General features: G+C 67.3%; 41 protein-coding genes. 14 read left to right on the top strand and 27 right to left on the bottom strand.

What is annotated here, in order from left to right:
• Positions 1-128 precede the first annotated feature (128 nt).
• The 3 genes from QPK32_RS24425 to QPK32_RS24415 form a co-directional block, all read right to left on the bottom strand.
• On the bottom strand, positions 129-638 hold the full coding sequence (locus tag QPK32_RS24425; protein ID WP_290415386.1) for a hypothetical protein: 510 nt from the start codon (positions 636-638) through the stop codon (positions 129-131).
• Positions 639-789: 151 nt separating this feature from the next.
• Positions 790-1,347, bottom strand: coding sequence for a hypothetical protein (locus tag QPK32_RS24420; protein ID WP_290415385.1), 558 nt, complete (start codon positions 1,345-1,347; stop codon positions 790-792).
• A 116-nt stretch (positions 1,348-1,463) separates the two neighbouring features.
• Entirely contained in the window at positions 1,464-2,888 is a 1,425-nt protein-coding gene (locus QPK32_RS24415; RefSeq protein WP_290415384.1) for an IgA Peptidase M64, read from the bottom strand.
• Between the two features lie 116 nt (positions 2,889-3,004).
• Here QPK32_RS24415 and QPK32_RS24410 point away from each other — a divergent pair, with 116 nt between their 5' ends.
• On the top strand, positions 3,005-4,069 hold the full coding sequence (locus QPK32_RS24410) for an alpha/beta fold hydrolase (protein WP_290415383.1): 1,065 nt from the start codon (positions 3,005-3,007) through the stop codon (positions 4,067-4,069).
• Here the strand turns inward: QPK32_RS24410 and QPK32_RS24405 are convergent.
• A complete protein-coding gene (locus tag QPK32_RS24405; RefSeq protein WP_290415382.1) occupies positions 4,041-4,481 on the bottom strand; it encodes a rhodanese-like domain-containing protein in 441 nt (146 codons plus the stop codon). The two genes, QPK32_RS24410 and QPK32_RS24405, sit on opposite strands and share 29 nt — an antisense overlap.
• An 88-nt stretch (positions 4,482-4,569) precedes the next feature.
• On the opposite strand from QPK32_RS24405, the gene ftrA reads away from it, so the two are divergent.
• Positions 4,570-5,532 carry a transcriptional regulator FtrA gene (gene ftrA / locus QPK32_RS24400; RefSeq protein ID WP_290415381.1) on the top strand — a complete coding sequence of 321 codons (963 nt, stop codon included), beginning with the start codon at positions 4,570-4,572 and terminating at the stop codon, positions 5,530-5,532.
• 54 nt (positions 5,533-5,586) lie between these two features.
• On the opposite strand, the gene QPK32_RS24395 is transcribed toward ftrA, so the two are convergent.
• The 4 genes from QPK32_RS24395 to QPK32_RS24380 all read right to left on the bottom strand — a co-directional run bounded on the left by QPK32_RS24395 (position 5,587) and on the right by QPK32_RS24380 (position 8,768).
• On the bottom strand, positions 5,587-6,258 hold the full coding sequence (locus QPK32_RS24395; protein ID WP_290415380.1) for a hypothetical protein: 672 nt from the start codon (positions 6,256-6,258) through the stop codon (positions 5,587-5,589).
• Between the two features lie 78 nt (positions 6,259-6,336).
• Positions 6,337-7,542, bottom strand: coding sequence for a cyanophycinase (locus QPK32_RS24390; protein WP_290415379.1), 1,206 nt, complete (start codon positions 7,540-7,542; stop codon positions 6,337-6,339).
• Between the two features lie 85 nt (positions 7,543-7,627).
• Positions 7,628-8,071, bottom strand: coding sequence for a GNAT family N-acetyltransferase (locus QPK32_RS24385; RefSeq protein ID WP_290415378.1), 444 nt, complete (start codon positions 8,069-8,071; stop codon positions 7,628-7,630).
• A 106-nt stretch (positions 8,072-8,177) separates the two neighbouring features.
• Complete coding sequence (locus tag QPK32_RS24380; protein WP_290415377.1) at positions 8,178-8,768, bottom strand: hypothetical protein; 591 nt, start codon at positions 8,766-8,768, stop codon at positions 8,178-8,180.
• A gap of 137 nt (positions 8,769-8,905) precedes the next feature.
• On the opposite strand from QPK32_RS24380, the gene argH reads away from it, so the two are divergent.
• On the top strand, positions 8,906-10,303 hold the full coding sequence (gene argH, locus QPK32_RS24375; RefSeq protein ID WP_290415376.1) for an argininosuccinate lyase: 1,398 nt from the start codon (positions 8,906-8,908) through the stop codon (positions 10,301-10,303).
• 260 nt (positions 10,304-10,563) lie between these two features.
• On the opposite strand, the gene QPK32_RS24370 is transcribed toward argH, so the two are convergent.
• Positions 10,564-13,422 (bottom strand): TonB-dependent siderophore receptor, encoded by a 2,859-nt coding sequence (locus QPK32_RS24370; RefSeq protein ID WP_290415375.1) that lies wholly within the window; start codon positions 13,420-13,422, stop codon positions 10,564-10,566.
• A 265-nt stretch (positions 13,423-13,687) separates the two neighbouring features.
• Between QPK32_RS24370 and QPK32_RS24365 the strand changes: the two genes are divergently transcribed.
• Complete coding sequence (locus tag QPK32_RS24365; RefSeq protein WP_290415374.1) at positions 13,688-16,339, top strand: M1 family metallopeptidase; 2,652 nt, start codon at positions 13,688-13,690, stop codon at positions 16,337-16,339.
• Between the two features lie 91 nt (positions 16,340-16,430).
• Positions 16,431-16,673 carry a hypothetical protein gene (locus QPK32_RS24360; protein ID WP_290415373.1) on the top strand — a complete coding sequence of 81 codons (243 nt, stop codon included), beginning with the start codon at positions 16,431-16,433 and terminating at the stop codon, positions 16,671-16,673.
• Between the two features lie 67 nt (positions 16,674-16,740).
• On the opposite strand, the gene QPK32_RS24355 is transcribed toward QPK32_RS24360, so the two are convergent.
• A complete protein-coding gene (locus QPK32_RS24355; protein WP_290415372.1) occupies positions 16,741-23,097 on the bottom strand; it encodes a DUF4347 domain-containing protein in 6,357 nt (2,118 codons plus the stop codon).
• A 245-nt stretch (positions 23,098-23,342) separates the two neighbouring features.
• Between QPK32_RS24355 and QPK32_RS24350 the strand changes: the two genes are divergently transcribed.
• Entirely contained in the window at positions 23,343-24,035 is a 693-nt protein-coding gene (locus tag QPK32_RS24350; protein WP_290415371.1) for an HAD-IA family hydrolase, read from the top strand.
• A 132-nt stretch (positions 24,036-24,167) separates the two neighbouring features.
• On the opposite strand, the gene QPK32_RS24345 is transcribed toward QPK32_RS24350, so the two are convergent.
• The gene (locus tag QPK32_RS24345; protein WP_290415370.1) at positions 24,168-25,256 is read right to left on the bottom strand and encodes a tartrate dehydrogenase; all 1,089 of its coding nucleotides are present in this window, start codon (positions 25,254-25,256) and stop codon (positions 24,168-24,170) included.
• A 91-nt stretch (positions 25,257-25,347) separates the two neighbouring features.
• Here QPK32_RS24345 and QPK32_RS24340 point away from each other — a divergent pair, with 91 nt between their 5' ends.
• Positions 25,348-26,271 (top strand): LysR substrate-binding domain-containing protein, encoded by a 924-nt coding sequence (locus tag QPK32_RS24340; protein ID WP_290415369.1) that lies wholly within the window; start codon positions 25,348-25,350, stop codon positions 26,269-26,271.
• Positions 26,272-26,306: 35 nt separating this feature from the next.
• Here the strand turns inward: QPK32_RS24340 and QPK32_RS24335 are convergent, their stop codons facing one another.
• From QPK32_RS24335 to paaA, 12 genes are all read right to left on the bottom strand, one after another.
• Positions 26,307-26,858, bottom strand: coding sequence for a cupin domain-containing protein (locus QPK32_RS24335; RefSeq protein ID WP_290415368.1), 552 nt, complete (start codon positions 26,856-26,858; stop codon positions 26,307-26,309).
• Between the two features lie 90 nt (positions 26,859-26,948).
• Positions 26,949-29,000, bottom strand: a complete 2,052-nt coding sequence (paaZ, locus tag QPK32_RS24330; RefSeq protein WP_290415367.1) for a phenylacetic acid degradation bifunctional protein PaaZ — start codon at positions 28,998-29,000, stop codon at positions 26,949-26,951.
• A gap of 112 nt (positions 29,001-29,112) precedes the next feature.
• Positions 29,113-29,706 carry a phenylacetic acid degradation protein PaaY gene (paaY, locus tag QPK32_RS24325; RefSeq protein WP_290415366.1) on the bottom strand — a complete coding sequence of 198 codons (594 nt, stop codon included), beginning with the start codon at positions 29,704-29,706 and terminating at the stop codon, positions 29,113-29,115.
• A 13-nt stretch (positions 29,707-29,719) separates the two neighbouring features.
• Positions 29,720-31,036, bottom strand: coding sequence for a phenylacetate--CoA ligase PaaK (gene paaK / locus QPK32_RS24320; protein WP_290415365.1), 1,317 nt, complete (start codon positions 31,034-31,036; stop codon positions 29,720-29,722).
• 42 nt (positions 31,037-31,078) lie between these two features.
• On the bottom strand, positions 31,079-31,516 hold the full coding sequence (paaI, locus tag QPK32_RS24315; protein ID WP_290415364.1) for a hydroxyphenylacetyl-CoA thioesterase PaaI: 438 nt from the start codon (positions 31,514-31,516) through the stop codon (positions 31,079-31,081).
• On the bottom strand, positions 31,509-33,101 hold the full coding sequence (locus QPK32_RS24310; RefSeq protein WP_290415363.1) for a 3-hydroxyacyl-CoA dehydrogenase: 1,593 nt from the start codon (positions 33,099-33,101) through the stop codon (positions 31,509-31,511). Before QPK32_RS24310 ends, paaI begins: the two co-directional genes overlap by 8 nt.
• A 1-nt stretch (position 33,102) precedes the next feature.
• Positions 33,103-33,894, bottom strand: coding sequence for a 2-(1,2-epoxy-1,2-dihydrophenyl)acetyl-CoA isomerase PaaG (gene paaG, locus QPK32_RS24305; protein ID WP_290415362.1), 792 nt, complete (start codon positions 33,892-33,894; stop codon positions 33,103-33,105).
• Between the two features lie 134 nt (positions 33,895-34,028).
• Entirely contained in the window at positions 34,029-35,108 is a 1,080-nt protein-coding gene (paaE, locus tag QPK32_RS24300) for a 1,2-phenylacetyl-CoA epoxidase subunit PaaE (protein ID WP_290415387.1), read from the bottom strand.
• A gap of 22 nt (positions 35,109-35,130) precedes the next feature.
• Positions 35,131-35,667 carry a 1,2-phenylacetyl-CoA epoxidase subunit PaaD gene (gene paaD, locus QPK32_RS24295; RefSeq protein WP_374046782.1) on the bottom strand — a complete coding sequence of 179 codons (537 nt, stop codon included), beginning with the start codon at positions 35,665-35,667 and terminating at the stop codon, positions 35,131-35,133.
• The gene (paaC, locus tag QPK32_RS24290) at positions 35,661-36,416 is read right to left on the bottom strand and encodes a 1,2-phenylacetyl-CoA epoxidase subunit PaaC (protein WP_290415360.1); all 756 of its coding nucleotides are present in this window, start codon (positions 36,414-36,416) and stop codon (positions 35,661-35,663) included. The genes paaD and paaC overlap by 7 nt, the downstream gene beginning before the upstream one ends.
• An 8-nt stretch (positions 36,417-36,424) precedes the next feature.
• The gene (gene paaB, locus QPK32_RS24285) at positions 36,425-36,709 is read right to left on the bottom strand and encodes a 1,2-phenylacetyl-CoA epoxidase subunit PaaB (protein ID WP_290415359.1); all 285 of its coding nucleotides are present in this window, start codon (positions 36,707-36,709) and stop codon (positions 36,425-36,427) included.
• Positions 36,710-36,808: 99 nt separating this feature from the next.
• Positions 36,809-37,795 (bottom strand): 1,2-phenylacetyl-CoA epoxidase subunit PaaA, encoded by a 987-nt coding sequence (gene paaA, locus QPK32_RS24280; protein ID WP_290415358.1) that lies wholly within the window; start codon positions 37,793-37,795, stop codon positions 36,809-36,811.
• Positions 37,796-37,927: 132 nt separating this feature from the next.
• On the opposite strand from paaA, the gene paaX reads away from it, so the two are divergent.
• A complete protein-coding gene (paaX, locus tag QPK32_RS24275; RefSeq protein WP_290415357.1) occupies positions 37,928-38,854 on the top strand; it encodes a phenylacetic acid degradation operon negative regulatory protein PaaX in 927 nt (308 codons plus the stop codon).
• Positions 38,855-38,885: 31 nt separating this feature from the next.
• Here paaX and QPK32_RS24270 read toward each other — a convergent pair whose 3' ends face one another.
• Positions 38,886-39,143, bottom strand: coding sequence for a DUF2442 domain-containing protein (locus QPK32_RS24270; RefSeq protein WP_290415356.1), 258 nt, complete (start codon positions 39,141-39,143; stop codon positions 38,886-38,888).
• Between the two features lie 138 nt (positions 39,144-39,281).
• Here QPK32_RS24270 and QPK32_RS24265 point away from each other — a divergent pair, with 138 nt between their 5' ends.
• Both QPK32_RS24265 and QPK32_RS24260 read left to right on the top strand, forming a co-directional pair.
• Positions 39,282-40,418 (top strand): M14-type cytosolic carboxypeptidase, encoded by a 1,137-nt coding sequence (locus tag QPK32_RS24265; protein ID WP_290415355.1) that lies wholly within the window; start codon positions 39,282-39,284, stop codon positions 40,416-40,418.
• A gap of 76 nt (positions 40,419-40,494) precedes the next feature.
• Positions 40,495-41,304, top strand: coding sequence for a hypothetical protein (locus tag QPK32_RS24260; RefSeq protein ID WP_290415354.1), 810 nt, complete (start codon positions 40,495-40,497; stop codon positions 41,302-41,304).
• Between the two features lie 49 nt (positions 41,305-41,353).
• On the opposite strand, the gene nfsB (QPK32_RS24255) is transcribed toward QPK32_RS24260, so the two are convergent.
• The 3 genes from nfsB (QPK32_RS24255) to pmbA all read right to left on the bottom strand — a co-directional run bounded on the left by nfsB (QPK32_RS24255) (position 41,354) and on the right by pmbA (position 44,279).
• Positions 41,354-42,007, bottom strand: coding sequence for an oxygen-insensitive NAD(P)H nitroreductase (gene nfsB, locus QPK32_RS24255; RefSeq protein ID WP_290415353.1), 654 nt, complete (start codon positions 42,005-42,007; stop codon positions 41,354-41,356).
• 130 nt (positions 42,008-42,137) lie between these two features.
• Positions 42,138-42,791: an oxygen-insensitive NAD(P)H nitroreductase gene (gene nfsB / locus QPK32_RS24250; protein WP_290415352.1), complete on the bottom strand. Its 654-nt coding sequence runs from the start codon at positions 42,789-42,791 to the stop codon at positions 42,138-42,140.
• Positions 42,792-42,926: 135 nt separating this feature from the next.
• Positions 42,927-44,279: a metalloprotease PmbA gene (gene pmbA / locus QPK32_RS24245; RefSeq protein WP_290415351.1), complete on the bottom strand. Its 1,353-nt coding sequence runs from the start codon at positions 44,277-44,279 to the stop codon at positions 42,927-42,929.
• Positions 44,280-44,376: 97 nt separating this feature from the next.
• Here pmbA and yjgA point away from each other — a divergent pair, with 97 nt between their 5' ends.
• Genes yjgA through QPK32_RS24225 form a run of 4 tightly spaced genes read left to right on the top strand, consistent with a single transcriptional unit; the run spans position 44,377 to position 46,470 of the window.
• Complete coding sequence (yjgA, locus tag QPK32_RS24240) at positions 44,377-44,970, top strand: ribosome biogenesis factor YjgA (protein ID WP_290415350.1); 594 nt, start codon at positions 44,377-44,379, stop codon at positions 44,968-44,970.
• Complete coding sequence (gene mog, locus QPK32_RS24235; RefSeq protein ID WP_290415349.1) at positions 44,954-45,571, top strand: molybdopterin adenylyltransferase; 618 nt, start codon at positions 44,954-44,956, stop codon at positions 45,569-45,571. The genes yjgA and mog overlap by 17 nt, the downstream gene beginning before the upstream one ends.
• Positions 45,572-45,597: 26 nt before the next feature.
• Positions 45,598-46,266, top strand: coding sequence for an alpha/beta hydrolase (locus QPK32_RS24230; RefSeq protein ID WP_290415348.1), 669 nt, complete (start codon positions 45,598-45,600; stop codon positions 46,264-46,266).
• 3 nt (positions 46,267-46,269) lie between these two features.
• On the top strand, positions 46,270-46,470 hold the full coding sequence (locus QPK32_RS24225) for a hypothetical protein (protein WP_290415347.1): 201 nt from the start codon (positions 46,270-46,272) through the stop codon (positions 46,468-46,470).
• Positions 46,471-46,592: the final 122 nt, after the last annotated feature.

The following is a 46,592-nucleotide window of genomic DNA, read 5'->3' as shown; positions in this document are numbered from 1 at the left end:
AACTCAATCAAGATACAAGGGTGGGCATCACATGCCCACCAAACGTTCGATGCACCCAAACAAAAACGGACCCATGACGGGTCCGTTTTTGTTTGAAGGACGGGTCGCCCCGTCCCGCACGCTGCCGATTACTTGGCGGCGTCCTTGTGCGCTTCGGCCATGGCTTCGGCGCGCTTCTCGTTGCCCTTGGCGTGTGCCTTGGCCTTGTCGGCGTTGGCGTCGACGATCTTCTTCTGGGCCTTTTCGTCGGCCTTGATCATGGTCTTCTGGGCGTCGTAGTTGGCGTCGGCGATTTTTTCCTCGGCCTTGGCGGATGCCTTGGCGCGGTCTTCCGGATCGGCCTTGGCGACTTTTTCCTGTGCCTTGGCGACCTTCTTGTCAGCTTTCGCCTGGGCGTCGGCTTTCTTTTCCGATGCCTTGGCCGAAGCCTTCTCGATCTTTTCGTTCTGCTTCGACATTTCCTTGGCTTCTTTCTGGTCGGCCTTGGCGATGTCCTTGTCGGCGTCGGCGTTGCCGGTGGTCGACGAAGCGGTGGTGCCGTTCATGCCGCTGGCGCCGGTGGCGACGGTCGGTTGGGTCTGTGCATAGACCGAGGTAGCGAACAGGCCGGCGATCAGGGTAGCGAGCAGTTTGTTCATGGTGATTCTCCTTTTGTTTGTATGGTGGGGTGGCGCCGTGGCGCCTGTCGTTCTTGTTTGTGCACTGTCAGATTAGGCTTGTTGCCGTATGTACTCTGTTCGGCACTTCACTTAGCTAACGCGGCAGTTGTTAAAGTTGTGACAAAAGTTTTCAGCGGTTTTCGGCGGCGCTGCCGGCGGCGCGTGCGTCGAGCTTGCGCTCGGTTTTCTCTTTCACCTCGGCATTTTTCTCGTGCTTCGCTTCGACCGAACCCTCGGTCTTCATGCGGCTGCCCGCCGGTTCGTGGACCTTGGCCGAGTTCGACTTGATGATTTCCTTCTCGGCCTTGGTGCCGGCCTTGCCGCGGCCGCCCGTCGCCGGCGCGTCCGATGCCTTCGAGTTCGGTGCGGTGGTATTGGTGGCGTTGGCATTGACGTTGTCCGACTTGCCGTCGGTAACGCCGATCACGGACGTGCTCTTGCCGACGACCTTGCCGTTGGCGTCGATGCCGGCCGCCTTCTGGCCCGTTTCCGCATGGGCGGAACCGGTGTTCGCGGTGCCGTCCTTGTTCAGGCCCGTGCCGGACACGCCGGCGGCGGTGGTGTTGTGGCCGGAGACAGCCTGGCCGATCGGCGCCGAGGTGGCGCTGCGCTTGTCGTTGTCCTTGGTCTGGGCGTAGGTGTTGGCGGCCAGCAGGCCGCACAGCAGGGTGGCGAGGAGCTTGTTCATGGTGATTCCCTTTCCGGTCCAATATGTCTTGTGGATATGGAAAGAAGAATAAGACGGCCGCCTCCACCCCTCTGTACGACAGCGCACCGTGGTGCGCCGCCACAGGCGGGAGTTTGTTACCGGGTGTTTCGGGCCGGACCGGCGTAGAGGTCGATGATGTCCGTGATGCCGTCGCGGCAGACCGGGCAGAACCGTTCGCTGCGGTCGAACATGATGCACTGCATCGCCGGGCGATAGTAGCCGCTGGCCTCGTAGTTCGCCCCTTCGAAGGCGCCGATGGCCTGGCGGTACCGCGCCTTGGCGAACAGGGCGTTCACGTGCGCCAGGTCGTCCCTGAACAGCGCGTTCATCTCGGCTTCGGGCCGGTTCTGCGCGCGCAGCGCGGCGCGCCGCTTCTGGTAGTCGCGCGAATAGGCTTCGTATTCCTGCTTGGGCCAGGGCGTCGGCAAGGGGGTGCCTTCATGCACGTGGCGCTTCCACTTGACCTTGGCCGGGTCGCGCAGCGCCGTCACGTTCGGCTCCCATGGCTCCATGCGCGCTCCGCTGGACTGGTAGGCGACGGGCGAGGTGTAGTACTCGTCCGCCAGGCCGGCGAAGTGATGGCCGAACTCGTGGACGAACAGGTAGTTCGCCCAATCGTTGCTCGCCGCGGCCGTGCTGAACTGGCCGAAGATCCCGCCGCCGCCATAGGTGTCGTTGTTGACGAGGATCTCGATGAATTCGTAGGGCGCGTACTGGGCGATGTCGCGCAGTGCGCGATTGTCCAGCGTGAGCACGTAGCGCTCGCTGCCGAAGATGTCGTAGCGCGTGCCGAGCGCCGACGCATGGTGCACGCCCGTCGACGGCCGCGTGATGCCCGATTCCCCCGTCGGCACCGCCAGCGCCCAGACGTTGAAATCGTCCGCCCTTTCCTTGAACGGCGACACGGTAAACAAGTGGCCGGCCAGGCGCCGCACGTCGGCCTCGAACTTCTGTATGTCGGCCTGCGTGTAGCCGTCGCCCAGCACCAGCAGGTCGACTTTCTGCGGCGACGGGCCGTTGACCCGGATGGGAATCGGCTTGGCCGGCGCCGGCGGCTGCGTGCGCACGACGTCCGGCGCGGCCGCATCGACGTCGACACTCCAGGCGACGGAAAACAGATTGCGCTCGTCGCGCCTGAGGATGCGCACGCGCACGGGACGGTCGAATTGCGGAAAGCGCACGGATTCGTGGAAGCCGCGGCTGACCCGGTTCGCCTCCTCCGTCGACTTCCATTCCGCGAACACCGTCGAAAAACCGCGCGAGTACAGCAGCTCGCCCGTCTTCGCATCGGCCACCTCGACGCGGTTGTTGCCGCGGTTGGTGTCGTCGAAGACGCGGGCCATGTCGCCCGGCCAGGGCAGCGGCTCGATCAGCACGCGCTCGACGGCGTACTGCTCGGACAGCGCATTACCGCTGTGCATGTAGTCGAGGCGGACGGTGGCGGGCTGGGGCGCCGCCCAGGCCTGGCAGGCAGCGGTCAGCAGGCTCAGGGCGGACAGCAGGCGGGACAGCGTGGACATGGCGCTCCTTGCGGATGAGTATCCGTGCATTGTAATCCTGGATACGTTCGCAAAATGCGTTGACTTGCCATCCTGGCAATCGCTACGATGGACGGCATCGCGTCCAAGGAGCCTCCATGCCGCGCCCGCCGATCCCGTATTGCGCCCTGCTCTCCGTCCTCCTGGCCGCCGGTGCCGCCCGCGCCGCCGCGCCGGATCCCCAGCTCCCGGACACCGTCTGCACGGCGCCGGGCAAGCCCGTCGACGAACAGGGCTACGTGACCATCGGCGGCATCCCGCAATGGGTCAGGATCAAGGGCGCCAGCTGCGCCAATCCCGTGCTGCTGCTCGTGCACGGCGGCCCCGGCAATCCGCTGACGCCGTATGCGGACACGGTCTACCAGGCCTGGGAACGGGACTTCACGCTGGTGCAGTGGGACCAGCGCGGCGCCGGCAAGACCTACCAGCGCACGCCCATGACGGACGACCAGCCCTTGACGATCGAGCGCCTGCGCGACGACGGCATCGAGGCGGCACGGTACGCGGCGCGCCGCTTCGGCAAGCGCAAGGTGATCCTGTTCGGGGGCTCGTGGTCGTCGGCCCTCGGGGTGTACATGGCCAAGGCCAGCCCGGCCTGGTTCTGCGCCTTCGTCGGCACGGCGCAGCTGGTGCGCGGCTTCGCGGGGCGCGACAGCTACGACGCCGGGCTGTCGCAGGCGCGCGCGGCCGGCGACGGTGATGCCGTCGCCAAGCTGGACAAGATCGGCCCGCCGCCCTGGACCGACCCGCGCAGCCCCGGCATCCTGCGCCGCGTGCTGCGCAAGTACGAGGCGATGAGCACCGATCCGGCGCCGCAGGCCTGGTGGCGGCCGGCCCCCGGCTACGACACGCCGGAGTACGAAGCCGCCTACACGGCTGGCGAGGATTACTCCTGGCTGCAGTTCGTCGGCCTGCACGGCGACGGCATCGGGTCCAGGATCGACCTCTACAAGCTGGGACCGTCATTCGACGTCCCCGTCTACATGCTCCAGGGCGCGCAGGACCTGGTGACGATGCCGAAGGCGAGCAAGGCGTATTACGACAGCATCCGGGCGCCGAAGAAGGACTTCGTGCTGGTCGACCGCGCGGGGCACGATCCGAATCCGCCATTGCTGGCGGCCCAGTACCGGGTGCTCAAGGACAAGGTGGGCGATTGCCGCTGACGCCGCCCGGAGCCGCGTCGTCCGTCACCAGGTCGAACCCTTCGTCGCGCCAGCCCGTCACGCCGCCGATCATCAGCTTGACGGGCCGACCCAGCCGGGCCAGGCGCAAGGCGGCGCGGTGCGCGCCGTTGCAGTGCGGTCCCGCGCAGTAGACGACGAACAAGGTATCCATCGGATAGTCGCGCAAGGTGGCCGCGACGATCTTCGCGTGCGGCATGCAGACGGCCTCCGGCAGGTGGCCCTGCGCATACAGTGCGGGACTGCGCGCGTCCAGCAGCACGAAATCGCGCCGGCCCGTCGACACGGCGTCGTGCACGTCCCAGCAGTCGGTTTCATACGCGAAGGCGCTGCCGAAACGCGCGGCGGCGTCGGCGCTGGGTGCGGCGGGGATCTCGGATACGATTGACGTCATGATGTCCTCCTGTCGAAAGACCCCAGTGTGGCAGCGGCGCCGCCGGCCCGGCAGTGCCTTGCGCGACAGAAATTGCTAACATCCCGCCATGCCCCACCACGTCGCCATCCTGGCCAACGACGGCCTGTGCACCTTCGAATTCGGCTGCGCCGTCGAATTGTTCGCCCTCGAGCGCCCCGAACTGGGCGTGGACTGGTACACCCATGCCGTCTGCGCGGCCGAACCGGGACCATTGCGGGCGATGGGCGGGCTAACGGTCCAAGCACCCTACAGCCTTGCGGCGCTCGCCGCCGCCGACACGGTCGTGATTCCCGGATGGCGCGACGTCGCCGCCGCGCCACCGCCGGCGCTGGTGGAGGCGCTGCAAACGGCCTACGCGCGCGGCGCCCGCCTCTGCACGATCTGTTCGGGCGCCTTCGTGCTGGCTCACGCCGGCCTGCTCGACGGCCGCCGGGCGACGACGCACTGGCGCTACCTGGACCAATTGCGCAGCGCCTTTCCCGCCGTGACGATCGATCCGCAGGCGCTGTACGTGGCCGACGGGCGCATCGTGACTTCTGCCGGCTCGGCCGCCGGCCTGGACATGCTGCTGCATCTGGTGCGCAGCGATTTCGGTGCCGAGGTCGCCAACCGGGTGGCGCAGCGCCTCGTGATCCCGGCGCACCGCGACGGCGACCAGGCCCAGCTGGTCGCCCGCCCGCTGCCGGCCGAGGACGGGAACGCCATCGCCCGCCTGATGGACGCGGTGCGCGAAAACATCCGGCTGGGGCACACGGTGGCATCGATGGCGCAGCAGGCGCGCATGGGCACGCGCACCTTCCAGCGCCGCTTCAAGGACGCGACGGGGCTGCCGCCGCTCGCCTGGCTCACGCGCGAACGCGTGGCGCTGGCCCGGCAACTGCTGGAAACGCGGCAGGCGCTGGACATCGATGCGATCGCCGACCTGGCGGGACTCGGATCGGAGGCGTCCATGCGCCGCCACTTCCGCCTGCAGGGCTTGATGCCGCCGGCGCGCTACCGCCGGCGCGCCGCCGCGAAATCGGGTGCATGAGGCATCCGCATGAGCGGTCTGCACGAGGTGCCTACATGAGGCGCCGCGGCTCGCTCAATGGCCGCTATCGCCCTGCCCGCCCGTGGCCTGTTCGAGTTGGCGCTTGAGCGACTTGAGGTTGCCGTCGAAGGCACTGTAGGTCGCCGCCATCTGGCTCGCCGTGCGGTAGATATCCTGCGGATGCGCTTCGCCCATCTCGATATTGCTCATCGCATCGCGCAGGCGCGGCCCGTCCATGAAGCTGATCATGCCGCCGTTGAACAGCGCGATCTGGTCGCGCATCGCGCCATAGACGGTGGCATAGCGCTCCAGCTGCGCGCGCGGCATCCAGGTCACCGCCTGGTTGGCCACGGCCGCCTCCCAGGCTTCGCGGTGCAGCGTGGGCGACTGGAGGCTCAGGTCGAGGGCGCTGCGCCATTCGTGTTCGAGGCGCTGCATCAGTTCGGCGTCGGTCATGCCCTTGCGGATGCCTGCGCGCAACGCGGTGCGCATCGTTTCCAGTTCGTCGAGGCGTTGCTCGTTATGCGCCAGCACCTTCCCGACTTCCGTCACATTGGCACGCAGCTCTGCATCCATCCGCTCGGCCGCCTCGTGCGCCAGGTGGCGGTGGTGCAGCGTCTGCACGGCATGCTCGAGCGCCAGCGCCGTCAGGATACTGATGACGATCATCAGGTACTCGCTGCTGAACTCTTTCCAGGTACTGGACTTCGGCACTTCGGCATGCATGACAGGACTCGGCTCAGATAATGAACACATGACAATCTATCCGAACTGTGTCCTTCATGCAATTGACATTTTTTCCAGCTATTTATATTGGTACAAGGGCCGCCGTATCAGGATCGGCCGGATGTCGAGCCGCACGTTGTAGATCGAGTAGGACTCGCCCGAGCCCGACTGGTAGCCCACGCTGTCGTCCGTGCGCGTAAAGCGGAACTCGAAGCCGAGGTCGGGCTGGATGCCGTTCGGGCTGCCCAGCGTGATGCCGATGGCTTCCGGCTGGTCGCTGTCGATCAGCTTGCTCATCAGGTCGACCACCGTGCTGTTGCCCAGGATGTCGGCCGAGAACAGCGGTTCGCGGTAATAGGGGCGCGACGGGTCGAGGCGGTTATCGGCCTTGTCCTCGGTGGGCGTGAATTCGTGAGTGGCGATGTTGAAGCGGTCGCCGTTGTCGAGGTAGCTCACGCGCACGTTGCTGACGTTGAAGGCGCCGTCGTGCGACGTGGCCTTGGCCAGGTCGAGTACCAGCGCGCCCTTGTAGCCGATCACTTCGACATCGCGGTTCGGCCCGACGACCATGGCCGTGTCCTCGTCGATGCCCAGCCCCAGCTTGTAGCCCTTCTTGAGCATGGCGGGCAGCATGCGCGCGAAGCGGCCGCGTACCAGCAGGTGCTGGTCGATGAACACGTCGTCGCCGACGAAGCCCAGGCCTTCCGCGATTTCCTTGCCGTCGGTCATGTTCAACTTGAGCGTGGACAGCACGGTGCGCGGGCTGCCGAACATGGTCGTGCTCATGATGGCGGCGCCGGCGCTGGAGCCGGCCACGACGCCGCCGCGCCGGTACATGTCCCAGACGGCGTCGAGCACCTTGGTATTGCTGCCGTCCTCGTGGCGCAGCGCGCGCACGATGCGCATCTGGTCGCCGCCGGCGAAGAAGGCGCCGCCGGCGTTGCGCACGGCCTCGGCCAGGCCGGCGTCGTCGGCGGCCGTCTTGTAGTTGCTGCCGGCCAGGTGCATGGCGACGGGCACGAAGAAAGCCCGCGCGCCATAGGCGTTCAGGCGTTCGACCAGGCTCTTGCCGAAGCGCTCGGGATAGCCGGACGCGGACGCGAACACGGCGATGCGGGCGCCCTTGCCGCCGGCGAGCTGGATGATGCGTTCCCACACGGGCGCATTGGCGGGACGCAGATTGCCGCCGATGATGACCAGCGAACCCTTGGGAGGCGGCGCGTCGGCCGCGGCGCACCAGGGCATGCCGGCCACCAGCAGCACGGCCAGGATGAATCTAACCATGGAGCGCAACATTGATCCTCTTTTCAACAAATCAAATCAGATTACGACAGCTTGATTGTAGAGGAACAATGCGGTTTTGCGTCCCTTACGACAGATAGATGTTCGGCGAATAGCGCTCCATGACGCTGTCCGGCTGCTGCGGTGGAGCGAAGCCGAAGCGCGCGTACAGGCTGTGCGAGTCGCTGGTGAACAGGGTGAAGCGGCGGATCCCCTGCAGGCTCGGGTGTTCCATGACGACCCGGATGAGTTGCTTGGCATAACCACGGCCGCGGTACTCCGGCACCACGAAGACGTCGGCCAGGTTGGCGAAGGTGGCGTAGTCCGTCACGACACGCGCGAAAGCGACCTGGCGGCCGTCGAGATAGCCGCCGAAACACAGCGAGTTCTCGATCGAGCGCTCGACCGTGGTCCGCGAAATGCCCACGGCCCAGGTCGAATTCTCGCTCAGGAAACGGTAGATCATCGGCACGTCGAGACGCGTACGGTCGGTACTGACTTGAAAGCTGGAGTCGTTGGTAGTCGAGATCATTGGAACGCTAGCATCGTCAAATCTGGTAAAAAAACCAATTCTAGCGCCGTTCGAGAGCGGGCGGCCGATTGCGCCAATCGTGCGCGCCCATCGTCCGCCAAGCTGCTCAGCGTTTCGGCAGGTAGCGCTCCGGCAGGGGCAGGCCGGCATCCTCGGCGCGCCAGACCAGGTTCACGATCCACCAGCGCTTGCCGTCGTTGACCAGCTGGATGCTGTTGATGCCGCGCTGGAACGGTTTCGCATCGTCCTTCGCATGGCGCGATTCGTAGGTGCTGAACACGTGGGCGACCTGGCCGAAGGTCTCGGCCGTGCGCGCCGCCTCGCGTTCGAAGAAGCCCGTCGTCGCGAAGGCCTTCGCGTTGCGCGCGATAATATAGTCCTCGACGCTCATGGTGCGCAGCGCCACGCTGCCGTCCGGACGGGGCGCCACGATCTGCAGCCGGCCTTCGGGCGCGAACAGCCCGCGCATGCGGTCCCAGTCGCGCGGCTGGCCGGCGCTGCCCGAGATCACGTCGTACAGGGCGGCGACGATGCCGTCGACCGTGTCGACGTCGGCGGCGCGGGCCGCTGCCGGTGCAGGTGCCGCGGCCGGTGCCGCAGCAAGGGCCGCACCCGCCGCCTGTGCCCATGCGCCGGACGCCGCGGTCCAGGCAGCCATGGCCAGCACGGCCGCTCCCATTCTTCCTGCACGCTTCATGCCGATCCCCTTATCAATATGGTATGACGCCATATCATCGGGGATTTTGCGCGGAAAGTCAGCACCGTCGATGGCCGGCACGGCGCCTGCACAGTTTATAATCAAAAGTTCCACGCAATCCTCATCACCCTTCCATCATGACTGCACAACTGTCCAAAAAATCGGAAGCCTGGTCGGCCCGCTTCTCCGAACCCGTCTCCGACCTCGTCAAGCGCTACACCGCCTCGGTCTTCTTCGACAAGCGCCTGGCCCTGTTCGACATCCAGGGTTCGCTCGCGCACGCCGAGATGCTAGCCGCGCAAGGCATCATCAGCGCCCAGGACCGCGCCGACATCGAGCGCGGCATGGCGCAGATCCGCAGCGAGATCGAGGCCGGCCAGTTCGAGTGGCTGCTGGACCTCGAGGACGTGCACCTGAACATCGAGAAGCGCCTGACGGAACTGGTCGGCGACGCCGGCAAGCGGCTGCACACGGGCCGTTCGCGCAACGACCAGGTGGCGACCGACATCCGCCTGTACATGCGCGCCGCCATCGACGACATCCTGGCCCTGCTGAAGGGATTGCGCGGCGCCCTGACCGATTTGGCGGAGCAGCACGCCGACACCATCATGCCGGGCTTTACGCACCTGCAGGTGGCGCAGCCGGTGACCTTCGGCCACCACCTGCTGGCCTATGTGGAAATGTTCGGCCGCGATGCCGAACGCATGGCGGATACGCGCCGCCGCGTGAACCGCCTGCCGCTGGGCGCCGCCGCCCTGGCGGGCACCACCTTCCCCATCGACCGCCTGCGCGTGGCGAAGACCCTGGGCTTCGAGGACGTCAGCCACAACTCGCTGGACGCCGTGTCCGACCGCGACTTCGCGATCGAGTTCACGGCGGCCGCGTCGGTCTTGATGATGCACATCTCGCGCATGTCGGAAGAGCTGGTGACCTGGATGAGCCCGCGCGTCGGCTTCATCGATATCGCCGACCGCTTCTGCACCGGCTCGTCGATCATGCCGCAGAAGAAGAACCCGGACGTGCCGGAACTGGCGCGCGGCAAGACCGGCCGCGTCTACGGCCACCTGATGGGCCTCCTGACCCTGATGAAGGGCCAGCCGCTGGCCTACAACAAGGACAACCAGGAAGACAAGGAACCGCTGTTCGACACCGTCGACACGGTGCTGGACACGCTGCGCATCTTTACCGACATGGCGGCCGGCATCACGGTCAAGGCCGAGAACATGCGCGCCGCCGCGCTGCAGGGCTATGCCACCGCGACCGACCTGGCCGACTACCTGGTCAAGAAGGGCCTGCCCTTCCGCGACGCCCACGAAGCCGTGGCCCACGCCGTGCGCGCCTGCGACGACGCCGGCTGCGACCTGTCCGAGATGGCGCTGGAGCGCCTGCGCGAGTTCTCGCCGCTGATCGAGCAGGACGTGTTCGCCGTGCTGACGCTGGAAGGCTCGGTGGCCGCGCGCGACCACGTGGGCGGCACGGCGCCGAACCAGGTGCGCAAGGCGATCGAGCGCGTTCGGGCGCAGTTGGCCGAGTAAGGACCGCCAGCAGCCGGCAAAAGGGCCACTGCGCTAAAAACCGTCGCCCCTGCGAAGGCGTGATGGTGCCCCCGGCACTATCACCCCAATTTCTGCATGCGTTGTCGTAACGCGCGCAAATTGGGCCCCTGCCTGCGCAGGGGCGACGTTGTTTTCGGCAGCCGACGACTGCATGGCTGCGGTGTCCAAAAAAAGCGGCCGCTCGTGGCGGCCGCCTTGCACCGGCGCGCGTGTCGCGCGCCGGCGTTCCTCCCCAGGAATCAGAACCGGTACACCGCGCCGATGTTCACGAAGCGGCCGACGGCGCCCGCCGAGTGCAGCGACAGGTTGTACGGATAGCCGCTGCCGTAGGTGCTGACGTCGGCCGGCGGCTGGCGGTTGAACATATTGCGCACCGAGCCGTGCAGCGTCCACTCCTTGGACAGCTTGTAGTTCAGCGTCAGGTCGGCCTGCATGAAGGAACCGACGCGGCAGAAGTTCGACGGCACGTTCCCGTTCGGGAAGACGCCGTTCATCGCCGCGCCCTCCTCGCAGGTGGTCTGGCCGCTGGTCGGGTCGGTCAGGTCGTAGCCCTTCATCCAGTGCAGCGTGGTCACCGCCTCGAACGGACCGCGTTCCCAGCCCAGGTCGAACTGGGCGCGGTCCTTCGGGTTCGCCGTGTCGGCGCCGATGCCGGCCGGGCCGTGGCCGCCGGCCAGCTGGTACTCGACGCCGCCGATGTTCATGGTGTAGCTGAACGCATGGGTGTACTGCAGCTCCGTGCGCAGGCGGCCGTAGCTGCCCAGGTTCCAGCGGTAGCGGGTGCCGAGTTCGACGCCGCGCGTGCGCGTGCTGTTGGCATTGATCGGGGTCTGCGGGTAGTAGGCGATACGGCCGATGCTCGGGGTGCAGGTGACGGTGCCGCCCTTGCCGTCGGCGCAATCGCTCGGCGCCGGCGCGATGCGCACCGGGACGTCGGCCCGCGGGCCGCTGACGATCTGGTCGCTCACGCGGATCTGGTACAGGTCGATCGTCGTGCTCCAGCCGCGCACCGGCTCCAGGATCACGCCGAAGGTGGCCGATACCGAATGCTCGGGCTTCAGGTCCGGGTTGGTGGTGGTCAGGCCGATCAGCGATTCGTTACACGACGCGACCACGGTGCCGGCCGGATACAGGCCGTCGGGGCGGTAGCCGCCGGCGCACAGCACCGGGTCGGCATTGGTGCCGACGCCGCCGGCGCTGGCCGAATTGCCGTTCTCGGCCGGGCCCGGCGCACGGAAGCCTTTCGCCAGCGTGCCGCGCACCGCGATCATCTCGTTCGGGGTGAACTTGAAGGCGATCTTCGGCGTGGTCGAGCTGCCGGCCAGGCTGTAGTCGTCATAGCGGACGGCGCCGTCGATTTCCAGGGACTTGAGCACCGGCGCGGTGAATTCCGCGTACACCGACTTGACCGTCTCCGAGCCGAAGGCGTAGGCGCCGTTGGTGATGCCGTCGGCGTTCGGCATGGACGGCGCGGACAGCTTGGTGTGGAAGGCGCTGACGCCGGTGCTGACCTGCAGGTCGCCGCCCGGCAGCTTCATCAGCGCGCGGCCGGCGTGGGCTTCGGCGTAGTCGAGTTCCGAGGTGTCGAACGAGCGCAGGGTCTTGAAGATCGCAGCCATGTCGGCGGCGGTGTTGGTGCCGTAGATCTGGTACGGGTTGACGGCGCGGTTCAGCGCCGCGTTCATCGCCGGCACGTTCAGGGCGCCGTAGCGCTTGCGTTCCAGGTTGTTGCGCGTGTAGCCGATCGAGAAGTCCAGGTCCCAGTCGTTCCAGCTGCCGGCGAAGTCGGCGGCCAGGCGGTAGGCGCGCGATGCGGTGGTGATGTAGCTTTCGGGCGCGCCCGGGACCGGGCCGCGCACGATGGCCGGCACGCCGAACGGATTGCCCGGGTAGCTGGCCGGGATGCGGATCGACGGGATCGCGGAGTTCGGGATGTAGTGCGGCGGCACGCCCGACATCAGCTCCAGCTGGCTGCCGTAGGACGACGGGAAGCTGGTCAGGCCCTGGTTGATCTTGACGCGGCTTTCGAACATTGAGGCCTTGACGTCGGCGCGCCAGTCGCCGCCCAGCTTCTGGGTGTAGCTGGCCAGGATGTTGACGTTCTCCGTTTCCGGCTGGATCTGCTTGGTCGGGTCGGAATAGGCGCAGCCGCCGGACTCCAGCTGGGTGTAGCTGGCGCAGGCGGTACCCGGGAAGAACGAGAAGGCGCCGCTGTTGTCGGCGCCGTAGACGCGCGTCACGTTCGGGTTCAGCAGGTACGGCGACAAGGTCGTCGGCGCCGTGTTCTGCGGCGTGACGACGCCCAGCGCCTTGTTGCTGCCGCCGAAGCGCGACATGTCCAGCTCGTTCCAGATGCCCTTGCCCTGGCGGTCGTTGTAGTAGATCGGGTCCTGGTGGCGGTACTCGACGCTGATGTAGCCGTTATGGCCATCGGTATCGAGGTCGCCCTTGCCCCAGGTTCCCGTGAAGTGCTCGGTCTTGCCGCCGCCCTCGGTGGCGATGCCCTTCTCGGCCGACAGCGACAGGCCCGTGAAGTTGCGCTTCAGGATCACGTTGACGACGCCGGCCATTGCATCGGAACCGTAGACGGCGGAGGCGCCGTCCTTCAGGATCTCGATGCGCTCGACCGCCTCGAACGGGATGTTGGAAATGTCGACGAAGGAGCGCGAGCCGTCGTCGGCCAGCGGGTAGGAGGCCATGCGGTGGCCGTCGATCAGCACCAGCGTGGCGTTGTTGTTCAGGCCGCGCAGCGAGATGCCGCTGCCGCCGGCCGCAAAGCCGGCCGAGAAGTTCTGGCTCAGCGTGCCGGCGCCGTTGGCCGTGATGTTCTGCAGGACTTCGCCCACGGAGGTATAGCCGGAGTTCCTGAGGTCCTTGGCATTGATCACCTGCACCGGGCTGGGGGTTTCGGCGTCGGCGCGGCGGATGTAGGAGCCGGTGATCTCGACGCGCTGGACGCCATTGGCCGGCGAGCCGTCGGCTTGCGGGGCGCTCGGCTGCTGCTGGGCCAGCGCGCTGGCGGCGAACGTGGCGGAAAACGCTCCCGCCGCCACCAGTTGGCCGATCGTGCGCGGCAGGACTTTCAGATTGCTGGACATGCTCTCTCCTTGGGTTTTGCTGCTCTTGGTCTTCGTCTTCGTGTATCCGTACATCCGGGGGCAAACCTGCGCTTTCATCATCGAAATGATGTAAATCGTTCTAATTAATTTAGTTATTCGGAAATTACCGTGTCAAACGGAATTTCAAATACTGTGGTTGTTCACCGGATTGTCACGAAACAATGCTAGGAGGCATAAATCCACTTGACATGTCCAAATGGCAAGTCTAAGTTTTTCGGATTGTCCCGAAGAGGAGGTCGTTTCCATGCGCAGCATCCCCACCGCCCGCGCCGTCCTGTGCGCGTCGATCGGCCTGGCGTTCGGCGCCGCCGCCGGCGCCGCCCCCGGTCCCGCACAAGCCCCGTTTTCATTCGATGCCGCGCCGGGACACCTGCCGAAGAACGTCGTGCCGCTGGATTACCGCGTGGCGATCGTGCCGGACGTGGAGAAACGCACACTGCGCGGCACCGAGTCGGTCGACCTGATGTTCAAGGAAGCGACGGACACCATCCAGTTCAACGCCATCGGCATGCGCTTCGAGGGCGTCAAGCTGGACGGCAAGGCGGTGAAAAGCGTGGCCTTCGACGAGAAGCGCGAGATCGTCACCGTCAAGCTGGCGGCCAAGGCCAGGCCGGGCCGCCACGTGCTGAACCTGGCCTACGACGCGAAGATCGAGAGCGGCCCGCGCGGCCTGTTCGCCCAGCCTTTCCAGAAGCCGGACGGCAGCCGCGATGTCCTGCTCTCGACCCAGTTCGAAGCCACCGACGCGCGCCGCATGTTCCCCTGCTGGGACGAGCCGGCGTTCCGCGCCCGCTTCCAGCTGACCGCCACCGTGCCCGCCAAGTGGGCGGCCATCTCCAACATGCCGGTGGAAAAGCGCGTGGTGAAAGGAGATCTCGCCACGACCACCTTCCAGCGCTCGCCGTCGATGGCGTCCTACCTGGTCGAATTCACGGGCGGGAACATGGCCAAGATCGGCACCCGCGCCGGCAATACCGACATCAACGTCTGGGCCGTGCGCGGCCAGGAACAGAACGGCAAGCAGGCGCTGGAAGACGCGCGCCAGATCCTGCTCGACTACAACGACTACTTCGGCGTGCCCTTCCCGCTGCCCAAGCTGGACGCCATCGCCGTGCCGGGCGGCTTCCAGGGCGCCATGGAGAACTGGGGCGCGATCACCTACAACGACCAGACGCTGCTGCTCACGCCCACGTCCACCATCGACAACCGCCAGCTGGTCTTCAGCATTTCCGCGCACGAGATGGCGCACCAGTGGTTCGGCGACCTGGTGACGATGGGCTGGTGGGAAGACATCTGGCTCAACGAAAGCTTCGCCTCCTGGGGCGCGGCCAAGGAAACGGACAAGCGCAACCCGAGCTGGCGCGTGCGCGAGGCCGAGGACGCGGGCAAGGAAGCCGCGATGCGCGTGGACGCCCGCAGCGCCTCGCGTCCCGTGCACAACGCCGTCGAGAACGAGCTGGAGCCGCAGAACAATGCCGACCCGCTGATCATCTACAACAAGGGCCAGGCCGTGCTGCGCATGCTGGAAGCCTACGTCGGCCCGGACAAGTTCCGCGAAGGCATCCGCGCCTACATGAAGGCGCGCCAGTACTCGAACGCCACCAGCACCGACCTGTGGAATGCGCTGGGCGCCGCCAGCGGCCAGGACATCGCCGCGCTGGCGCGCGACTGGATCGAGCAGCCGGGCTTCCCGGTCGTCGCGGCGAAGGCCGAGTGCGACGCCGCCGGCGCGCGCACCGTGACGCTGTCGCAGTCGCGCTTCCTGCTGTACGGCGAGGACAAGGCAGGATCGCACTGGACGATTCCGCTGCGCGTGCGCACTGGCGACGGCGCGCCGCAATCGGTGCTGCTCACCAAGGACGGCCAGCGCGTGGCGGCGGGCCGCTGCGACCAGCCGCTGTCGCTGAACGCCGACACCGACGGCTTCTTCCGCGTCGCCTACGACGACGCCCTGCTCGCCGTGAACACGCGCCGGTTCGGCGCGCTGCCGGACGGCGACCGCATCGCCCTGCTGGACGACCAGTGGGCGCTGGTGGAAAGCGGCAAGCAGCCGCTGGACAGCTATCTCGCGCTGGCGTCCGCCGCCGCCGACCGCAGCAACGAGCGCGTGTGGAACCAGATCCTGGGCGCCATCGACACGATCGAGCGCGCCGAGCGCGGCACGCCGGGCCACGACGCCTTCGTCGCCTGGGCGCGCGCGCTGGTCAAGCCCGTCGCCACCCGCATGGGCGCCGCGCCGGCCGCCGGCGAGACGGCCGGCGTCCAGCGCCTGCGCCGCAACCTCATCGCCCACCTGGGCGCCTGGGGCGACCAGGACGTCGTCGCCGACGCGCGCCGCCGCTTCGCCGCCTTCGTCGCCGACCGTTCCGCCCTGGCGCCGGACGACCAGGCGAGCGTGCTGACGATCGTCGCCCAGAACGCCGACGCGGCCACCTTCGAGCAACTGCACGCGGTGGCCAAGAGCGCGAAGAACGAGACCGAGGTGCGCCGCTTCTACCCGATCCTGATGCGCGTGCGCGACCCGCAACTGGCCGCGCAGGCCGCGCGGATCGCCCTGTCGCCCGAGATCCCGCCGCAGGCCGACGTGCTGCGCCTCGGCCTGGTGCTGGCGCTGTCGGGCGAGCATCCGCAACTGGCCTGGACCACGTTCACGACGAACGTCGACCGGCTGACGGCGGCGAACCCGGGCAACCGCCCGAACATCCTGGCCAAGACGGCGCCGGACGTGTTCTGGAACAGCATCCCGCCCGAGACGCTGCAATCCTGGATCAAGGAGCGCATCGAGCCGGGCATGGCGGACACGCTGTCGGACAGCATGCAGACGGCGCGCTTCCGCCTGGACGAGAAGAACCGGCTGGTGCAGCAGGCGGACCGGATCGTCAAAACCAAGTCGTAACCGTAGGGTGGGCACGTGGTGCCCACCCTACGGAGCGTCCGACATCCTTCGCGGCAAGCCGCTAGAATCGGTCTCTCTGGCGGAGGACACCATGCAACACTACGGCCACCACGGCAAGGAATCCGGCGTCGTCGCCTACGACATCGACGCCGGCCAGATCATCGTCCAGTTCAGCAACGGCGAGCGCTATCTCTATACGGAAGACAGCGCCGGCGCCGCGAATATCGCGCGCATGCAGGAACTGGCGCGCGCGGGACGGGGCCTGTCCAGCTTCATCAGCAGGAACGTGCACGACCGCTACGTTCGCAAGATCAATTCGCGCAAGCTGACCTAGCCGGCGCCGCAACGACAACGCTCGGGCATCGCTGCGCCGGACGTTGTCGTTGCGCTGGGGCTCGCGGTCAGGACTGGCCGTCCGCCGCGAGCGTGGTGTCAATCATGCCGACCAGGCCGATCTTCTCCACCGAATCGGCAAAGCCGAGCAGAACGTCGCCCCGGTCCAGCTTGCCGTTCGCCAGCAGGCTGGTCCAGCCCGCGACCTCGGCCTGGCTGCCGGTCCGGTGCAGGGCGCCCTGGTACAGTGCCGCGACGAATGCCGCATCGCTCATTCGGCCGTAGCGATCAATGGCCTCGGACGAGGCGATGAAGGCGTCGGCGATCGACGCGGTCGCCATGCCCGCTTCCGAATGCGCGAGCCAGTTGTTCATGCCGTCCGCATCCGGCGCGCGGCCGAACAGGGTGTCGTACATGCGCGCTAGCGTACCGATGTCGGTGGCGCCGACCGTGACATCGTACCCTTGCGGCAGCGCCAGCCTCTCGGGCGAGTCGGCGAAGGCCAGCGCCACGTCGGCGCGGCTCGCGCCGTGCGCCAACGCGTCGGTCCAGAAGGCCAGGCCGGGCGCATCGGGCTCACGGTTCAGCGCATGCGCGTACAAGCCGTGCAGGAAGTCCGCGTCCGAGGCCGGCTGGCCGCTGGCGTCGAGGATCTGCCTGGCTACCTGGGCCGCACCGGCGCCGCCTGCGAGCGCGACATTCCATGCCTGCAGCGATGCAGCGTCCGGCGCATGGCCGAGCAGCGCTTCCGCCACCCGCGCCACGCTCCCCTGCGGCGTCGTGTCGGCATGGCCGTTCATGAAACGTAGCACCTCGACGTTGGCGATGGTATCGGTGCCGTCGATGCCGCCGTCGCGGTGCGTGAACACCAGATTGCCGTCGGCATTCATGCGTACCGTGTAGTCCGCGCGCCCCTTGCCTGCGAGCTGCACGGTGTCGATGCCGCTGCCGCCGTCGACGTAATCGTCGCCGGTGCCGCCGAACACGATGTCGTTGCCGCCGTCGCCATAGACCTTGTCGTTGCCGGCGCCACTGCCGACGGTGTCGTCGCCGTCGCCGCCGTGCAGGACATCGTCGTCGGCGCCGAGGACGATATATTGACTGGCACTGTCGCCCCATACCTTTTGTGCACCATCGCCGCCGGTCACATGGGCCGCACCGACGATCGCCGCGAACTCGACGTTCTGCAGCTGCAGATGCGGCATGCCGGCCAGGGCGCTGGTGTCGATCACCAGCGCCGTCAGCACGCCGCCGGGAGCGGACGGCTGCCCGCTGATCGTCAACGCCTCGCCCGGCAACTGCGCGCCGGAGGCGACGGTCGGGACGATGCTCTGCACCAGCAGCGGCATGGAAGCATCCAGCCCGGCGAGAAAGCCGCTGCCGCCGCCGACCAGGTTGTTCTGGTCCGCCGAGCCGGTACTGGTATGCGCCTTGATTTCGCGGATCAGGTCCGCCAGTGACGTGCCGGCGGTGCCCGGCGCCTCCTGGCCGACCACCTGAAGGCCATAGCCGGTCGGCAGTTGGGCGGCCAGGATGGCCTTGCCGCCGCTGCTGGCCAGCGGAATGTCCGCTACGGTGTTCTGGCCGACGCTCTCCTCGCGCCCCGCCACCACCACCGGGATCGCAATGACCTGGCTGGTGCTGCCGTCGCTGTTCGGCCGGGTGGCGGTGCTGAGCTTGACGCCGTCCACCGTCGACTCCACCGGCGCCGGGCTCGGCGTCGACTGGGGCGGCGTGGCGGCGCTGGCGACGTTGACCGTCAGCGTCTGGAGCTCGCTGCCGCTTGCATCCGATGCCTTGACCTGCACCACATAGGTATTGTTGCCGACCGTATCGCCCTGGTCCAGCGGATGGCCATGGTCCGGCGCGCTCCTGAAAGCGAGGACGCCCGTTTGCGCGTCGATCTGGAACAGCGCGGCATCGGCGCCGCCGGCGATCGCATAGCTGACCGGGCCGACCGCGCTGGCCGTCACGGTGGTCACGGCCGCGGTATGTTCCATTACCTGCACGGTGGCGCTGGTAGCGCCACCGTTGCTCGTGATCTGCGGCACGATCAACGCCACGCCGCCGGGATCGCTGATGCTGCCGTTGACGGTGCGATCGCTGTCGTACAGGCCGCCATCGGTCAGCTCGAAGGTGATCACGGTCTTGTTGCCGGCCGTCGTCACCGGCTTGGCGATATTCTTCCAGACGCCGTTGTTGTCCTGCTTGTAGTAGCCATTGACGTTCAGGCTGGCGTCGACGTAGATGCTCATCTCGACGGTACCACCCGGGGCCACGTGCCCGATGGTGAAGTCAAGTTGCCCCAGCGGCAATTTGACGCCGCGCGGCAAGCTGCCCGGCGCGGCGCCGGCGCTGACGCCGGTCAGTGTATAGCCGTCGGCCACCGCCAGCGTGGCGTAAGGATTGCCGGCGACCGTCGTTGGCAGCGACGCGACGTTGACCTGGGCGCTGTCCGCGACGCCGTCGCCGTTGCCGTCGCCATGGCCGCCATTGGCGCCGGGCACCGCGTCCTCGATCGAGTTGGGGCGGCCGTCGTTGTCGATGTCGTTGTCGTCGACATCCGGCGTGCCGTCGCCGTCGAGGTCGGCCAGCACGGTCACCGTCAGCGCCTGCAGGCTGCTGCCGCCCTTGTCGTCGGCAGCCGTCACCTGTACCTCGTAGCGATTGTCGTGGTCGGCGTCGAGCGGCGCACCCACCGCCGGCACCGCCTTGAAGCGCAGCTGGCCAGTGGCCGCATCGATCTCGAACAGCGCCGCGTCGGCGCCGCCGCCGATGCCGTAGCTCACGCTGTCGCCATCCGCATCCACGGCCGCCACGGTCGTCACGGCGCGCTGCTTCTCGGCGACGCCGATGGTAGCGGTGGAGCCGCCGCCGTTGCTGCCGATGACGGGCATCGCGTTGAAGGCGGTGCTGTAGACCGCGCCCTGTGCGTAACCGCCCTGCATCGCATTGCCCGCCAGGTCGGCGATGCCGGTGCCGGTGTTCGCAAGGACCACCTGCAAGGTACCGTTGCCGGCGATCCCGTCGACGTGCACCGTATAGCTGGAGCCGGATCCGGTGACCGACGCGATGTTGCCGCCGGCGGCGCCGGTCAGCGCCAGCGACAGGTCGGACACGTCCACGCCGTCGACTGCTTCGCTGAAGGTCAGCACGAAGTCGACCGCGGTGGCGCCAGCGCCCGGGGTCCCGGACAGCGTCATCGCCGTCGCGTGCGGCGCGAGCGTGTCGACGCGCGCATTGCTGCCGTCGGCGACGGTCCGGGCATTGCCGGCGTCGTCCGTCACGGTCGCGACGACGTTGCGGCCGACCGACTCGAGCGCGCCCGGCGCGAGCGTGTACGTCGCGCTCCAGACGGCGCCGACCCGCGTCGCGGCGACGCCGGCGGGACCGCCGAACTGGCTGAAGTCGAAGCTGACCGCGGCCACGTCGGCATTGTTGTCGAACGCGCCGTTCCAGGTGGCGGTGACGGTATCGCCGGCAATGTAGGCGCCATTGAGCCCGCTGCCGCCGGAGATCGCCAGCGCGGCATCGGTGACGGTCGGTGCGGCATTGTCGACCGTCGCACCGTTCGCGACGACATGCGCGGTGACGTTGCCGATGCCGTCGGCAACGGTGATCGTGGGGACGCGGCCGGCTGCGTCGATCGCCCCGGGCGCGATGGTATGGCTGGCGCTCCAGGTATCGCCGGACTTGACGGCGGCGACGATGCCGCCGCCGAACTGGCCGAAGTCGACCGAAGCGCTGGCCGTGTCGCCGTTGTGGTCGCCGCTGGCACCGTCGTTCCACGTCAGCGTGACGGTGTCGCCGATGCGGAAGGCGCCGCCCGTGCCGCTGGCGCCCGAGATCGTCAGGTTGCCCTCGCTGACGACCGGCGCCCTGGTATCGCCATCGAATGCCAGGTTGACGGTGCTGGCGGGGTTGGGATTGCCGCTGGCGTCGGTGAACGTGCCGGCGCCGACCGAGACGGTGCCGGCCAGATGCTGCGCGTTCTGCGCCGGCGTGAAGGTGGCCGTGTAGACCAAAGGGTTGGCGGTTGCGGCCAGCCCGTCCAGCCTACCGCCGCCGACGCTGACGTTATCCAGCGAGAAACCGACCGGCGCTTCGCTGAAGGTAAAGGTGACGGTCGCCGTCTCGCCTGCCTTGAACGTGGTGCGGCTGGCGCCCAGCGCGACGGTGGGCGGCTCGACATCGATGCCGTTCATGGCGATGACGGCCGGCGTCGAGACACCGCCGTCGCCATCGTCGACCGTGACGGAAAATGAACGCGGTCCTGCGCTCGGGGCGCCATACGCCAGGTAGCGCACCAGCAGCGCGGCGACGCCCGCGTCGGCAGCGGCGGTCGTGAAGGCGATCTTCAGGCCATGCCCGTCCCGGCCGTCCATGGCGGCGTCGACGACACCGACCTCCACCCAGTTGACGGACACGCGTGCGAACACTTTCGCGCCTGCGCTGAAGGTGCCGCCGAGATGGCCGGCGTCGGCACCGATGGCGACTTCGTCGGAGGAGGTGTCGAGTTCGAAGTAGCCGTCGGTGCTGCCGTCGGTCTGGACGACCGTGAGGTTGCCGCCCACGAAGTCAGGCGAGTCGCCGTCGAGCACGTCGACCGACGCATTGCCGTTTTCCTGGTTGTCGAGATAGCCAAAATCGGCCACCGCGTCGGCAGCGCCGGCCGTGAACGTCGAGTTATCGCCATCCAGGCCCGTGATGACGGGCGCCGCGTTCGAGACCAAGCCGAAATCAGCCGCGGTACCGCTCATCCATTCGACGTGCTGCAGGTCATAGCGCTCGGTGACGACCAGCAGTTCGCCTGCGGCATCGATGACGAAGCCCAGCTCGCCGAAATCGCCCGTGTCCATGACACCCAGCTCCGGCGCATGGCGGTAGCCCTGCTGCCACACGCCGTCGACCTTGCGCAGGAAGAAGGCATCCACGTCGCTCCAGTCCGCGGCGGTAGAGGCAGCCAGCATGTACAGCTTGCCGTCGGCGTACTGCAGCTGCGCGACGTTGTTCGTCCTGTCATCGCTGACCATGCCGGCATCCCGCACCCAACTGCCGCCGGCATTGCTGGACACCGCAAGCGCGGTGCCGGTCACGGTGCCATTCTGGGCCAGGACTTCCATGCCATAGCCGACATAGAAATGACCGGCGCCGTCGTTGGTCACCTGGGGCGGACCGCTGACGCGGTCGGCCAGCTTTTGCGCCGCCGACCAGGTATTGCCGCCCGCCGCCTTGACTTGCACGTAGAGGTTGCCGTAGTAGTCGTTCTGGCCGTCTTCGCGCACGTAGAACACATAGACGTTCCCCGCGGGATCGACCTCGATGCGCGGATCGTGCAGTTCGTCGATGCCATCGATCGTGGTCGAGACCACAGTGGACACGTTCCAGGTGGCGCCGTTGTCGGCGCTGCTGGCGTAGCGCAGGTAGTAATCGTGGGCGCTGGCATCGTCGAACAGGTAGGCGGCGTGCAGGATATTGCCGGGGCCGACCTTCAACGCCGGATCATCGTAGTTGAGCCAGCCATTCGGATGCGAGGATTGCTGGATCAGCTTGGTGGTCCAGGTATTGCTGGCGATGTCGTATTCGCCGAACTTCACACCACGCAGCGAATCGACGCCACTGGTGACGTTCTTGGCATGGCGGAACAGCAGATCCAGCTTGCCGTTCGGGTTGACCTGCAGCGACAAGTCGTCGGACAAGGTGGTGTCGCCGGTCATGCTGGCCGTGAGCTTGGTCAGCTCGGTCCAGCCGGATCCATCCCACTTCTTCAGCGAGACGGTCGTGTAATCCAGCTTCTGTGCCAAATAGATATTTCCCTGAGCATCCTGGGCGATGCTGCTGAACGACCAGGTATTGCTGCCGTACGTGTACACCGGGCCGCTCTGGATCGCCAACGCGGCGGCGTACTCGGCCCCGCTGGCGCCAACCGCGCCGGCGGTGCCGACCTCGCCCTGCGTCACTTCGAGCGCCCAGTCGCCGCCGCGCGCCGTGCCGCCGGTCGGGTCGTCCGAGGCGGCGACGTCGGCGCCGGTCAGGCTGGCCAGCGTGGCGACGAAGTCCGCACCCACGCTGCCGGCGCCGGTATCGCAGCCATATACGAGTATGTCGCCATCTTCCGCCAGCACCGCGCCGATGGCGGCCAGGTCGCCGCAGTGCTCCTGCAGGCCGTCCGCGTCGAGCGTGGAAGCGCCCAGCTGCAGCAGGCCTTGCGCACCATGGCCAAACAGGTGGATCGCCGCCACATCGCCGCGCCCGGCAAGTGCCTGCGCTACCTGGGCGATACCGTCGGCGGCAGGGTCGAGCAGAATGACTTCGATACCTGGGCGCACGTCCGCCAACAGGTGATTGAGGTCCGGCAAGTCGGCGTTGAAGAAGGCGATTTCGTGGCGCGGCGCAAGGGCAGCGGTATCGGTGGAGGTAGGCATACAGGTCCTGATAGCGGCAAAAAAGGAAATGCTTTAGAGAAACACTGTTTGATATTAGCGATTTACTCCTCCATCGCCTTGCAATGTTTTCAGAACATTATTGTTTTTTTCGATTTTGTTGTTTAGGTACATCACCACCTGTTACAACCCACACATACCGGCAGGTTCCGACACCCGCCCCCACTTTGCTCTACACTATCCGGCTCATCCGGGAGACTCCTCCTCCCGCACCACCACGGAACACCATGAGCCAGACCAGCATCCGCACCAGTGTCAAGACCTTGCCCGCGCGCGACTACGCCGTCTTCCTGTTCGATATGGACGGCACCATCCTCACCTCGATCAAGGCCGCCGAGCGCGTCTGGGGCAACTGGGCCGCCGGCCACGGGCTCGACGTCGCCGCCTTCCTGCCGACGATACACGGCCGCCGCACCGAAGACACGGTGCGCGCCCAGAACCTGCCGGGCATCGACGCGCTGGCGGAAGCGGCGCGCATCACCGCGGCCGAGATCGAGGACACGGCCGGCATCGAGGCGATCGCCGGCGTCGCCGACTTCCTGGCCAGCCTGCCGCGCGCACGCTGGGCCATCGTGACCTCGGCGCCGCGCAAGCTGGCGCTGGCCAGGATTGCCGCGGCCGGGCTGCCGCTGCCGGACGTGCTGGTGTCCGCCGAGGACGTCCAGCGCGGCAAGCCGGCGCCGGACCCGTTCCTGCTGGGCGCGGAAAAGCTGGGCGTGGCCGCCGGCGATTGCCTCGTGTTCGAGGACACGCTGGCCGGCCTGCAATCGGCGCAAGCGGCGGGGATGGACAGCGTCGTGATCACCGTGACGCACACGCATCCGGTGGAGACGGACGCGTTCGGGACGGTGGATTATGCGCGGTTGCGGGCGGTGCGGACGCAGGATGGACTGCTGCGCCTGGAGCGAACCGCGTCCTGAAGACCGTCGTCCCTGCGAAGGCAGGGACCCATGCTGAGTGATCGAAGCCGTATTCCTGATTGGCCGAAGCGTATTCGAGGTAGGCTGGTTCCATTGCTCAGCATGGATTCCCGCCTGCGCGGGAATGACGGATCAGGTGCCGCCGACCAAATACGCCGCCACCGCCTCCCCCACCTCCGTCGTGCTGGCGCTGCCGCCCATGTCCGGCGTCCGCGGCCCCTCCACCAGGCACCGCTCCATCGCCCGCACGATCGCATCGTGCGCCTGCGTGTAGCGCGCGTCGCCCTGTCCCAGGAAGTCCAGCATCATGGCGCCCGACCAGATCATGGCGATCGGGTTGGCGATGTTCTTGCCGTAGATGTCCGGCGCCGAGCCGTGCACGGGTTCGAACAGAGAAGGGAAGCGGCGCTCCGGGTCCAGGTTGGCGGACGGCGCGATGCCGATCGTGCCCGTGCAAGCCGGGCCCAGGTCGGACAGGATGTCGCCGAACAGATTCGACGCCACCACCACGTCGAAGCGCTCCGGCGACAGCACGAAGCGTGCGGCCAGGATGTCGACGTGGTACTTGTCCCATTTGACGTCGCGGTACCGTTCGCCCATCACGGCCACGCGCTCGTCCCAGTAGGGCATCGAGATCGCGATGCCGTTCGACTTGGTGGCGGCCGTCAGGTGCTTCCTGAGGCGGCGCTGCGCGAGCTCGAACGCGTACTTCAGGATGCGGTCGGTGCCGTGGCGCGTGAACACCGATTCCTGCAGCACGAATTCGCGCTCGGTGCCTTCGAACATCTTGCCGCCGACCGCCGAGTATTCCCCTTCCGTGTTCTCGCGCACGACGTAGAAGTCGATGTCGCCCGGCCGCTTGTTCGCCAGCGGGCACGGCACGCCCGGCATCAGGCGCACGGGGCGCAGGTTCACGTACTGGTCGAACTCGCGGCGGAACTTGAGCAGCGAGCCCCACAGCGAGATGTGGTCGGGCACCTTGTCCGGCCAGCCGGCGGCGCCGAAATAGATCGCCTCGCAGCCGGCCAGCTGCTGCTTCCAGTCGTCCGGCATCATCTGGCCGTGTTCCAGGTACCAGTCGCAGCTGGCCCACTCGAAGGTGACGAATTCCAGTGCGATGCCGAAGCGCCCGGCGGCGGCGCGTAGCGCGCGCAGGCCTTCCGGCATGACTTCCTTGCCGATGCCGTCGCCGGCGATGACGGCGATCCTGTGGGTTTTCATGGGATGTCCTTTCCGGTGCGTGATGCCATCAGAATAAAGCAAAACGGCGCGTTTATAATCCAGCCATATGTAAACGCAAGGAACACGGATCGTGAACAGTCCAGCGCCCCAGCCGCTCGAGAACGAAGACCTGCGCGTCTTCGTCGTCGTCGTGCGCAAGGGCGGCTTTGCCGCCGCCGCCGCGGAAATCGGCATGTCGCCCGCCTATGTCAGCAAGCGCATCGGCATCCTCGAGGCGGCGCTCGGGGTGAAGCTGTTCCAGCGCACGACGCGCCGCGTGCTCGTCACCGACGAGGGCGAGCGCGTCCATGCGCGCGCCCTGGGCATCCTGGACGGCATCGACGAGTTGATGGACGACGTGGCGGCGGGCCGCCGCGAGCCGCGCGGCCGGCTGCGCATCTGCAGCAGCTTCGGCTTCGGCCGCAACGTCGTCGCGCCAGCCATTGCGCGGCTGGCGGCCAGCTATCCCGCCCTGCAGATCCGCTTCGAGGTGTTCGACCGCCTGGTCGACACGGCGGCCGAGGGCTTCGACCTGGACGTGCGCATCGGCGACGAGATCGCTCCGCACCTGGTGGCGCGCAAGCTGATGGCCAACCACCGCATTCTGTGCGCCGCCCCGTCCTACCTGGCGCGGCGCGGCACCCCGGCGGCCTTGCGCGACCTGGCCGGCCACGATTGCCTCGCCATCAAGGAGCGCGACCACCCGCTGGGCGTGTGGCGCCTGCGCGGGAAGAACGGGGACGAGACGGTCAAGGTGGCCGGTCCCTTGTCGACGAACCATGGCGAGATCGCGCTGCGCTGGGCCGTGGAAGGCGCCGGCATCGTGCTGCGCTCGCGCTGGGACGCGCAAGCCTGGATCGACGCGGGCCGCCTCGTGCAGGTGCTGCCCGAGTACACGCAGGAAGCGAACGTCTGGGCCGTGTACCCGCAGCGGCTGGCGGGGTCCGGCAAGCTGCGCGTCTGCATCGAATTCCTGCAGCGGCACTTGCCGGCGGGGATGGCGCTGTCGCCGTAGGGTGGACACATGGTGCCCACCCTACGGGCATCGGTTCATTCCGAGCGGTAGACGCGCGGTTCGAGCACGTGTTCCTCGACCGGCGGCTGCTGCGCGCCGGCGGACGGCGTGGCCGGGGCGGCGCTGCCGCGCTGCGGGTACGGGGTGCCGTCCCTGTGCGTGTAGCTGTCGCTGGGGCCGTCGTAGACCAGGTCGATGTCCGGGTAGTGGGCGCAGTTTTCCTTGCTGTTCGGGCCCACGGCCAGGAACAGCGCGTTGCCCCAGCCGCGGTTGACCAGGTGGTGGCCGTTCGCGCGGCCGGCCGGGAAAGCGGCGCAGTCGCCGGCACGCATCAGGGTTTCCCCTTCGTCCGTGACCAGGGTCAGTTCTCCCGACACCACCATCACGAATTCGTCGTCGTGCGTGTGCCAGTGGCGCTGCGCGGAGGCGGCGCCCGGCTGCAGTTCGACCAGGTTGGCGCCGAACTGGGTGAGGCCGCCAGCCTCGGCCAGCGCCTGGCGGCTGCGGCCGTTGACGGCCTCGGCGAAGGGTTCGGGATAGCTGGTGCCGGTCAGCACGGGGATACTGCTCAAGTCTAGCCTGGACATGGGGGCGCTCCTTGTTGGTGTGAGCGTAAGCATAGCGCAAACGGGGCCGGCTTCGCCGTCCCGCTGCACAGCCCCTTCCTTCCGGCGCACTCAGGCGCGCTTCTGCACCAGGGTCAGGATGTCGTAGCTGGCCACCAGTTCGTCGCGCTGGTTCGTCACCTGCACGTCCCAGGCCACGACGCCCTGCCCCCGGCCGGCTTCGTCCGTGCGGTTGCGGTCGACCTTGCGCTTGCAGGTCAGGCGCGCGCGGATGGTGTCGCCGATGGCCACCGGCGCCACGAAGCGCAGGTTGTCCAGGCCGTAGTTGGCCAGCACGGGGCCGGGCGCCGGCGAGACGAACAGCCCGGCCGCCGCCGACAGCACGAAGTAGCCGTGGGCGATGCGTTGGCCGAACTGCGTGTCCTTGGCCGCGATCTCGTCGAAGTGCATGTAGAAATAGTCGCCCGAGATGCCGCCGAAGTTGACGATGTCCGCCTCGCTGACGGTCCTGCGATGGGTCAGCAGCGAGTGGCCGATCTCCAGGTCCTCGAAGTGGCGGCGGAACGGGTGGAGGTCCGACTCCTTCACGGCCGCGCCGCGCACGTATTCCCCGGTGACGGCAGCCAGCATCGTGGGCGAACCCTGCACGGCGGCGCGCTGCAGGAAGTGCTTGACGGCGCGGATGCCGCCCAGTTCCTCGCCGCCGCCCGCGCGGCCCGGCCCGCCGTGCTTGAGCTGGGGCAGCGGCGAGCCGTGGCCCGTCGAGTCGACGGCCGCTTCGCGGTCGAGGATGTGCACGCGGCCGTGCGACGCGGCCGCCACCGGCACCGCGTGCGCGGCGATGGCCGGGTCCTTCGTCACGAGGGTCGTCACCAGGCTGCCCTTGCCGCGCGCGGCCAGGTCCAGCGCCTCGTCGATGTCGCCATAGGTCATGATGGTGCTGACGGGGCCGAACGCCTCGATGTCGTGCACGGCCGCGTTGACGGACGCGTTGCGGCACAACAGCAGCGTGGGCGCGAAGAAGGCGCCGTCGCCGCAGCCTTCGCCGACCGGATTGAAGCCGTCGCGCGCGCTGAACAGCACCTCGTTGCCGCGCGCGAGCAGCTCGACGCGTTCGCTGACGTCGCGGTGCTGGTCCATCGATGCCAGCGCGCCCATGCGCACGCCTTCCATCTTCGGATTGCCGACGACGATTTTCGCCAGGCGCGCGCGCAGCCGTTCGCCGACGGCGTCGGCCAGGTGGTCCGGCACGATGACGCGGCGTATCGCCGTGCATTTCTGGCCCGCCTTGCCCGTCATCTCGCGCGCCACTTCCTTGACGAACAGGTCGAATTCCTCGTCGTCCGGCGTGACGTCCGGCGCCAGGATCGCGGCATTCAGCGAATCCGCCTCGGCGGTGAACGGCACCGATTCGCGGATCAGGTTGGGGTTGCCGCGCAGTCGGGCGGCCGTGTCGGCCGACCCGGTGAACGTGACGGCGTCGAAGCCGCCCAGCCGGTCCAGCAGGTCGCCCGTGCCGCCGATGACGAGCTGCAGGCAGCCTTCCGGCAGCAGCTTCGATTCCATCATCATCTTCACGACGGCGTGCGTGAGGTAGCTGGTGGCCGTCGCCGGCTTGGCGATGCAGGGCATGGCGGCCAGGAAGCTGGGCGCGAACTTCTCCAGCAGGCCCCAGATCGGGAAGTTGAAGGCGTTGATGTGGACGGCGACGCCGCCGCGCGGCACCAGGATGTGGGTGCCGGCGAAGCCGCCGCGCTTGCCCAGCGCCATGGCCGGCCCTTCGTGCAGCACGTTCGACGACGGCAGTTCGCGCCCGCCCATGCTGGCATAGGCGAACAGCGTGCCGATGCCGCCCTCGACGTCGACCCAGCTGTCCGGGCGCGTGGCGCCGGTCAGGTGCGAGACCTCGTACAGCTCCTCCTTCCGTTCCATCAGGTACAGGGCCAGCGCCTTCAGGCGCTGGGCACGCTTCTGGAAGTCCAGCTTCATCAGCGCAGGGACGCCGGTCTTGCGGGCGTAGGCGAGCGCTTCGCCGAAGTCGATCCGGTCGGCGTGCGTGTGGTAGACGAGGCGGTTGTCCAGCGCGCTGTGCAGGGGCTGGTGCGGCTCGGTGCCGAGCCAGCGGCCGGCGATCAGGCTTTGCAGGGTGGTGGGGGTGTGCATTCGTTGTCTCCTCTGTTCTTTGTGAAATTGGGTCCCTGCCTTCGCAGGGACGACGTATCAACGGCACGCGGCCGTAAGACCGTCGCCCCTGCGCAGGCAGGGGCCCAATTTTTTACGTCTTCGGCCTGTGCGGCTCATCGAACACCAGCCGCCTGCGATCCGGCTCCTCTTCCGTCAACGCCTCCACCTCGCGCATCGTCCCGAGCGAGCGCAGGTTCAGGTCGTGGTACTGGCGCGTGCCGTAGCTCTTCCAGGCGATTTCCTCTTCCGTGACGTCGCGCATCACCCGCGCCGGCGCGCCCAGCACCAGGCTGCGCGGCGGGATCTGCATGCCCGCCTTGACGAAGGCCGCCGCGCCGACGATGGATTCGGCGCCGACGACGGCCTTGTCCATCACCACGGCGTTCATGCCGACCATCGCATTGCGGCCCACGCGGCAGCCGTGCAGCACGGCGCCGTGGCCGATATGGCCGTCGGCCTCCACCACCGTGTCGTCCTCGGGAAAGCCGTGCATCACGCAGGTGTCCTGCACGTTGGCGCCCTCTTCCAGGACCAGGCGGCCGAAGTCGCCGCGCAGCGATGCCAGCGGGCCCACGTAGCAACGCGGCCCGACGATCACGTCGCCGATCAGCACGGCCGTCGGGTGCACGTAGGCCGTGGGATGCACGACGGGGCGGATGCCGTCGATCTCGTAAACCCTTGCCATCAACGCTCCTCCTTCATTGTCCGCGCGGGCGCTGGTCGAGCACGCGGCGCGCCTTGCCCGTGGCCGAGCGCTCGATGCCCTGCGCCGGCAGCAGCTGCACGCGCGTGGTCACGCCGATATACGTCTTGATGCGGTGCTGCAGCTCGTGCGCCAGCAGCGCGACCGTGTCGGCCGCATGGTCGCCTTCGCGCAGCTCGCAGCGCACTTCGAGCGCGTCGAGGTGGCCGTCTCGCGTGACGACGAGCTGGTAGTGCGGCGCCAGCGCCGGCATCTGCAGCACCTGCTCCTCGACCTGGCTGGGGAAGACGTTCACGCCGCGGATGATCAGCATATCGTCGGAGCGGCCGTTGATGCGGCCCATGCGGCGCATCGAACGGGCAGTGGGAGGCAGCAGGCGCGTGAGGTCGCGCGTGCGGTAGCGGACGATCGGCAGCGCTTCCTTGGTCAGCGAGGTGAACACCAGCTCGCCCTCGGCGCCGTCCGGCAGCACCTCGCCCGTGTCCGGGTCGATGATCTCGGGATAGAAATGGTCTTCCCAGATGACGGGGCCGTCCTTGCTCTCGATGCATTCGCTGGCCACGCCCGGCCCCATGACCTCGGACAGGCCGTAGATGTCGACGGCGTCGATGCCGGCCGTTTCCTCGATCTCGCGGCGCATCGCGTCGGTCCAGGGTTCGGCGCCGAAGATGCCGACCTGCAGCGAGCTCGTTGCCGGATCGATGCCCTGGCGCTTGAATTCCTCGACGATGTTCAGCATGTACGAGGGCGTGACCATGATGATCGAGGGCTTGAAGTCCTGGATCAGCTGCACCTGCTTCTCCGTCTGGCCACCCGACATGGGCACGACCGTGCAGCCCAGCCGCTCGGCCCCGTAGTGGGCCCCGAGGCCGCCCGTGAACAGGCCGTAGCCATAGGCGATGTGCACCATGTCGCCGGACCGTCCGCCGGCCGCGCGGATCGAGCGGGCGACCACGTTCGCCCAGGTGTCGATGTCGCGCTGCGTGTAGCCGACCACGGTCGGCTTGCCCGTCGTGCCGCTCGACGCATGCACGCGCACCACCTGCTCGCGCGGCACGGCGAACAGGCCGAACGGGTAGTTGTCGCGCAGCGTCTTCTTGTCCGTGAACGGAAACTTCGCCAGGTCGGCGAGCGTCTTCAGGTCGTCCGGATGCACGCCGGCTTCGTCGAAGGCGCGGCGGTAGTGCGGCACGTTGTCGTAGGCATGCCGCAAGCTCCATTGCAGGCGTTCGAGCTGCAGCGCCTGCAGTTCGTCGCGGCTGGCGCGCTCGATCGGTTCCAGATCTCCCGTTTGCGGGATGCGTTGGACCATGGTCTCCTCCTTGTAGTTAACGCAGGACTTCAGCGCATGAGTTCAGCGCATGAGATCCACGACCTGGCCGGCGATGCGGTGCGACTTGCCGCGGAACAGGGCCAGCAGCTTGCCGTCCTGCGTGCGCACGGCGACGTCGTAGATGCCCGTCTTGCCGGCCAGCGCCTGCTCGGCCGCCTCGGCGACGAGCAGGTCGCCCGCCTGTCCCGGGGCCAGGTAGTCGATCGTGCAGCCGGCGCCGACGGTGTTGAAGTTATGCGAATTGCAGGCGAACGCGAAGGCGCTGTCGGCCAGCATGAAGATGTAGCCGCCGTGGCAGGTGCCGTGGCCGTTGAGCATGTCCTCGCGCACCCGCATCGACATGCGCGCGAAGCCGGGACGAATTTCATCGAGCGTCATGCCCAGCGCGCGGCTGGCCGGATCGCGTTCGTACATGGTCTTGCCGGCCAGTTCGGCCAGCCGTTGTGCCTCGTCATGCATGAAAGCGTGCTCCCTGTGCGTTGCTGCCGAATGCGGCGGCGGCGATCTTGCGACGCAGCAGCGGCGAGATGCGGTAGCGGTCCTCGCCATAGCTGGCGCCCAGGTTCGCCAGCGTCGTCACCACCTGCGGCAGGCCGATGGCGTCGGCCCAGGCCAGCGGGCCGCGCGGATAGTTCACGCCCTTCTGCATGGCGGCGTCGACCCCGGCCGCGCTGCACACGCCCTGGTTGACGGCATCGGCCGCCTCGTTGGCCAGCATGGCGACGGTGCGCATCACGGCCATGCCGGGGACGTCGTCCAGCCGCGTGACGGCGAACCCGGCCTCCTGGAACAAACCGACGGCGGCATGCCAGGCGGCGTCCGAGCAGCGGTCCGCCTTCGCGAGCGCGACGCGGCCCGCGCGCGCGGGGTCGAGCAGCAGGTCGAACAGCACCGTGTCGCGCACGCCGTCGTCCGCCGCGCGCTGGGTGGCGCTGCGGCCGTCCGTCAGGTAGATCGTGGCGCCGCCCGCATGCAGGGCCGGCGCTTCGCGCAGCTCGGCGCCGTCCAGCAGGCCCGGATGGCTGACCGTCACGCCGGACGCCTTCAGGCGCGCGGCCAGCACGTCGTGCAGCGCATCGAAGGCCGGCGCCTCCACGTCCTTCGCATGCGTCACGCGCACGTCCTTCGGGCACGGCTGCGGCGGCTCGACCGCGGCGGCAGGCATCGCGACGCCATCGCCGTAGCGGAAGAAGCCGCGCCCCGTCTTGCGGCCCAGGAAGCCGGCGTTCACCAGTTCCTGCTGCAGCGTCGACGGCAGGTAGCGCGGGTCGTTGAAACAGGCGTCGAACACGGAACGGGTGACGGCGAAGTTGACGTCGTGGCCGATCAGGTCCATCAATTCGAAAGGTCCCATGCGGAAACCGCCGCAGTCGCGCAGCACGGCGTCCAGGGTGGCCGGGTCGGCCGCGCCTTCCTGCAGCAGGCGCAGCGCCTCGGCGTAATACGGCCTCGCGACCCGGTTGACGATGAAGCCCGGCGTGGACTTCGCCAGCACGGGATGCTTGCCCCAGGCGCTCGCGGTGGCGGCGACCCGGTCGGCCACCGCCTTGTCGGTGGCGACGCCCTGGACCACTTCCACCAGCGCCATCAGCGGCACCGGATTGAAGAAGTGCATGCCGACCAGGCGTTCCGGCCGCTTCAGTTGCGCGGCGATGGCGGTGACGGAAATCGACGAGGTATTCGTGGCGAGGATGCAGTCCGGGTCCACGACGGCCTCGAACGCGGCGAACAGCGCGCGCTTGGCGTCCAGGTCTTCCACGACGGCTTCGATGACCAGCGCGGCATCGCGCGCCTCGTCGATCGCGCGCATCGGCAGCAGGCGCTCGCGCGCCAGGTCGGCCTCGGCCGCGCCCATGCGGCCCTTCTCGACCAGCTTGGCAAAGGCTTTCGCGATGGCGGCGATGGCGCGCTCGACCGCGTCCGGATTGCTGTCGTACAGGCGCACGCGGTGCCCGGCCACGGCCGCCACCTGGGCGATGCCGCTGCCCATGGCGCCGCTGCCGGCGACGACCACGACGCTGTCCTTGTCCAGTGCGTTGGCCATGTCATTCCCCTTTGAATTGCGGTTGGCGTTTCTCGATGAAGGCGGCCACGCCCTCGCGGTAGTCGTGGCTGTAGCCCAGTTCCCGCATCATGCGACCTTCCAGCGCCAGCTGCTGTTCCAGCGTATTGGTGGCGCTGGCCAGCATGGCCTGTTTCGTGTACGCCAGGCCCTTGGTCGGCGCGGCGGCGAAATGCTCGGCCAGCGCGCGCGCCTGCAACATCAGGGACTCGTCCGGCACGCAGCGCCAGATCAGGCCCCATTCCTCGGCCTTTTCCGCCGACAGGCGCTCGCCCAGCAGGGCCATGCCCATGGCGCGCGCCGGGCCGACGAGGCGCGGCAGCATCCAGGTGCCGCCCGTGTCCGGGATCAGGCCCAGCTTGCAGAACGCCTCGATGAAGCTGGCGGACTGCGCGGCCAGCACGATGTCGCAGGCCAGCGCCAGGTTGGCGCCGGCGCCGGCGGCCACGCCGTTGACGGCGCAGATCACGGGCATCGGCAACGTGCGCAAGGTCATGACCAGCGGGGCGTAGTACTTCTCGACCGATTCGCCCAGGTCGACGCCCGGCGCGCCCGGCTCCACCGCACGGTCGTTCAAGTCCTGGCCGGCACAGAAGCCGCGGCCTGCACCCGTCAGCAGCAGCACGCGCACGGACTTGTCCGATTGCACCAGGTCGAGGGCGGCGCGGACTTCCTCGTGCATCTGCCTGGTGAAGCTGTTCAGGCGCTCGGGGCGGTTCAGCGTGAGGGTGGCGATGCCGGATTCGATGGTGAAGTGGATGGTTTCGTAGTGCATGATGTCTCCATGATCGCGTCGCCCCTGCGCAGGCAGGGGCCCAATTTTCCGGTCCGCTGCGACATTGGGCCCCTGCCTGCGCAGGGGCGACGGTGGTTCTTATTTGTATGGCGATGCTTGTTCGTCGGTGATTTTCATTCGGCGACGTCGAAATCGACGACCACCCTGTCCGTCGCCGGAAAACTCTGGCAGCTCAGCACGAAGCCCCTTGCCACCTCGTAGTCCTCCAGCGCGTAGTTGACGTCCATGTCCACGCTGCCTTCCAGCACCTTGCAGCGGCAGGTCGAGCACACGCCTCCCTTGCAGGAATAGCGCATGTCGATCCCGGCGCGCAGGCCGGCGTCGAGCAGCGACTCCTTGTCGCGGTCCATCGTGAAGCTGGCGTGGTTGCCGTCCATGATGACGGTGACCTCGGTCTGGTGCGAATCCGCCGCCGCATCCTGCCGGCGCGGCTGGCGCGGCGCCTGGGCAGCCGCGGCGGCGAACAGCTCGATGCGGATGCGCTCCTTCGGCATGCCGGCTTCCTGCAGCGCGTTGGAGACCCCGTGCATCATGTCTTCCGGCCCGCAGACGAAGGCGTAGTCGACGTCCTCCACGCGCAGCCAGCGCTGGAACAGCTGGCGGCACTTGCCCTCGGTGATGCGGCCGTTGAACAGCTCGATGTCCTGCTGTTCGCGGCTCATCACGTAGACGAGGTTCAGGCGCTCCATGTACTGGTCCTTCAGCTCGGCCAGCTCGTCGCGGAAGATCACGGACGAGGACGCGCGGTTGCCGTACAGGACCGTGAAGCGGCTGTGCGGCTCGGCCATCAGCGTGGTCTTGACGATCGACAGGATCGGCGTGATGCCGCTGCCGGCCGCGAACGCCAGGTAGTGGCGTCGGCTGTCGGGGTCGAGCGGCAGGTTGAAGCGGCCTTCTGGCGGCATCACGTCGAGCACGGCGCCAGGCTTCAAGGCGTCCATCGCCCAGCCGGAGAACACGCCGCCCGGCACGCGCTTGATCGCCACGCGCAGGCGCGCATCCTGCACGGCGGCGCAGATGGAATAGGAGCGGCGCACCTCCTCGCCGCCGATGGTGGCGCGCAGCGTCAGGTGCTGGCCCTGGCGGTAGGCGAAGGTTTCCTTGAGTTGCGGCGGCACGTCGAAGGTGACGGCGATGGCGTCGCGCGTCTCGTGCTTTACCTGCGCCACGGCTAGAGAATGGAACTGGCTCATGTGGAACTGGCTCATGTCGGCCTCAATGGCATTTGAAGTAATCGAAGGGCTCGCGGCAATCCAGGCACTGGTACAGCGCCTTGCAGGGCGTCGAGCCGAAGCGGCTGGTCAGGCGCGTATGCACGGAGCCGCAGTGCGGGCAGGCGACGTCGGGCTCGCGGATCGCATGGCGCTTCACGCCGTGCCGCAGGCCGCTGATGTCGATCACCTGCTGCACGGGCGGCGCGATGCCGTAGCCGGTCAACGCGGCCTTGCCCGCCTCGCTCATCCAGTCGGTGGTCCAGGCCGGCGACAGGCGGGTGGCGATGCGCAGGCACTCGACGCCGTGCGCACGCAGCGCGCGCTCGACGTCCTCGGCGATGACCTGCATGGCGGGACAGCCCGAATAGGTCGGGGTGATCGTCACCACGCATTCGCCGCTGGCGCCATCGACGGCGACGTCGCGCACGATGCCCAGGTCGACGATGGAGACCACGGGGATCTCCGGATCCGCCACCTCGGCCAGCCACGTCCAGACCTGGGCGCTGGTGAACGCCGGCGCATCCACGGCCATCACCATTCGGCGCCCGGGTAGGCGCGCTGCAGGAACTGCATCTCGGCCAGGACGTAGCCCAGGCGTTCCGAATGGCGGCCCTGCTTGCCGCCGCGCTGCATGAATGCGTCCGGAGAAGGCATGCGCAGCGTCGCTTCCTCCATCACCTCGGCCACGTGCTCGAGGAAGGCGGCGCGCAGCGGTTCGGCGGCGGGGGCCACGCCCTGCTCGACCATGGCCAGGTCGACGGCGTCGTAGGCGAACAATTCGCCCGTGAACGTCCACAGCTCGTCGACGGCGTCCTGCATCTTGCGGTGGCTGATGTCGGTGCCGTCGCCCAGGCGCACGACCAGGTCGCTGCTCCGGCGCAGGTGGTAGGTCACTTCCTTGATCGACTTTTCCGCGATCTCGCCGATGCGCCTGTCGCTGGAGGACAGCAGGCCGCGCATCAGGAAGTAGTGCCAGGCGTCGAAGAAGAACTGGCGCACCATCGTCTGCGCGTAGTCGCCGTTGGGCTGCTCGACCAGCAGCACGTTGCGGAACTCGCGGGTGTCGCGCAGGTAGGCCAGGCGGTCCTCGTCGCGGCCCTGCCCTTCGAGCTCGCCGGCATAGGTCAGCCACAGGCGGGTCTGGCCCAGCAGGTCGAGGGCGACGTTGGTCAGCGCCATGTCTTCCTCCAGCGCCGGGCCCTTGCCGCACAGCTGGGACAATTGCTGCGACAGGATCAGGGCGTTGTCGCCCTGCCGGAGGAGGTAGTCGAACTTGTTCGCGTCCATGGTCCCGCTCACAGGTTCTTGACTTCTTCCGGCATCGGGAAGAAGGTCGGGTGGCGGTAGACCTTGCTGTTCGACGGTTCGAACAGCGCATCCTTGTCGGCCGGGCTGGACGCGACGATGTCGGCCGCGCGCGCGACCCAGATCGACACGCCCTCGTTGCGGCGCGTGTAGACGTCGCGGGCGTTGTTGATCGCCATCTCCGCATCCGGCGCATGCAGGCTGCCCACGTGCTTGTGGGCCAGGCCGTGCTGGCTGCGGATGAAGACTTCCCACAGGGGCCATTCCTTGCTCATGATTGTCTCCGTGTTTTTTGCGGTGAATGGTGGGCAAGTGGTGCCCACCCTACGGCGCATTGGTTTTGTAGGGTGGGCATCACATGCCCACCACGACTGTCACGCGACCTTCTTGGCGGCCTGCTTGTCCGCATACGCGTTCAAGGCCTCGCGGAACCATGCCCCGTCTTCATAAGCCTTCACGCGCGTGCGCAGGCGCTCGCGGTTGCACGGGCCGTTGCCCTTCAGGACCTCGTGGAATTCGCTCCAGTCGATGGCGCCGAAGTCGTAGCTGCCGCGCGCCTCGTTCCACTTGAGGTCGGGGTCGGGAATCGTCAGGCCGAGGAATTCGGCTTGCGGCACGGTCTGGTCGACCATGCGCTGGCGCAGCTCGTCGTTGGAGAACAGCTTGATGCGCCACTTGGCCGATTGCGCGCTGTTGACCGACTCCGCGTCCGACGGGCCGAACATCATCAGGGAAGGCCACCACCAGCGGTTCAGGGCGTCCTGGGCCATGGCCTTCTGCTCCGGCGTGCCTTGCGCCAGCTTCATCATGACGTCGTAGCCCTGGCGCGCATGGAAGGACTCTTCCTTGCACACGCGGATCATGGCCCTGGCATACGGGCCGTACGAGCAGCGGCACAGGGGGATCTGGTTGATGATCGCCGCCCCGTCGACGAGCCAGCCGATGGCGCCGATGTCGGCCCAGCTCAGGGTCGGGTAGTTGAAGATGCTCGAGTACTTGGCCTTGCCCGCGTGCAGGGCGTCGAGCAGCTCGTCGCGCGAGACGCCCAGCGTCTCGGCCGCGCTGTACAGGTACAGACCGTGGCCGGCCTCGTCCTGGATCTTGGCCAGCAGGATCGATTTGCGCTTGAGCGTGGGCGCGCGCGTCACCCAGTTCCCTTCCGGGAGCTGGCCGACGATCTCCGAGTGCGCATGCTGGGAAATCTGGCGCACCAGGGTCTTGCGGTAGGCCTCGGGCATCCAGTCCTTGGGCTCGACCTTGATGCCCTCGTCGATGCGGGCCTGGAACGCCTGCTCCTCGGCGCTCATGTCTTCCTGGGACTGGACCTTTTTCAGGCCCGTCTCAACCATCTGTGCATACATGGCCGGTCTCCATTTGTAATCTGCCTGAATCCATAATACGATACAAAAATCGCGATGTATAGCGGATTTTTGAATCATATCGACGCGCACCAAATCCGCGATAATTGGCAGACACTTGTTTCATAGAACTCCATGACCACACTCACCGGCCCCCAGTGGATCGACCATTTCCTGACCACGGACCCGCCGCGCGCGAAGTCGCTGGTGATGACCATCTTCGGCGACGCCATCGTCCCGCACGGCGCGCGCCTGTGGCTGGGCAGCCTGATCGAGCTGGCGGCCCCGCTGGGCACGGCCGACCGCCTGGTGCGCACGAGCGTGTTCCGCCTGGTGCAGGAAGGCTGGCTCGTCGCCAGCCGCGAAGGACGGCGCAGCAGCTATGCGCTCGAGCCGCAGGCGCGGCCGCGCTTCGAACGGGCCAACCGGCGCATCTACGCGCCGCCCGGGCTCGACTGGGACGGCGGCTGGACGCTGCTGCTGGCGCCGAACGGCAGCATCGACGCCACCCTGCGCGCCGCTGTGCGCAAGGAACTCGCGTGGGAAGGGTTCGCCATGCTGGCGCCGGGCCTGCTCGCGCATCCGGCCGCGGATGCGGGCAGCGTGGCCGAGGTATTGGGCCGCGTCGACGGCGCCGGGAAGATCTTCGTGTGCAGGGCCAGCGAACTGCCCGGCGTGGGCGCGCGGCCGCTGGGCGAACTGGTGGACGAAGGCTGGGACTTGTCCGAGGTGACGGCGCAGTACCGCCGCTTCATCGGGCAATTCGCGCCGCTGCTGGCCTGGCTGCGGGACGGGCCGGCACTGAGCCCCCAGGATGCGTTCGTGCTGCGCACCCTGCTCGTGCACGCCTACCGCCGCGTGCAGCTGCACGACCCGATGCTGCCGCTGGCGCTGCTGCCGGCGCCGTGGCCCGGATCGGAAGCCTACGCGCTGGCCCAGGCGCTGTACCGGCTGCTGGCGGCGCCGGCGCAAGCGCACGTGCTGGCCGTGCTGCGCCGCGAGGACGAGGCGGCGCCGCCGGCGGATGCGGCGTACGATGCGCGCTTCGGCGGATTACGTTAGCACGTCGCCCCGCCTGCGCAGGGATGACGGTTCAACAGTCCATCCCCGCCATCTGCGCCACGGCCATCGGATCGCGGATCCGGTCCAGCGCCAGCTCCAGGTCGAGGCCCGGCCAGACCAGGCAGGCGCCATGCAGGCACTCGACGCGGCACAACTGCGCCACCGTCGCGTGCTCGAACCAGGGGAACAGCGCAAACGGCAGGTACAGCTCTTCCTCGCCCAGCCGCAGCCAGAAACCCTGGCGGTTCAGGCTCGTGATCTCCACGTGTTCCCAGCGGATCGGTGTCATGGTCTCCCCTTTCATGCAACAAAGCAAGAACGGTAGCAAAAGCATCATGCCCCCCGTTTGAGCCAGATCAGCCCCTTCGAGCATGCCAGGGAAAGCGGGTATCATGCTCGCCTCGCACCTACAACAACAGGACACACCATGTCTATCAAGATCAGCAGCCGGTTCGACGCCGGCGCCATCGAGGTCGTGAACGCCACGAGCGCGAACGCCATCGACCTGAACATCCGCAAGGACTCGCACGCCGACATCACCCAGTGGTTCTACTTCCGCCTGCAGGGCGCGCAGGGCGAGCCGTGCACGATCCGTCTGCTCAACGCCGGCCAGTCCGCCTACCCGAAGGGCTGGGAAGACTACAACGCCATGGCCAGCTACGACCGCGTCAACTGGTTCCGCGTGCCGACCAGCTTCGACGGCCAGGTCCTGACGATCGAGCACACCCCGGCCATGGACAGCGTCTACTACGCCTACTTCGAGCCCTACTCCTGGGAACGCCACCTGGAACTGCTGGACCGCGCGCAGCAGTCCGAACACGTGCGCATGCTCGACCTGGGCTCGACCATCGACGGCCACGACCTGAACATGCTGGTGATCGGCGAATCGGACGAGAACAAGAAGAAGGTCTGGGTCATCGCGCGCCAGCACCCGGGCGAGACGATGGCCGAGTGGTTCGTCGAAGGCATGCTCGACGCGCTGCTCGATCCGGCCCATCCGTTCGGCCGCCAGCTGCTGAAGGAGACGGTGTTCTACGTGGTGCCGAACATGAATCCGGACGGTTCCGTGCGCGGCAACCTGCGCACCAATGCCGCCGGCGCCAACCTGAACCGCGAATGGTTCGCGCCGTCGATGGAGCGCAGCCCGGAAGTCTTCCTGGTGCGCCAGAAGATGCACGAGACGGGCGTCGACCTGCTGCTCGACGTGCACGGCGACGAAGGCCTGCCCTACGTCTTCATCGCCGGCAGCGACGCGCTGCCGACCTTCACCGCCGAGCAGGCGGCCGCGCAGAAGGCCTTTTCAAGCGACTTCATGACGGCGAGCCCGGACTTCCAGGACGTCTACGGCTATCCGAAGGAACCGTACACGGACGAAGTGCTGACCATGGGTTCGCCCTACGTGACCCACGCCTTCGGCTGCCTGTCGCTGACGCTGGAACTGCCGTTCAAGGACAATGCCAACGATCCGGATCCGCAGGTGGGCTGGGACGGCGCCCGCAGCAGCCGGCTTGGCGGCGCCGTGCTGCAGCCGGTGCTGCGCGCGATCCACGCGCTGAAGAAGTAAGCGTCTGCCCCGCAGGCAGGGAACCCGTTCCCCGCCGCCCTGTCAAAAGCTCGATGCGTGTCGACAAGGGGGCGGTGTGGGAACGGTATATCGGCCGGGCGACGTCCCGGATGCGCGCGACGCGCCCCCTTCCGGGCTGGCGCTCGGCGATTCCTGGTTCTGGCACGGCAGCCAGACCTTGCTGCATGCGCTGGTCGACCATCCGCGCATCGTGCCGGACCATGCGGGCATCCGCCTGCTCGGCTTCAACGGCGCGCGCCTGAACGAATACATCGGCGACGGCCACTACGCCGGCGTGATCCGCACGCACCTGACGCCGGGCTTCCACTTCAGCGAGTTCTATATCAGCGGCTTCGCCAACGACGCGCTCGAACACGCGCTGGCGCTGCGCGACGACTGCGCGCGCGCGCGCGAACCGGCCGCCTGCTTCTCGCCGGAGCGGCTCGACCTGCTGCTGCACCACGTCGACGAAGGCCTGAACGGCATCATCCGCGCCATCCGCTGGGCCTACCGCAAGACCACCTGGCAGCAGCCGATCTTCCTGAACGGCTACGACTACCCCGTGCCCGACGGCCGCAGCTTCGTGAGCGCGCACGGCGGCTGGGTCACGGCGACGATGGACCGTGCCGGCGTCCCCGCCGACCTGGCCTTTCGCACGGAAGTCATGAAGCTGCTGATCGATGCCGTCAACGACGAGGTGCTGGCGGCGTGCCACGCGCCGCGCGAGCGCGTGTTCCACGTCGACAGCCGCGGCGTGCTGGCGACCGATGCGGCGCACTACCGGGACGACTGGGACAACGAGCTGTATCCGAGCGCTCAGGGTTTCGGCAAGATCCTCGAACGCGCCTGGTTTCCGCGCCTGCGGCAGTTCGGCATCGTGGGATAGGGAGAGAACGAGAGAGAAAACGGCGGGCGCGCGGCCCGCCGTGGGGGGATTACACGAAGGTGAAGACCTGCTCTTCCTTCAGGCGCGACTTCGGCAGCTTGGCATTGAAGTCGTCCTCGGCGTGGTAGCCCAGGCTCAGCACGACGAGGCTGGTCAGCCCCTTGGCGCGCAGGCCGAATTCCTCGTCGATGGCCTTGGTATCGATGCCTTCCATCGGCGTGGTGTCGACGCCCAGCGTGGCCGCGGCCAGCATGGTGGTGCCCAGCGCCAGGTACACCTGCTTTTCCAGCCAGTGGGTCTGGTCCTTGCCCTGGAAGCGGTGCAGGTCGATGAAGAAGGCGCGGCCCTTGGCCTGGCCGGCCTTGGCGGCATCGTCGGCGTAGCGGCCGTCGCGCTGTTCCTGCGACAGCAGCAGGTCCTGGAAGCCGGCATCGGCTTCCACGCGCGAGCAGAACACGATCACGTGCGAGGCCTGGGTGATCTTGGATGCGTTGAACGCATAGCCGCCCTGCGCGCCCTTGGCCACGCGCTCCTTGCCTTCCGGCGTGCTGGCGACGATGAAGTGCCAGGGCTGGGAATTGACCGAGGACGGGCTCAGGCGCAGCACCTCGAGGATCTGGCGCATGGTGTCTTCGGGTACCTTGCGGGTCGGGTCATAGGCCTTGGTGGTGTAGCGGGTCTTGGCGGCGGAAACGATGTCCATGTTCTTCCTTTCTGACGATGATGGCGATACAGCCTGATCTGTATCAACAGGGCATTATCGCCGGATCGCGGGATTCGTGCGCGGCATGCCATTCGTTTTACCAGCTGGCCAAAAGAATGGCGCCATCGGGTCAAAGGTAGGTAAAGACCTGTTCCTTCTTGAGGCGCGACTTGGGCAGCCTGGCGTTGAAATCGCCCTCGGCGTGGTAGCCGAAGCTCAGCATCACCGAGGCCGTCAGGCCTTTTTCGCGCAGGCCGAATTCCTGGTCCAGGATCTTGGTGTCGATGCCTTCCAGCGGCGTGGTATCGACGCCCAGCACGGCGGCCGTCGTCATGGCGACGCCGAGCGACAGATAGACCTGCTTTTCCATCCAGTGCACCACATCGCGGCCCTGGTAGCGGTGCAGGTCGATGAAGTAGCTGCGGCCCGCGGCCCAGTTGCGCTTGGCCTCTTCATCGCTGTAGCGGCCGTCGCGCTGCTCCTGCGACAGCAGCAGGTCCTCGTAGCCGGCGTCCACGCCGGTACGGACGCAGAACAGCACCACGTGCGACGCGGTGGTGACCTTGGGTTCGTTGAACGCGTATTCGCCCTGCGTGCCCTTGGCCATGCGGGCCTTCGCTTCGGGCGTGGTGGCGACGATGAAATGCCAGGGCTGGGAGTTCACCGACGAGGGACTCAGGCGCAGTGCCTCGAGGATCTGGCCCATGACCTCGTCCGGCACCGGACGGGACGCATCATAGATTTTCGCGGTATAGCGCTGCTTGGCGACGGATACGATATCCATTGTTCACTGCCTTTCTTTCGATTCAAAACGGTCTTGCCGTAAGGACTTAAATTATGAATCCGAAAGAAAGCAGTGAACGACGCCAGCTTTTTATTTCACGTCTACATTATTGAATAGACGCCCCGCCACGCCAGGTCAATTCCCGGCGACCACCATCTTCTCGATGAGGATCGAGCCCGTCGATTTGTTGCCGCGCGTCAGCACGTCATTGCCGATCGCGACGATGGACTGGAACATGTCCTTCATGTTGCCGGCGATGGTGATTTCCTCGACCGGATACTGGATCACGCCGTTCTCGACCCAGTAGCCCGAGGCGCCGCGCGAATAGTCGCCCGTGACGTAGTTGGTGCCCTGGCCCATCAGCTCCGTGACCAGCAGGCCCGTGCCCATCTTGCGCAGCATGCCGGCGAAGTCGTCGGCGCGCTTGGTCTGCCTGGACGTCAGTTCCAGGTTGTGCGAGCCGCCCGCGTTGCCGGTGGTCTGCATGCCCAGCTTGCGCGCCGTGTAGGTGGACAGGAAGTAGCCCTGCAGGACGCCGTCGTCGACGACCTTGCGGCGCTGGGTGCGCACGCCCTCTTCGTCGAACGGGGCCGAGCCGACCGCGCCGACCAGGTGCGGGTCCTCGACGATCTGGATGTGCGAGGGGAAGATGGACTGGCCCAGCGAATCGAGCAGGAAACTCGACTTGCGGTACAGCGCGCCGCCCGAGGTGGCCTGGACGAAGGCGCCCAGCAGGCCGGCGGCCAGCGGCGCCTCGAACAGCACGGGACAGGTGCGGGTGTCGAGCTTGCGCGCGTTCAGGCGGGCCAGCGCCCGCTCGGCGGCGTAGCGGCCGATCTTTTCGGGGTCCGCCAGCTTCTTGGGATCGCGCGCCGACGAGTACCAGTCGTCGCGCTGCATATTGTTGCCGCGGCCGGCGATCGGCGCGACCGACAGCGTGTGGCGCGAGAACGGATAGCCGGCGCAGAAACCGAGGCTGTTGGCGGCGACGAAGTGCGATTGCTGCACATAGACGCTGGCGCCTTCGCTATTCGTCACGCGCGGGTCGACGGCGAAGGCGGCCGCCTCACAGCGCTGGGCGATCTGCACGGCTTCCTCGGCATCGATCTGCCACGGATAGCACAGGCGCAGGTCGCGCGGCTTGGTTTCCAGCAGGTCGGCGTCCGGCAGGCCGGCGGCCGGGTCTTCGGCGGTGAAGCGGGCGATGTTGTACGCCGCTTCCACGGTCGCGCGCAGCGATGCCGCGGAGAAATCGGAAGTGCTCGCGTGGCCGCGGCGCTGGCCGCTGTAGACCGTCACGCCGATGCCCTTGTCCTTGTTCTGCTCGATGGTCTCGACTTTGCCCTTGCGCACCGTCACCGCCAGGCCGCTTCCCTCGCTGATCTCGACGGAGGCGCTGGTGGCGCCGTTTTCCTTCGCGATCGCCAGCACGTCCCGTGCGAGCTGCTTGAGCTGGTCCTGTGTATGGGTGAAGACGGAGTCGTTCATGTGCGTGTTTTTCGAAAGCAGAGCCTAAAACAGTTATCATAGCAGCCGTTTACTGTTTTCACCGGCGGGCCGTGCGCCCTGCCCAATCAAGATCACCATGCCAAATGCAAACCGCGGCTCCGTCGGCTTCCGCTCCGACGAGTTCGACCAGGAATACGACCGCCCTTCCAAGTCGGAACTCAAGCGCCAGATGAACGACCTGCAAAAGCTCGGCGAGCAGCTCGTCGCCGAGCCGCGCGACCGCGTCAAGCGCACCCCGATGCCGGAAGAGCTGCGCGACGCCATCCTGATGGCCCAGTCGATCACCGACCACGGCGGCCGCCGCCGCCAGCTGCAATTCGTCGGCAAGATGATGCGCAAGCTGGACGAGGAGGAAGTCGCCGTCATCCAGCGCACCATCGAAAGCTGGAAAGGCATGTCCAAGGCCGAGACGGCCGCCCTGCACGCGCTCGAGCGCCGCCGCGAAAAGCTGCTGGCCGACGACAACGCGCTGACCCAGCTGCTGGAAGAGCATCCGGAACTGGACGTGCAGCAGCTGCGCACCCTGATCCGCAACGCGCGCAAGGAACAGGCCGAGAACAAGCCGCCCAAGGCCTACCGCGAGATCTTCCAGATCCTGAAGGACCTGAACAAGAAGCCGAAGAAGGACGAGGCCGAAGAGGAAGGCGACGACGATGAGTCTGACGAATAAGGTGCAGGAACTGGTCATCGGCCTGGTCTCGGTCTCGGACCGCGCCAGCGGCGGCGTCTACGAGGACAAGGGCATCCCGGCCCTGCGCGAATGGCTGGAAGCGGCCCTCGCGACGCCCTTCCGCATCGAGACCCGCCTGATCCCCGACGACCGCGCCAGCATCGAGGCCACGCTGGTCGAGCTGGTCGACACGGCCCGCTGCCACCTGGTGCTGACCACCGGCGGCACCGGCCCGGCGCGGCGCGACGTCACGCCGGAAGCGACCGTCGCCGTGGGCACGAAGGAAATGCCGGGCTTCGGCGAGCAGATGCGCCAGATCAGCCTGCACTTCGTGCCGACCGCGATCCTGTCGCGCCAGACCGCAGTCGTCCGCGAAACCGGCGACCATGCGGCCCTGATCATGAACCTGCCGGGCCAGCCGAAGTCGATCAAGGAAACGCTGGAAGGGCTGAAGGATGGCGCCGGCAATACCCTGGTGGGCGGCATCTTCGCGGCCGTCCCGTATTGCATCGACCTGATCGGCGGTCCGTACAGCGACACCAACCCGGACGTCGTGAAGGCCTTCCGCCCGAAAACGGCGCAGCGCCCGAGCGCAGCCTGAACGCATCGAACTACCGAGGACAACGCATGAGCGAACTGCTCGAACACATCCAGATCGAAACCAGCGACAACCCGGAAATCGCCGTCATCTGGATGCACGGCCTGGGCGCGGACGGCAACGACTTCGTGCCGATCGTGAAGGAGTTGGACCTGGCCGGCCTGCCCGGCATCCGCTTCATCTTCCCGCATTCGCGCACGATGCCCGTCACGATCAACAACGGCTACGTGATGCGCTCGTGGTACGACATCTCGAACGCCGACCTCACCAAGCGAGAGGACGAAGGCGGCCTGCGCGCCTCGCAACAGGAAATCGAAGCCTTCATCGCGCGCGAGAAGGAACGCGGCATCCCGGCCTCGCGCATCGTGCTGGCAGGCTTCTCGCAAGGTTGCGCGATGACCATCCAGACCGGCCTGCGCCATCCGGAAACGCTGGCGGGCCTGCTGTGCCTGTCCGGCTATGCGCCGCTGGGCGACAAGCTGGCGCTTGAAGCCACGCCCGCCGCGCGCGCCACGCCCGTCTTCATGGCGCACGGCGAGTACGACAACGTCGTGCCCTTCGCCCGCGCGCAGGCCTCGCGCGACCTGCTCGTCTCGCTGGGCTGCCAGGTCGAATGGCACCAGTACGCGATGCAGCACACGCTGTGCCTGGAAGAGGTGCAGCATATTTCGGCCTGGCTGAAGAAGATCCTGGGGTAAGCGATGGCGAAGAAAGAAGAAAAGCTCGACGAGGAAACGATGGCGCTGATCAACTGGTGCATCGAGGTCGAACATCACCTGGTCGCCGGCGGCGCCACCCAGGCGCAGGCCCAGGAACACATCGAGGAACAGATCGAGTGGTTCACCGACCTGTTCTACGACAACCTCACGCCGGAAGAGGCGGCGAAGGAAGCGCTGGCCTGAGCTACCCCCGTCGCCCCTGCGAAGGCAGGGGCCTAATTTTGCAAGCGTCATCGCTGCGCGCGCAACTTGGCCCCCTGCCTTTGAACTGACCCAGAGAAGTTAGACATAACTTTTCTGGGTTT

It is taken from the genome of Massilia sp. YIM B02763 (assembly GCF_030412015.1).
GTDB lineage: Bacteria > Pseudomonadota > Gammaproteobacteria > Burkholderiales > Burkholderiaceae_D > Telluria.
This window is presented reverse-complemented; position numbering and strand designations above follow the sequence as displayed.

Bases quoted from the DNA above. Each gene is read 5' to 3' on its own strand.
- QPK32_RS24425 (WP_290415386.1), bottom strand. From the start codon at position 638: ATGAACAAACTGCTCGCTACCCTGATCGCCGGCCTGTTCGCTACCTCG.
- QPK32_RS24420 (WP_290415385.1), bottom strand. From the start codon at position 1,347: ATGAACAAGCTCCTCGCCACCCTGCTGTGCGGCCTGCTGGCCGCCAAC.
- QPK32_RS24415 (WP_290415384.1), bottom strand. From the start codon at position 2,888: ATGTCCACGCTGTCCCGCCTGCTGTCCGCCCTGAGCCTGCTGACCGCT.
- QPK32_RS24410 (WP_290415383.1), top strand. From the start codon at position 3,005: ATGCCGCGCCCGCCGATCCCGTATTGCGCCCTGCTCTCCGTCCTCCTG.
- QPK32_RS24405 (WP_290415382.1), bottom strand. From the start codon at position 4,481: ATGACGTCAATCGTATCCGAGATCCCCGCCGCACCCAGCGCCGACGCC.
- ftrA (WP_290415381.1), top strand. From the start codon at position 4,570: ATGCCCCACCACGTCGCCATCCTGGCCAACGACGGCCTGTGCACCTTC.
- QPK32_RS24395 (WP_290415380.1), bottom strand. From the start codon at position 6,258: ATGCATGCCGAAGTGCCGAAGTCCAGTACCTGGAAAGAGTTCAGCAGC.
- QPK32_RS24390 (WP_290415379.1), bottom strand. From the start codon at position 7,542: ATGGTTAGATTCATCCTGGCCGTGCTGCTGGTGGCCGGCATGCCCTGG.
- QPK32_RS24385 (WP_290415378.1), bottom strand. From the start codon at position 8,071: ATGATCTCGACTACCAACGACTCCAGCTTTCAAGTCAGTACCGACCGT.
- QPK32_RS24380 (WP_290415377.1), bottom strand. From the start codon at position 8,768: ATGAAGCGTGCAGGAAGAATGGGAGCGGCCGTGCTGGCCATGGCTGCC.
- argH (WP_290415376.1), top strand. From the start codon at position 8,906: ATGACTGCACAACTGTCCAAAAAATCGGAAGCCTGGTCGGCCCGCTTC.
- QPK32_RS24370 (WP_290415375.1), bottom strand. From the start codon at position 13,422: ATGTCCAGCAATCTGAAAGTCCTGCCGCGCACGATCGGCCAACTGGTG.
- QPK32_RS24365 (WP_290415374.1), top strand. From the start codon at position 13,688: ATGCGCAGCATCCCCACCGCCCGCGCCGTCCTGTGCGCGTCGATCGGC.
- QPK32_RS24360 (WP_290415373.1), top strand. From the start codon at position 16,431: ATGCAACACTACGGCCACCACGGCAAGGAATCCGGCGTCGTCGCCTAC.
- QPK32_RS24355 (WP_290415372.1), bottom strand. From the start codon at position 23,097: ATGCCTACCTCCACCGATACCGCTGCCCTTGCGCCGCGCCACGAAATC.
- QPK32_RS24350 (WP_290415371.1), top strand. From the start codon at position 23,343: ATGAGCCAGACCAGCATCCGCACCAGTGTCAAGACCTTGCCCGCGCGC.
- QPK32_RS24345 (WP_290415370.1), bottom strand. From the start codon at position 25,256: ATGAAAACCCACAGGATCGCCGTCATCGCCGGCGACGGCATCGGCAAG.
- QPK32_RS24335 (WP_290415368.1), bottom strand. From the start codon at position 26,858: ATGTCCAGGCTAGACTTGAGCAGTATCCCCGTGCTGACCGGCACCAGC.
- paaZ (WP_290415367.1), bottom strand. From the start codon at position 29,000: ATGCACACCCCCACCACCCTGCAAAGCCTGATCGCCGGCCGCTGGCTC.
- paaY (WP_290415366.1), bottom strand. From the start codon at position 29,706: ATGGCAAGGGTTTACGAGATCGACGGCATCCGCCCCGTCGTGCATCCC.
- paaK (WP_290415365.1), bottom strand. From the start codon at position 31,036: ATGGTCCAACGCATCCCGCAAACGGGAGATCTGGAACCGATCGAGCGC.
- paaI (WP_290415364.1), bottom strand. From the start codon at position 31,516: ATGCATGACGAGGCACAACGGCTGGCCGAACTGGCCGGCAAGACCATG.
- QPK32_RS24310 (WP_290415363.1), bottom strand. From the start codon at position 33,101: ATGGCCAACGCACTGGACAAGGACAGCGTCGTGGTCGTCGCCGGCAGC.
- paaG (WP_290415362.1), bottom strand. From the start codon at position 33,894: ATGCACTACGAAACCATCCACTTCACCATCGAATCCGGCATCGCCACC.
- paaE (WP_290415387.1), bottom strand. From the start codon at position 35,108: ATGAGCCAGTTCCATTCTCTAGCCGTGGCGCAGGTAAAGCACGAGACG.
- paaD (WP_374046782.1), bottom strand. From the start codon at position 35,667: ATGGTGATGGCCGTGGATGCGCCGGCGTTCACCAGCGCCCAGGTCTGG.
- paaC (WP_290415360.1), bottom strand. From the start codon at position 36,416: ATGGACGCGAACAAGTTCGACTACCTCCTCCGGCAGGGCGACAACGCC.
- paaB (WP_290415359.1), bottom strand. From the start codon at position 36,709: ATGAGCAAGGAATGGCCCCTGTGGGAAGTCTTCATCCGCAGCCAGCAC.
- paaA (WP_290415358.1), bottom strand. From the start codon at position 37,795: ATGTATGCACAGATGGTTGAGACGGGCCTGAAAAAGGTCCAGTCCCAG.
- paaX (WP_290415357.1), top strand. From the start codon at position 37,928: ATGACCACACTCACCGGCCCCCAGTGGATCGACCATTTCCTGACCACG.
- QPK32_RS24270 (WP_290415356.1), bottom strand. From the start codon at position 39,143: ATGACACCGATCCGCTGGGAACACGTGGAGATCACGAGCCTGAACCGC.
- QPK32_RS24265 (WP_290415355.1), top strand. From the start codon at position 39,282: ATGTCTATCAAGATCAGCAGCCGGTTCGACGCCGGCGCCATCGAGGTC.
- nfsB (WP_290415353.1), bottom strand. From the start codon at position 42,007: ATGGACATCGTTTCCGCCGCCAAGACCCGCTACACCACCAAGGCCTAT.
- nfsB (WP_290415352.1), bottom strand. From the start codon at position 42,791: ATGGATATCGTATCCGTCGCCAAGCAGCGCTATACCGCGAAAATCTAT.
- pmbA (WP_290415351.1), bottom strand. From the start codon at position 44,279: ATGAACGACTCCGTCTTCACCCATACACAGGACCAGCTCAAGCAGCTC.
- yjgA (WP_290415350.1), top strand. From the start codon at position 44,377: ATGCCAAATGCAAACCGCGGCTCCGTCGGCTTCCGCTCCGACGAGTTC.
- mog (WP_290415349.1), top strand. From the start codon at position 44,954: ATGAGTCTGACGAATAAGGTGCAGGAACTGGTCATCGGCCTGGTCTCG.
- QPK32_RS24230 (WP_290415348.1), top strand. From the start codon at position 45,598: ATGAGCGAACTGCTCGAACACATCCAGATCGAAACCAGCGACAACCCG.
- QPK32_RS24225 (WP_290415347.1), top strand. From the start codon at position 46,270: ATGGCGAAGAAAGAAGAAAAGCTCGACGAGGAAACGATGGCGCTGATC.